The organism is Pedobacter sp. GSP4 (genome assembly GCF_051857575.1).
GTDB lineage: Bacteria > Bacteroidota > Bacteroidia > Sphingobacteriales > Sphingobacteriaceae > Pedobacter.
In genome coordinates, this window is the sequence record NZ_JBPZIR010000005.1 from 346,029 (window position 1) to 403,699 (window position 57,671).

General features: G+C 39.4%; 52 protein-coding genes (2 of these 52 cut by a window edge). 28 read left to right on the forward strand and 24 right to left on the reverse strand.

The window, feature by feature from the left end:
- From ACS5PU_RS15530 to eat, 3 genes are all read right to left on the reverse strand, one after another.
- Positions 1-296, reverse strand: partial view of an iron-containing alcohol dehydrogenase gene (locus tag ACS5PU_RS15530; protein ID WP_439460070.1) — the 5' portion only. The gene continues 853 nt to the left of window position 1, outside the view; only the first 296 of its 1,149 coding nucleotides appear in the window; its start codon is at positions 294-296; the stop codon falls past the left edge of the window.
- A gap of 180 nt (positions 297-476) precedes the next feature.
- Positions 477-1,838 (reverse strand): glutamine synthetase family protein, encoded by a 1,362-nt coding sequence (locus tag ACS5PU_RS15535; RefSeq protein ID WP_439460071.1) that lies wholly within the window; start codon positions 1,836-1,838, stop codon positions 477-479.
- A complete protein-coding gene (gene eat / locus ACS5PU_RS15540) occupies positions 1,838-3,151 on the reverse strand; it encodes an ethanolamine permease (RefSeq protein ID WP_439460072.1) in 1,314 nt (437 codons plus the stop codon). The genes ACS5PU_RS15535 and eat overlap by 1 nt, the downstream gene beginning before the upstream one ends.
- A gap of 289 nt (positions 3,152-3,440) precedes the next feature.
- On the opposite strand from eat, the gene ACS5PU_RS15545 reads away from it, so the two are divergent.
- Positions 3,441-5,513, forward strand: coding sequence for a M48 family metalloprotease (locus tag ACS5PU_RS15545; protein WP_439460073.1), 2,073 nt, complete (start codon positions 3,441-3,443; stop codon positions 5,511-5,513).
- A 106-nt stretch (positions 5,514-5,619) separates the two neighbouring features.
- Here the strand turns inward: ACS5PU_RS15545 and yiaA are convergent, their stop codons facing one another.
- Positions 5,620-6,027, reverse strand: coding sequence for an inner membrane protein YiaA (yiaA, locus tag ACS5PU_RS15550; RefSeq protein ID WP_439460074.1), 408 nt, complete (start codon positions 6,025-6,027; stop codon positions 5,620-5,622).
- A 153-nt stretch (positions 6,028-6,180) separates the two neighbouring features.
- Here yiaA and ACS5PU_RS15555 point away from each other — a divergent pair, with 153 nt between their 5' ends.
- Positions 6,181-7,671 carry an NAD(P)H-hydrate dehydratase gene (locus ACS5PU_RS15555; protein ID WP_439460075.1) on the forward strand — a complete coding sequence of 497 codons (1,491 nt, stop codon included), beginning with the start codon at positions 6,181-6,183 and terminating at the stop codon, positions 7,669-7,671.
- Positions 7,672-7,803: 132 nt separating this feature from the next.
- Complete coding sequence (locus ACS5PU_RS15560) at positions 7,804-8,505, forward strand: AIM24 family protein (RefSeq protein WP_439460076.1); 702 nt, start codon at positions 7,804-7,806, stop codon at positions 8,503-8,505.
- Positions 8,506-8,726: 221 nt separating this feature from the next.
- Here the strand turns inward: ACS5PU_RS15560 and ACS5PU_RS15565 are convergent, their stop codons facing one another.
- The 3 genes from ACS5PU_RS15565 to lipA all read right to left on the reverse strand — a co-directional run bounded on the left by ACS5PU_RS15565 (position 8,727) and on the right by lipA (position 11,145).
- The gene (locus tag ACS5PU_RS15565) at positions 8,727-9,584 is read right to left on the reverse strand and encodes an anti-sigma factor (RefSeq protein ID WP_439460077.1); all 858 of its coding nucleotides are present in this window, start codon (positions 9,582-9,584) and stop codon (positions 8,727-8,729) included.
- Between the two features lie 2 nt (positions 9,585-9,586).
- Entirely contained in the window at positions 9,587-10,138 is a 552-nt protein-coding gene (locus ACS5PU_RS15570; protein WP_439460078.1) for an RNA polymerase sigma factor, read from the reverse strand.
- Positions 10,139-10,251: 113 nt separating this feature from the next.
- Positions 10,252-11,145, reverse strand: coding sequence for a lipoyl synthase (lipA, locus tag ACS5PU_RS15575; RefSeq protein ID WP_439460079.1), 894 nt, complete (start codon positions 11,143-11,145; stop codon positions 10,252-10,254).
- Between the two features lie 423 nt (positions 11,146-11,568).
- Here lipA and cysS point away from each other — a divergent pair, with 423 nt between their 5' ends.
- From cysS to ACS5PU_RS15600, 5 genes are all read left to right on the forward strand, one after another.
- Positions 11,569-13,029 (forward strand): cysteine--tRNA ligase, encoded by a 1,461-nt coding sequence (gene cysS / locus ACS5PU_RS15580; RefSeq protein ID WP_439460080.1) that lies wholly within the window; start codon positions 11,569-11,571, stop codon positions 13,027-13,029.
- Positions 13,030-13,267: 238 nt separating this feature from the next.
- Positions 13,268-13,657 carry an endonuclease domain-containing protein gene (locus tag ACS5PU_RS15585; protein ID WP_439460081.1) on the forward strand — a complete coding sequence of 130 codons (390 nt, stop codon included), beginning with the start codon at positions 13,268-13,270 and terminating at the stop codon, positions 13,655-13,657.
- A 323-nt stretch (positions 13,658-13,980) separates the two neighbouring features.
- On the forward strand, positions 13,981-14,961 hold the full coding sequence (locus tag ACS5PU_RS15590) for a M28 family peptidase (RefSeq protein ID WP_439460082.1): 981 nt from the start codon (positions 13,981-13,983) through the stop codon (positions 14,959-14,961).
- A gap of 87 nt (positions 14,962-15,048) precedes the next feature.
- Positions 15,049-15,906 (forward strand): nuclear transport factor 2 family protein, encoded by an 858-nt coding sequence (locus ACS5PU_RS15595; RefSeq protein ID WP_439460083.1) that lies wholly within the window; start codon positions 15,049-15,051, stop codon positions 15,904-15,906.
- 120 nt (positions 15,907-16,026) lie between these two features.
- Entirely contained in the window at positions 16,027-16,914 is an 888-nt protein-coding gene (locus ACS5PU_RS15600) for a glycerophosphodiester phosphodiesterase family protein (protein WP_439460084.1), read from the forward strand.
- A gap of 122 nt (positions 16,915-17,036) precedes the next feature.
- Here ACS5PU_RS15600 and ACS5PU_RS15605 read toward each other — a convergent pair whose 3' ends face one another.
- From ACS5PU_RS15605 to ACS5PU_RS15620, 4 genes are all read right to left on the reverse strand, one after another.
- On the reverse strand, positions 17,037-17,228 hold the full coding sequence (locus ACS5PU_RS15605; RefSeq protein ID WP_439460085.1) for a hypothetical protein: 192 nt from the start codon (positions 17,226-17,228) through the stop codon (positions 17,037-17,039).
- 366 nt (positions 17,229-17,594) lie between these two features.
- A complete protein-coding gene (locus ACS5PU_RS15610) occupies positions 17,595-18,557 on the reverse strand; it encodes an AAA family ATPase (protein ID WP_439460086.1) in 963 nt (320 codons plus the stop codon).
- 5 nt (positions 18,558-18,562) lie between these two features.
- Positions 18,563-19,921 (reverse strand): foldase protein PrsA, encoded by a 1,359-nt coding sequence (locus ACS5PU_RS15615; protein WP_439460087.1) that lies wholly within the window; start codon positions 19,919-19,921, stop codon positions 18,563-18,565.
- Positions 19,922-19,978: 57 nt separating this feature from the next.
- Positions 19,979-20,494 carry a hypothetical protein gene (locus ACS5PU_RS15620; protein ID WP_439460088.1) on the reverse strand — a complete coding sequence of 172 codons (516 nt, stop codon included), beginning with the start codon at positions 20,492-20,494 and terminating at the stop codon, positions 19,979-19,981.
- A gap of 176 nt (positions 20,495-20,670) precedes the next feature.
- On the opposite strand from ACS5PU_RS15620, the gene ACS5PU_RS15625 reads away from it, so the two are divergent.
- Together ACS5PU_RS15625 and rdgB are read left to right on the forward strand one after the other, a co-directional pair.
- Positions 20,671-21,324: a hypothetical protein gene (locus ACS5PU_RS15625; protein ID WP_439460089.1), complete on the forward strand. Its 654-nt coding sequence runs from the start codon at positions 20,671-20,673 to the stop codon at positions 21,322-21,324.
- Positions 21,325-21,395: 71 nt separating this feature from the next.
- Positions 21,396-21,968 carry an RdgB/HAM1 family non-canonical purine NTP pyrophosphatase gene (gene rdgB, locus ACS5PU_RS15630; protein WP_439460090.1) on the forward strand — a complete coding sequence of 191 codons (573 nt, stop codon included), beginning with the start codon at positions 21,396-21,398 and terminating at the stop codon, positions 21,966-21,968.
- A gap of 128 nt (positions 21,969-22,096) precedes the next feature.
- Here the strand turns inward: rdgB and ACS5PU_RS15635 are convergent, their stop codons facing one another.
- Complete coding sequence (locus ACS5PU_RS15635; protein WP_439460091.1) at positions 22,097-24,463, reverse strand: OstA-like protein; 2,367 nt, start codon at positions 24,461-24,463, stop codon at positions 22,097-22,099.
- A 65-nt stretch (positions 24,464-24,528) separates the two neighbouring features.
- Between ACS5PU_RS15635 and tilS the strand changes: the two genes are divergently transcribed.
- The 4 genes from tilS (at position 24,529) to ACS5PU_RS15655 (ending at position 28,244) form a co-directional block, all read left to right on the forward strand.
- Positions 24,529-25,860, forward strand: a complete 1,332-nt coding sequence (tilS, locus tag ACS5PU_RS15640; protein WP_439460092.1) for a tRNA lysidine(34) synthetase TilS — start codon at positions 24,529-24,531, stop codon at positions 25,858-25,860.
- Positions 25,861-26,349 (forward strand): hypothetical protein, encoded by a 489-nt coding sequence (locus ACS5PU_RS15645; protein ID WP_439460093.1) that lies wholly within the window; start codon positions 25,861-25,863, stop codon positions 26,347-26,349.
- A 133-nt stretch (positions 26,350-26,482) separates the two neighbouring features.
- Positions 26,483-27,625 carry an N-acetyl-alpha-D-glucosaminyl L-malate synthase BshA gene (bshA, locus tag ACS5PU_RS15650; RefSeq protein ID WP_439460094.1) on the forward strand — a complete coding sequence of 381 codons (1,143 nt, stop codon included), beginning with the start codon at positions 26,483-26,485 and terminating at the stop codon, positions 27,623-27,625.
- Positions 27,626-27,797: 172 nt separating this feature from the next.
- Positions 27,798-28,244 carry a KTSC domain-containing protein gene (locus ACS5PU_RS15655; RefSeq protein ID WP_439460095.1) on the forward strand — a complete coding sequence of 149 codons (447 nt, stop codon included), beginning with the start codon at positions 27,798-27,800 and terminating at the stop codon, positions 28,242-28,244.
- A gap of 70 nt (positions 28,245-28,314) precedes the next feature.
- On the opposite strand, the gene ACS5PU_RS15660 is transcribed toward ACS5PU_RS15655, so the two are convergent.
- The 4 genes from ACS5PU_RS15660 to ACS5PU_RS15675 all read right to left on the reverse strand — a co-directional run bounded on the left by ACS5PU_RS15660 (position 28,315) and on the right by ACS5PU_RS15675 (position 32,425).
- Positions 28,315-29,046, reverse strand: coding sequence for a phytanoyl-CoA dioxygenase family protein (locus ACS5PU_RS15660; RefSeq protein WP_439460096.1), 732 nt, complete (start codon positions 29,044-29,046; stop codon positions 28,315-28,317).
- 4 nt (positions 29,047-29,050) lie between these two features.
- On the reverse strand, positions 29,051-29,545 hold the full coding sequence (locus ACS5PU_RS15665; protein WP_439460097.1) for an SRPBCC family protein: 495 nt from the start codon (positions 29,543-29,545) through the stop codon (positions 29,051-29,053).
- 11 nt (positions 29,546-29,556) lie between these two features.
- On the reverse strand, positions 29,557-30,666 hold the full coding sequence (locus tag ACS5PU_RS15670; RefSeq protein ID WP_439460098.1) for a lactonase family protein: 1,110 nt from the start codon (positions 30,664-30,666) through the stop codon (positions 29,557-29,559).
- A gap of 232 nt (positions 30,667-30,898) precedes the next feature.
- Positions 30,899-32,425: a pseudouridine synthase gene (locus ACS5PU_RS15675; RefSeq protein WP_439460099.1), complete on the reverse strand. Its 1,527-nt coding sequence runs from the start codon at positions 32,423-32,425 to the stop codon at positions 30,899-30,901.
- Positions 32,426-32,688: 263 nt separating this feature from the next.
- Between ACS5PU_RS15675 and ACS5PU_RS15680 the strand changes: the two genes are divergently transcribed.
- Both ACS5PU_RS15680 and ACS5PU_RS15685 read left to right on the forward strand, forming a co-directional pair.
- Positions 32,689-33,471 (forward strand): lytic transglycosylase domain-containing protein, encoded by a 783-nt coding sequence (locus tag ACS5PU_RS15680; protein ID WP_439460100.1) that lies wholly within the window; start codon positions 32,689-32,691, stop codon positions 33,469-33,471.
- Between the two features lie 393 nt (positions 33,472-33,864).
- Entirely contained in the window at positions 33,865-34,908 is a 1,044-nt protein-coding gene (locus ACS5PU_RS15685; protein WP_439460101.1) for a 2Fe-2S iron-sulfur cluster-binding protein, read from the forward strand.
- 93 nt (positions 34,909-35,001) lie between these two features.
- On the opposite strand, the gene ACS5PU_RS15690 is transcribed toward ACS5PU_RS15685, so the two are convergent.
- The gene (locus ACS5PU_RS15690) at positions 35,002-35,454 is read right to left on the reverse strand and encodes a contact-dependent growth inhibition system immunity protein (protein ID WP_439460102.1); all 453 of its coding nucleotides are present in this window, start codon (positions 35,452-35,454) and stop codon (positions 35,002-35,004) included.
- Positions 35,455-35,638: 184 nt separating this feature from the next.
- Here ACS5PU_RS15690 and uvrA point away from each other — a divergent pair, with 184 nt between their 5' ends.
- From uvrA to ACS5PU_RS15715, 5 genes are all read left to right on the forward strand, one after another.
- On the forward strand, positions 35,639-38,557 hold the full coding sequence (gene uvrA / locus ACS5PU_RS15695) for an excinuclease ABC subunit UvrA (RefSeq protein WP_439460103.1): 2,919 nt from the start codon (positions 35,639-35,641) through the stop codon (positions 38,555-38,557).
- Positions 38,558-38,660: 103 nt separating this feature from the next.
- Positions 38,661-39,428: a TatD family hydrolase gene (locus ACS5PU_RS15700; protein WP_439460104.1), complete on the forward strand. Its 768-nt coding sequence runs from the start codon at positions 38,661-38,663 to the stop codon at positions 39,426-39,428.
- 354 nt (positions 39,429-39,782) lie between these two features.
- The gene (locus tag ACS5PU_RS15705) at positions 39,783-40,802 is read left to right on the forward strand and encodes an asparaginase (RefSeq protein ID WP_439460105.1); all 1,020 of its coding nucleotides are present in this window, start codon (positions 39,783-39,785) and stop codon (positions 40,800-40,802) included.
- Between the two features lie 444 nt (positions 40,803-41,246).
- The gene (locus ACS5PU_RS15710; protein ID WP_439460106.1) at positions 41,247-42,659 is read left to right on the forward strand and encodes an MBL fold metallo-hydrolase; all 1,413 of its coding nucleotides are present in this window, start codon (positions 41,247-41,249) and stop codon (positions 42,657-42,659) included.
- 11 nt (positions 42,660-42,670) lie between these two features.
- Positions 42,671-43,636 (forward strand): YpdA family putative bacillithiol disulfide reductase, encoded by a 966-nt coding sequence (locus ACS5PU_RS15715; RefSeq protein ID WP_439460107.1) that lies wholly within the window; start codon positions 42,671-42,673, stop codon positions 43,634-43,636.
- Positions 43,637-43,787: 151 nt separating this feature from the next.
- Here ACS5PU_RS15715 and ACS5PU_RS15720 read toward each other — a convergent pair whose 3' ends face one another.
- Both ACS5PU_RS15720 and ACS5PU_RS15725 read right to left on the reverse strand, forming a co-directional pair.
- Positions 43,788-44,789, reverse strand: a complete 1,002-nt coding sequence (locus tag ACS5PU_RS15720; protein WP_439460108.1) for an SMI1/KNR4 family protein — start codon at positions 44,787-44,789, stop codon at positions 43,788-43,790.
- A 24-nt stretch (positions 44,790-44,813) separates the two neighbouring features.
- On the reverse strand, positions 44,814-45,806 hold the full coding sequence (locus ACS5PU_RS15725; protein WP_439460109.1) for an alpha/beta hydrolase: 993 nt from the start codon (positions 45,804-45,806) through the stop codon (positions 44,814-44,816).
- 295 nt (positions 45,807-46,101) lie between these two features.
- Here ACS5PU_RS15725 and ACS5PU_RS15730 point away from each other — a divergent pair, with 295 nt between their 5' ends.
- The 3 genes from ACS5PU_RS15730 (at position 46,102) to ACS5PU_RS15740 (ending at position 49,744) form a co-directional block, all read left to right on the forward strand.
- On the forward strand, positions 46,102-47,073 hold the full coding sequence (locus ACS5PU_RS15730) for a polyprenyl synthetase family protein (protein ID WP_439460110.1): 972 nt from the start codon (positions 46,102-46,104) through the stop codon (positions 47,071-47,073).
- A complete protein-coding gene (locus ACS5PU_RS15735; RefSeq protein WP_439460111.1) occupies positions 47,073-48,128 on the forward strand; it encodes a TerC/Alx family metal homeostasis membrane protein in 1,056 nt (351 codons plus the stop codon). The genes ACS5PU_RS15730 and ACS5PU_RS15735 overlap by 1 nt, the downstream gene beginning before the upstream one ends.
- Before the next feature lie 167 nt (positions 48,129-48,295).
- Positions 48,296-49,744, forward strand: coding sequence for a M20/M25/M40 family metallo-hydrolase (locus tag ACS5PU_RS15740; protein ID WP_439460112.1), 1,449 nt, complete (start codon positions 48,296-48,298; stop codon positions 49,742-49,744).
- Between the two features lie 118 nt (positions 49,745-49,862).
- Here the strand turns inward: ACS5PU_RS15740 and ACS5PU_RS15745 are convergent, their stop codons facing one another.
- Positions 49,863-50,291, reverse strand: coding sequence for a CBS domain-containing protein (locus ACS5PU_RS15745; protein ID WP_439460113.1), 429 nt, complete (start codon positions 50,289-50,291; stop codon positions 49,863-49,865).
- A 209-nt stretch (positions 50,292-50,500) separates the two neighbouring features.
- Between ACS5PU_RS15745 and ACS5PU_RS15750 the strand changes: the two genes are divergently transcribed.
- Entirely contained in the window at positions 50,501-50,800 is a 300-nt protein-coding gene (locus tag ACS5PU_RS15750; protein WP_439460114.1) for a GNAT family N-acetyltransferase, read from the forward strand.
- A 223-nt stretch (positions 50,801-51,023) separates the two neighbouring features.
- Here the strand turns inward: ACS5PU_RS15750 and ACS5PU_RS15755 are convergent, their stop codons facing one another.
- Positions 51,024-52,010 (reverse strand): Gfo/Idh/MocA family protein, encoded by a 987-nt coding sequence (locus tag ACS5PU_RS15755; RefSeq protein WP_439460115.1) that lies wholly within the window; start codon positions 52,008-52,010, stop codon positions 51,024-51,026.
- A gap of 192 nt (positions 52,011-52,202) precedes the next feature.
- On the opposite strand from ACS5PU_RS15755, the gene ACS5PU_RS15760 reads away from it, so the two are divergent.
- The 3 genes from ACS5PU_RS15760 to ACS5PU_RS15770 all read left to right on the forward strand — a co-directional run bounded on the left by ACS5PU_RS15760 (position 52,203) and on the right by ACS5PU_RS15770 (position 55,565).
- Entirely contained in the window at positions 52,203-53,228 is a 1,026-nt protein-coding gene (locus tag ACS5PU_RS15760; RefSeq protein ID WP_439460116.1) for an acyltransferase, read from the forward strand.
- A gap of 235 nt (positions 53,229-53,463) precedes the next feature.
- Positions 53,464-54,780 carry an adenosylhomocysteinase gene (gene ahcY / locus ACS5PU_RS15765; RefSeq protein ID WP_439460117.1) on the forward strand — a complete coding sequence of 439 codons (1,317 nt, stop codon included), beginning with the start codon at positions 53,464-53,466 and terminating at the stop codon, positions 54,778-54,780.
- Positions 54,781-55,223: 443 nt separating this feature from the next.
- Positions 55,224-55,565 (forward strand): DUF6370 family protein, encoded by a 342-nt coding sequence (locus ACS5PU_RS15770; RefSeq protein WP_439460118.1) that lies wholly within the window; start codon positions 55,224-55,226, stop codon positions 55,563-55,565.
- Between the two features lie 156 nt (positions 55,566-55,721).
- On the opposite strand, the gene ACS5PU_RS15775 is transcribed toward ACS5PU_RS15770, so the two are convergent.
- The 3 genes from ACS5PU_RS15775 to ACS5PU_RS15785 all read right to left on the reverse strand — a co-directional run.
- Positions 55,722-56,753 carry a polysaccharide deacetylase family protein gene (locus ACS5PU_RS15775; protein WP_439460119.1) on the reverse strand — a complete coding sequence of 344 codons (1,032 nt, stop codon included), beginning with the start codon at positions 56,751-56,753 and terminating at the stop codon, positions 55,722-55,724.
- Positions 56,754-57,035: 282 nt separating this feature from the next.
- Complete coding sequence (locus tag ACS5PU_RS15780) at positions 57,036-57,416, reverse strand: GtrA family protein (RefSeq protein WP_439460120.1); 381 nt, start codon at positions 57,414-57,416, stop codon at positions 57,036-57,038.
- Between the two features lies 1 nt (position 57,417).
- Positions 57,418-57,671: the end of an ArnT family glycosyltransferase gene (locus ACS5PU_RS15785; protein ID WP_439460121.1), read on the reverse strand. Its footprint extends 1,381 nt past the window's final position; the window shows 254 of its 1,635 coding nt (coding positions 1,382-1,635); the start codon falls outside the window, past its right edge — the gene reads right to left on this strand; it ends in the stop codon at positions 57,418-57,420.

Below are 57,671 nucleotides of genomic sequence, written 5' to 3' on the forward strand. Positions count from 1 at the left end.
CCTATACCCACTATGCTATCGCGATGTGTAGCATCCCAAATTGCTGTTCCTTTGTAAACATCGCTCTTTACCGGGTTTTTATGGATATCGCTAAAAACCTCTACTGAAGTGTTCTTTGCTTTTAAATCATCAACAATCCTTTTAAAAAATGGAAGCTGAGCAATGGTCGGATCGGTAACAATTAAGGGTGCTCTTAAATTATGCTTGGCTAAATAGGCCGGCAATTCTTTTACCGCACCTGCACCAAAACGGATGGTTGTTGGAAAATTAAACTGATGGATTTTATCAAATATCATGATAGTTCTTTTAATAACTGAGGTTTTAATATGTGTGTTTTTACTTGTTCTTAAATGCTTTAGGTGACGAATAACTTTAGCATGTTTTATTTTTTTACCACCTGATACACCTGAGCGCATCTAAGTTTAGTTGTAGTCTGTAATAGGTTTTGGGCTTATGTTAGCATGATGGTTCTATAATTAAATAATCTCCAGATATCTTTTCAGCTCCCAATCGGTTACTACTTTGGCATATTGTTTACATTCCCATTCGCGGGTCATGGTAAAATGATCAACGAAATCTGCCCCCAATAATGTTTTGGCTAGATCAGAATTTTTCATCTGTTGTGTTGCCTCAAATAAATTTCGGGATAATACGCCATTCGAAAAATCGGTATATCCATTTCCTTTGGTGAGTGGCTGTTCGAGTGTAAGTTTGTTTTTAACCCCATACAATCCGGCCGCCAAACAGGCCGAAATTGCCAGATAAGGATTGGTATCTGAGCCTACTATCCTGGTTTCTAAGCGCGAAGCCTTTTGGCTTCCAGGCAAGGCCCGTAAAGCCGTTGTACGGTTATCAATGCCCCAGGTAACTGTAGTTGGGGCCCAGGCACCTTCAACTAAGCGCTTGTAACTATTAATGGTTGGGGCAATCATAGGTAAAATGTGTGGCAGGCAATGAAGTTGACCCGCAATATAGCTTTTCATGATTTCGCTCATCTTGTACGGATCTTTTTCATCGTAAAAAAGATTATTCTTGCTGCTGCTGTCCCACAAACTTTGGTGAACATGCCCACTGCAGCCAGGCAGGTTCTCGTTTATTTTGGCCATAAATGTGGCCAGTATGCCATGTTTGTAGGCAATTTCTTTTACGGCCGTTTTAAATAATATGGCCTGATCGGCAGCTTGAAGGGCAGGAGCATATTTGATGGCCGCCTCGTAAACCCCCGGACCGGTTTCGGTATGTAAACCTTCTATGGGGATATCGAATTTGGTGAGCAGTTCGAACAGATCGCTCATAAATTCATTTTTATAGGTGCTCCTTAAAATCGAATAGCCAAACATACCCGGGCTTAGCGGTTTTAAGTTGGCAAAACTTTTTTCGTAAATGGTATCTGGTGTTTCAGAAAAGTTAAACCATTCGAATTCCTGTGCAAAAATTGGGGCATAGCCTGCCTGTTCACACTGGTTGATCAGCTTTTTGAGCAATTGCCTTGGGCAAACAAAATTGGCAAGGTTATCATCGTTAATAAAGTCGCCTAAAAAGAAGGGTACATCATTTTCCCAGGGAATTTTTCTGAAGGTGGTGATATCGATTTTAACCTGTGCATCGGGGTAACCGGTGTGCCATCCGGTGTATTTTCCGTTTTCGTAGGCCAGGTCGGCAGCATCCCAACCAAAAGTAACATCGCAAAAGCCTAAACGGCCTTCAATTAATGAGGCAAACTTTTCGGCAGCTACATATTTCCCTCTTAAAACGCCATCTATATCGGCAACGGCCAACTTTACTTTGCCCGAGGGGTGGTTCTTTACATAATCCAGAATTTCTTTGCTTGTACTCATTAATTTGCCTTTTTAAAAAGTTTATATAGAAGAAATATGCCCAAAACAATGCTCGAATAAATTAAACCTAATTTAAGATTATAAATCAGCATCGCGATAAAGGAAACACAAGAAATTATTAACGCAATAATGGGGAACAGAGGGTAAATTGGTGTTTTAAACGGGCGCGCCATTTCGGGCCTGCTTTTGCGGAGCACCATTACCGAAACCATGGAAATGATATACAGTGTGAGTGCCCCGAATACAGAAATAACAATAATTTCTGCGGTTTTACCTGATAAAAGGGCTACAATTCCGATAACCATATTGCCAATTAAAGCATTTGCCGGTGTTTGAAATTTCGGCGATATTTTACCCAATATGGCAGGGATACTTTTTACCCTTCCCATCTCGTAGGTAGAGCGGCCGGCAGCCAATACCAGCCCATGGAAAGAGGCCACTAAGCCAAACAAGCCTACAGTAATCAGTAAATGATACATTAAATTGTTATCTCCGGTAATCATCGAAAGGGCCAGCGGCAGGGGAGAATCGGATGTTTCGCCTAACTTTCCATTTTTATAAACAATGGCTTCCCAGCCTCCAATACCAATTGTTGAAATGAAAACCAGTACACATAACACCACTAAAGTAAATATGCCCCAACCAAAACCTTTGCTAATATCGCGCTGAGGGTTTTTGGTTTCTTCGGCCACATTGGCTACGCCTTCAATCCCCAGGAAAAACCAGATGGCAAAGGGGATGGCCGCAAATACACCGCTCCAGCCGTTGGGAAAATTATTGTGCACCAGGTTTTCTGTCTGAAATTTCGGCAGCGTAATGCCCGAGAAAAGCAGCAGTTCGGCCACGGCCAAAATGGTTATAACAACTTCAAACGATGCTGCAGCTTTTACACCATATACATTTAAGGCCGTAAAAATAAAATAAACGGCAATGGCGCTGGTAAGAATGGGCACCTGAGGGAAAAAAGCATTAAAATAAGCGCCTATAGCGAAAGCAATGGCAGGGGGCGCAAATATAAACTCTACCATTTGTGCAATGCCTGCAATAAAACCCATGTTTTGGCCCAAAGCTGTATTGGCATAATCGAAAACGCCACCGGCCTTGGGTATGGCACAGGCCAGTTCGGCATAACTGAAGCTAAAGGTAATATACATGGCCATGATGGCAACAGTTGCAATGGCCATGCCCAAGGTACCACCTTTTTCCAGCCCTAAATTCCAGCCGAAATACATTCCTGAAATTACGTACCCAACACCTAGTCCCCATAACATAAATGGAGTAAGGGTTTTCTTTAAGCCATTCGTATCTGCCATACTAAGATTTTATCATTAAGTAAAATAGACCAATAATCAATCTGCTCGGAAATTATAATCTACTCGGTATCGGCCGTTTAAATTAGTGATTTTTTTTATGCTTATCTTAAATTAATCAAGTAGTTAGAAGCATAAAATGCAGTTAAAGAAATATTGTTAATTTGAATGATAGCTGTTGGTATTTAAATTACCGTAAGGGGAGGATTGGAATTAATAAACTCGTATTTTTTAAAAAAGGCCTTTTAGGCAAATGGCTGTTTTGGTATCTTGCGTTACCAAACATTATTTTATGCTAGAAAACGCACTCAAGCCATCCGATAATTTTAAAAAGATGGCTGCAAAGTCGGTACAGGCTATTGGCTTGTTTATCGCAACCTACACTATTCTTGTCATTTTCACCACAATATTAACGGCAACATGTTGTTACCTAGGGATTAAGCTCATGGAGTATGTGCATTCAACTATCACCTTTATTTTTGGTATTGGATTAATCGGTTTTGGTTTTATGATCCTGTTTTTCCTGATCAAATTTGTTTTTAAAAGCAATAAGGTAGATAGGTCACATCTATTGGAGATTACTAGGGATAGTCAACCTGGTATCTTTAAAATAATCGATGAAATTGTTTCAACGGTAAAGACTGACTTCCCCAAAAAAGTTTACTTATCCAGCGAGGTGAATGCTTCTGTTTTTTACGATTCGAACTTTTGGAGCATGTTTTTTCCGGTACGTAAGAATCTTACGATTGGATTCGGACTTATCAATACCACAACAGCTAATGAACTGCGGGCCATATTGGCCCATGAATTTGGCCATTTCTCGCAAAGGAGTATGAAAGTTGGTATTTATGTTTACCAGTTTAACAAAGTGATACACGACATGCTTTACGATAATGAAAGCTATGATAAAGTAACCCGTGGCATCGCCGGTGCCAGCTCGTACATTGGGATTTTTGTTCTGGTTTCGGATAAGATAATTGGCCTTATGCAGCAGATACTGGTGCGGGTATACCAGATTTTAAGTGCCAGTTATAGCAAGCTTTCGCACGAAATGGAATTCCATGCAGATGCCGTTGCTGCGGTAACCGTTGGTTCCAAACCCCTTGTTGATTCGTTGTTGCGCATGCAGCTGGCAAGCCACGCTATAGATGTGGTTTGTAGTTATTATGAAAGAAAAATTGATGATTGTGTTACCGCGGAAAATATTTTTCCAAACCAGATTTTGGTGATGGATTTTTTAGCCAAAAGAAATAAAATGCCTTTCGAAAACGGATTTCCGCAGGTAAGTATTGGTTATTACAACCGATTCAATAAATCAAAAATATCATTTAGCAACCAATATACCTCTCATCCTGAAACCGAAGAACGGATTGACAGGCTAAACCAGCTGGGTGTAGCAGTTATTGAGCCGCATGATGGTAGGGCGATTAGTCTTCTTATTGATCAGGAAAAGATAGCTGAAAAACTGACTGCCCAGATATTTCAAAATGCGGTTTACCAAGAAAAACCAATTGTACAGGATTTAAGCAGTTTTGAGGCGGATTTTTTGAAAGAAAATGACCAGAATTCCTATCCTCAGGTTTTTAATGGCTATTTTGATTATAGAAATCCATATAGTCAGTTCAAACCTGATGTTTTTGAGCAGCCCACCATTTCTTCTGAATTAAGCGTTGAGGCATTTTTTGATGATAGCAACTTAAGTGTGATGTATGAACTCAATGCCCTAGAATCAGATCTGGCTACTATTGAGCATATAGATTCGCAGGTAATCAACGTTAAAACATTTAACTACGATGGTAAAAAATATTCGCTGGCCGATTGCAGGGCAATGATCGACTATCTGAAGGCCGAAATAAACACTAAGAATGAAGAATTGGCCAAGCTCGACAATAAGATTTTTGAATATTTTAGGTTTTTATCTGAAGAAAATCAATCGGGCCCAATCTATAAGGCACTCGCGATAAAATATAAACAGGTAATTGAAGAATTTTCTGTGCAGCAAATTGTTTATGCTGATCTGGCAAATGCAACCAGATTTATGCACACATCGGCATCAAAAGAAGTAATTAAGCGAAAGATGGTTGTGGTTAAAAATGAGGAAAAAAAATTTAAGGATCAGCTAGCAGATATACTACAGAATGAAGATTATACAGATTTAATCAGTGCAGAATTCAAGCTAAAACTTGAAGATTACCTGAAGTACAATTATAAATATTTCGGGGCTGATCTTTACTTTGACGAAGAACTAAAAGAACTCTTTTTCGCCATGAACTGCTTTGCCGGTATTATTTCTGAAAGACATTTTCTGGCCAAGAAAGAACTTCTATCATTTAATGCAACATTGGCTAACCCGGTATTTAGCTAGATAAATGGGGCTGTATCACAATTGAAGAAAGTCGGCTTGAGACTCACGATGAAAAATCGGGGCAGGTAGTTGAAGGACTTATTCATGCTGATACAGCCGCTAAATTTTATTCTGAACCGCGGTTTTTATTCACTATCTGGCTGTCTCTTGTGTTCTTCTGCACCGTTATGGCACCAAAAAGAGAGAGTAGAAAAGCAAAAGCATAAAAACCTTTTTCACTTGGTAAAAGTGTGGCATTCCACAAACCGATTACCAGTAAAGTAATGGTTAGCAGTGTAGAAAACCAGCTTAAACCATAATAAATTTCAGTTACCGGAATACCTTCCAGTTTATCGCGTACAGCTTTTTGTAAGGAGATTACCGCAAAGAGGCCAAACATCAGTACGGTAAAATAGTATCCTTTTTCGTTGAGGAGCATATCAGAACGCCACAGGCCTACAATAAAGCCGATCATTCCAATGCCCAATGCAATCCAGGCCGCAGCCACAAATGCATTTGATGGTTTTTGATTCATTAGTTTAGAGTTTAATTTAATTCATTAGAAAACGTTAAAGCTTTGCAAAAGGTATATGAGCTTAAAGATATAAATGATACGGTAGGTTTACATATTCTGGCCAAACAATAGCACCGAAAAATTTATTATAGCTAAAAACTTTATATTAGTAATATGCAAACATTGCTTACCGCTGCCCAAATGCGTAGCGCAGATCAGTTTACCATAGCCAATAAACCCATTGCATCTATCGATTTGATGGAAAAGGCTGCCCGTGCTTTTGTGCAGTGTTTTTTAAAAGATGAATTCGATACCAATAAAAGCATTGCTATTTTTTGTGGAAAAGGCAATAATGGCGGCGATGGACTGGCCATTGCCCATCTCTTGTTGGCCAATGGATACGATAACATTAAGGTTTATATCGTTAATTTTGGTGATAAACAAAGCAGTGATTTTGCCATAAACCTGCAGCGTTTAGACGAATCGCGCTGTAAAAAGGCTGTAATCGATAAGCCGGTTAATTTAAAAAATATTAAGCCAGATTTAATTATAGATGCCATTTTAGGCTCGGGCTTAAATAAACCCCTGACCGGTGATTATGCCGAACTGGCTTTATACATCAATAGATTAAATAAAAAAGTATACGCTGTAGATGTACCTACGGGTTTCTTTGCAGAGGGTAGCTTAACCAAAAATTATAATGGAGTAAGGGCTTATAAAACCATTTGTTTTCAGCGGCCAAAAATTAACTTTTTCTTTCCCGAATCTATTGAAGCTACTGAAAAGTTTGAGGTAGTGGACATTGAGCTCGACGAAAAATTTATTCAGGCGCAGGAGACAGATTTTTACTTTAGCGAAGAAAGTGATATCCGCAGGATTTTAAATATACGGAAGTTATTTAGCCATAAGGGAACCTATGGGCATGCCTTAATTATCGCCGGAAATACAAATACCATGGGGGCAGCCCTGCTTGCATCAATGGCCTGCCTGCACACAGGCGCTGGTCTGGTTTCTGCCTGCATCCATCAAGGTGGGTTAACCGCATTAAATACAGCCCTGCCTGAGGTTATGGCACTAACACGGGATGAATATACCAGAATTGAAAATCCCTCAAAATATCAGGCTATCGCAATAGGTCCGGGATTGGGCATCAGCTCAGAAAATGAAAGGTTATTGGAAAGTCTGATTATGGTTAATAAAGCATTGATCATTGATGCAGACGCCCTGAATATCCTATCAGAAAGGCCCGATCTGATTGAAAAACTTGCCAAAAACACTATCCTAACCCCGCATGTTAAAGAGTTTGATAGGCTGTTCGGTGAGCATGATAATTGGTGGGATAGGGTACAAACAGCAAAAAAATATGCGCAAAAGCTTCAGATTGTGGTTGTACTTAAAAACCAATATACTTTTGTATGCCTGCCTAACGGAAAAGTAATGATCAACCCAACAGGTAACCCGGCAATGGCCCAAGGAGGCATGGGCGATGCTTTAACGGGGGTTATTTCTGGCTTGGTAGCACAAAAATACAGCTCAGCTGATGCAGCCGTGGCAGCTTGTTTTATCCATGGAAAAACCGGCGACGACTTATCGGACCAAAATTATGTGGTTACGGCATCACAGGTGGCTACAGGTATTTCTAAAGAAATAAAGGCATTGCTTTAATAATTCGGAAAACACTGCGGCGCCAACAGATGTGAATAAATTAAACTAATCTTTTAGTGGATTGTTTTTCGTCAGTAGATAATATTATTTAATTTAAGGCTGAAAACGGAAACTTAAAAGAAAAACTAAATTATGGCACAGAAAGAATACACGCTGAATGAACTCATTCAGGAATCTGCAGAAAATCCACAGGAAAACGATTTTTTTGAACTGGAAAAACCTGCTTTACTGGAGGTGAATCTCAAAAACCAAAAAATCCTGGCTAAGGCAGGTTCAATGGTAGCCTACATCGGGAATATCGATTTTAAACGGGAAGGTTTGTTGAGCAAAGGTTTAGGTGGATTGCTCAAGAAAGCCATATCAGGCGAGGGTACATCACTTATGCATGCGGCCGGAAGCGGGAAGTTATACCTGGCTGATGAGGGAAAGAAGGTGAAGATCATTAAACTGCAAAATGAATCGGTTTTTGTAAATGGAAACGATGTATTGGCTTTGGAAGAAAATATTAAAAATGAAATTAAGATGCTGAAAAGCATTGCTGGAATGATGAGTGGCGGCCTGTTTCAGGTAAAACTATCTGGCAGCGGCTACATTGCCATTACCACGCACGGAGAACCGATTTTGTTGAGGGTTACGGCCAACCAACCTGTATATACCGATCCTAATGCTACCGTAGCCTGGTCAGAAAACCTATCTCCCAATATTAAAACAAATTTAACTTTTGGTTCTTTTATCGGAAGGGGAAGCGGTGAATCTTTTCAGCTCGAGTTTTTTGGCGAAGGCTGGGTTTTGGTACAACCTTATGAAGAGGTGAAATATGCTGCGAAATCTTAAATGATGTTTTGGTTTATGGAGAGGCGAACCACGGTACCAGTGAATGCGCAGGTCAGTCATGCTGATCCGATTCTATCCGATTTATTTCAGCATCGTTATTGCATTTTTAAGGCCCTGATCCCGATGTTAATCAGGACATAGTGACGACTCATGGGTACAAAACAAAAATCCCGGCATTGATAAAATGCCGGGATTTAATGTATCTACTAATTTTTTATCTATTATACACCGCCCATTACGGTTAATTTCTCCATTGTTGGGTTAATACTTCCGCCAGTAGGTTCTAAGGTTACCGCAAATGCCTGTGCTTCTTGAATGGTCTGCATTTTAACCAAAGCCTCGTTAGAAGTCGAATCTGTTTTTCCGAAAACACCTAAACTTACCGGCTTGCCATTTACTAAGGCCCATAATTGGTACTCATGTGCTGCATCTGTTTTCGGCAGATCCATGGCAACATAGTTAATGAGTACGCTCTTATCTTTTTTGTTCCAGTATACTTTCATTTTAGAAGCTGGGCTAAAGGCCTGTCCTTCCATTCTAATGGTTGCCCACTCTTTGCTATCGGCCATGGCTGCCATATTGCCCAAGCCTTGGTTCTCAAACTCCAGTTTGCTCACTATTCCGGCAAACTTTTGTTTATCAAGGTTTAAACTGGCAATTTGGTCGTGCGCTGCATTCAGTTTATTATAAGTAATAAACAAAGCAGCTGTACTTACAACCAGTAAAGCTATACAAGCAACCAATGCGTAACGCAAAGTTCTCACTTTGGCATCGCTACCATCTAAACGTATAATTTTGGGTTCTTCAGTATAAATTGGCTCGGGTTTAATGTCCACTACCTCTTCTACTTCACTTAAGCCCAATTTTTCAAATAATCTTGTTTCTACATCTGCAGATGGTTCTACAGCATTTTGCATTGCATATTGCTCCATAGCTTGCTCAATGGCTGCTATTTCATCTCTAACCTCAGGGTTTTGAGATGCCATTTCCTCAACCTGCAGCGTTTCCTCTGGTGATAAATCACCTAAAACGTACAGCTCAAGTACTCCAGATTCGATATATGCTTTTAAATTTTCCACGCTCAATTAAAATTCCTTCTCAATTCAATAATAGCCAGCCGGATGCGGGTTTTCACCGTACCTAATGGCAGATCTAACTTTTCAGCGGCTTCTACATGCGTAAAGCCTTTGTAATAAACTAAATCAAGAACGGCTTGTAAATCTGGTTTAAGGTTCTCTACAAGTTGCTTAACACCAAGAACATCCGGATTAAATGTAACCTTGTTTTGTTCATCAACGAAACTTACGTTATTTTCAATATCTTGGTTTTTGAGAGAATTCTTAAAATCTTTAGATCGGAGCTTATCAATTGATAAATTGCGGGCAATATTCATCATCCAGGTAAACAAACGTCCTTTCGTATTATCGTAATGTTCTGCTGACTGCCAAATTTTTACGAAGGTTTCCTGCAGCACATCTTCAGCAAGTTCGGTATGGGTAATAATGCGTGAAATAACCCCGTACAGCGCCGAAGAATACATACTGTACAGTGTTTTTAGTACCGCAGCATCTTTCGATTGCAGTGCTAGAACAAGTTCAGGCTCGGTTAGGGTTAATTTTTTTAATGCAGTCACGTGGTTACTAAGTTACAATACAGAACATAAAAAGCAAAAAAATGTTTTAGAAAATCACTCTGTTTTGGAGTAAGGTTTTTTAAACATTTTTAATTTTTGCCAAACCGCCCGGCTTAGGCAATTCCATCTATCGGGAAAAGATGTTTTTCTGCATGGTAAGATGAACGTACCAATGGGCCACTTTCTACATATTTTAACCCTTTGGCCAAGCCAACTTCTTTGTACATGGCAAAAGTATCGGGGTGTATCCAATCTACTACAGGGTGGTGGTTGCGTGTAGGCTGTAAGTATTGGCCCAAGGTTAGGATATGAACGCCATTGGCCACTAAATCGTCCATGGCTTCAAAAATATCTTCTTCGGTTTCACCCAATCCAAGCATAATACCTGTTTTGGTGCGTAATCCAAATTCAGAAATTCTTTTCAAAGCTTCTAAACTTCTATCGTATTTAGCCTGTATGCGCACTTGGCGGGTTAAACGCTTAACCGTTTCCATATTGTGCGAAACCACTTCTGGTCTTTCAGCTAAAACGCGGTATAAATTATCCCATTGGCCTTTAAAATCGGGAATCAATGTTTCTAAGGTTGTGATAGGACTTTCTCTGCGGATGGCCTGTAAGGTTTCGGCCCAGATAATTGATCCGCCATCTTTTAAGTCATCACGGTCTACCGAGGTAATTACGCAGTGTTTAACGCCCATTAGCTTTACCGAGTTGGCAACGCGGTTGGGTTCATCAACATCAACAGCCAATGGCCTGCCTGTAGCTACAGCACAGAAAGAGCAGCTGCGGGTACAGATGTTGCCTAAAATCATGAAGGTGGCTGTTCCGGCACCCCAACATTCGCCCATGTTCGGGCAATTACCGCTTTCGCAGATGGTATGGAGCTTATGCGTGTCTACTAAACTGCGAACTTGGGCATATTCTTTGCCAACAGGTAATTTTACACGTAACCAATCGGGTTTACGTTTAACTTCAGTTACAGCAGGTACTACCGGTAAATCAATCATGCTACAAAGTTAATGAATAGGATTGAAATGTTGCAATGTTGAAATGTTTGAGGGTTGTAATAATTGGGAAGGTTAATTTTTTAAATCGGTTAATCGGCGGCTTGCAGAGTCTTCTCTGGACAATAGCTAGGCCAACTTCGGAAGTATTTTGCACTAAAATAACCTATTTAAACCCTATTGAAGCGGCAGCTCCCGGTTTTTCAACCGGGACTACAGCGAAAAGAGGGACTGCTGTAACCGATAAGCACTACAGCACCTTTCCAAATAACAATCTAGCAAGGAAACAATAACTATGATACAATGCAGCAATATATTATATATTATAAGCATGCTGCCCGGCAGATAAATGTTAGCTAAAAATCATAAGCCAAACATTGCAACTTTAAACGTTCTAACTTTCTAACTAAATCTTACATTTGCAATATGAATACTGGCTTACAGCTTTATAATACGCTTTCACGTAAAAAAGAACTTTTTCAACCCCTAAATGCACCCAATGTTGGGATGTATGTTTGCGGACCTACTGTTTACAGCGATGTGCACCTGGGCAATTGCCGTACATTTATATCTTTCGATTTAATTTTCAGGTACCTTAAATATGCCGGTTTTAAAGTGCGCTATGTGCGGAACATTACCGATGCAGGGCATTTGGAAGGAGATAGGGATGAAGGAGATGATAAATTTGCAAAACGCGCAAAATTAGAGCAGTTGGAGCCCATGGAAATTGTACAGAAGTATACTTTGGGTTTCCACGATGTAATGCGCATGTTTAATACCTTGCCACCAAGTATCGAACCTACGGCTACCGGTCATATCATCGAGCAGATAGAAATGATCAAAATTATAATAGCCAATGGTTATGGATATGAAATAGATGGCAACGTATATTTCGATGTAGAAAAATACAGCAAGGAATATAATTATACCATATTAACCAACCGCAATTTGGAAGACATGCTGAACAATACCCGCGAACTGGGTGGGCAGGATGAGAAGCGCGGAAGGCTCGATTTTGCTTTGTGGATAAAGGCCAAGCCAGAAACCCTAATGCAATGGCAATCGCCATGGGGAATGGGTTTCCCAGGCTGGCACATTGAATGTTCGGCAATGAGTGCCAAATATTTAGGTGCTGAATTTGATATTCATGGTGGTGGAATGGATTTGGCCGCCACACACCATACTAATGAAATTGCACAATCTGAAGCTTGCAGCCATAAACAACCTGCGCGTTACTGGATGCACACCAATATGCTAACGGTTAACGGAACGCGGATGTCGAAATCGGCAGGCAATGGTTTTTTACCTTTGGAGTTATTTACCGGCGATCACCCTCTGCTTAAAAAAGGTTATAGCCCGATGACGGTTAAATTTTTTATGCTGCAGGCGCACTACCGCAGTACTTTAGATTTCTCCAATGATGCGCTCGACGCTTCGGAAAAAGGATTTCGCCGTTTAATGGCTGCTATTAATCTTTTGGATAAACTATCGGTATCAGGTCAGAATGATTTTGATATCGATGCGTTGAAAGAGAAATGCATTACTGCAATGAATGATGATTTTAATAGTCCGATTTTAATTGCAGAGCTGTTTGAAGCCGTAAGGATTATCAACACCGTTTACGATGGTAAGGGAAAAATATCTGCCGAAGCCTTGGAGAAACTGAAAGTGTTGATCCACGATTTTGTATTTGGAATTTTGGGACTGAAGGATGAAGATGCCGGCAGCAATGATTTAAATGGGGTACTGGAAATGGTGATTAACCTCAGAACTGAAGCCAAAGCCAATAAAGATTACGCAACTTCTGACCGTATCCGCATCGGTTTACAGGAATTGGGTATTCAGCTTAAAGACGGCAAAGAAGGAACAACCTGGAGTAAGGCGTAGTGTTGCAACTTGGAGCTTAGCTTTAATTTGCTATTTCTCTTTTGAACGGACAGTGGATAAGTAGATTACGCAGAAATTAATGCTTTGCGTTTTGAAAGTTTGTAGAAATCCGTCGCCTTTGAAGGGGGCAGGGGGATGAGTTGATTGCTGAGATATAATTTTTTTGCATTATAACTGTCTGCCAAAATCTTTCCCCCTTCGAAAGGGGCAGGGGGATGAAATGATAGCTATTAATACTATGGATAACAACCATTATAACCGAAAATTAAAACCCTTTGCCAGGGCTCATAGAAATGATAGTACCAAGGCGGAGATCAGATTGTGGTGTGAGTTGTTGCGAAATAAAAAAATGCTGGGTTATCCCTTTTTAAGACAGCGGCCAATTGAGCATTACATTGTTGATTTCTTCTCGAAGGATTTGAAATTAATAATTGAGGTTGATGGACTTACGCATGATTGGGATGGACAATTTGAGAAAGATAAAGCACGGGAGCTGGTTTTGACCAGATTGGGTTTTCATATCTTACGCTTCAATGATGATGAGGTAATGCAAGATATTGAAAATGTGAATAGGACGATTCAAAATTACATTGAAGAGTGGGAAAAGGAGCATCCTGGGAAGAGATAATTTAAGTGGCTGCCTCATCCCCCTTGCCCCCTTCAAAGGGGGACATGTTAATCGCAAGTAAACAGATTTTTGCATTATAAATATTTACAAAAAACTGTTTCTTTTGAAATTTAGTGGCTATTGAGTAGGATGGTGGAAGTAAGCTTTTAACAATTAGTGCCTGCCAAAATGTTTCCTGCTTTGAGGAGAACAGGCGTAATGGGATTACGCAGAAATTAATGCTTTGCGTTTTGAAAATCTGCGGAAATCCGTCGCCTTTGAAGGGGCAGGGGGATGACAAAGCAAGAATTTTAGGTTTAAACAATTTTCCCTTACAATAAACTATGAATAAAAAAATTTTAATACTGCCTTTGCTTGCGCTGATCGGCCTGGAGGCCTGCCAGAATAAAACAGGGCAGCCAACCAATGAAGGAGAAGAAAAGGCAGTGCAATTATCAGCTCCTGATTTTAATGCCGACAGTGCCTATACCTATACCAAGGCCCAGGTAGATTTCGGGCCGCGTATTCCAGGTACACCTGCACACCAGAAATGTGCCGATTATCTGGTGGCCAAGCTCAAATCTTATGGTGCAGAAGTTAAAATACAGGGCGGAAAAACCACAACCTATGATGGGAAGCAATTTCAGCTGAAAAATATAATTGCAGTTTTTAATCCGGCACAAAAAAATAGGGTTTTAATCAGCGCACATTGGGATGCCAGGCCTTTTTCTGATCAGGATACCGATCCTGTAAACCATGCTAAAGCATTCGATGCTGCAAACGATGGAGCCAGTGGCGTGGCAGTAATTTTAGAAATGGCCCGCCAGATACAGCAGAAACAGCCCAATGTTGGCGTCGATTTTGTATTGTGGGACTTGGAAGACTATGGCAAGGCAAACGATGAAACTCCTGATGAAACCACTTGGTGCTTAGGTTCACAATATTGGAGCAAGCAGGCCATTGCCACAGGATACAAGGCTTTGTATGGCATTAACCTAGATATGGTAGGCGGTGGCAGCGCGCAGTTTACGCAAGATGAAATTTCACGTCAATCGGCGCCCGATGTAGTTAATAAGGTATGGGATATTGGTGCTGAGATTGGTTACGCCTCGTATTTTACCAAAATTCCGAGCGGCAGATTGGTTGATGATCATTTTTGGATGAACAAAGCTGGCGTTCCGTCTATCGATATTATCCATTACAATGATAACAGTGGCTTTTACATCAACTGGCATACCCAGCTCGATAATTTGGCAAATATTGATAAAAATACCTTAAAAGCTACCGGACAAACTGTTCTGGAAACCATTTACAGGGAAAAGTAATTTGATAATGTGCAATTGTTGATTACTTTTAAAACCATACATTAAAGAAAATTTTATATTCGCCAAACCATATATTTTAAAATACTAATGAAACAATTATTTTCAACTGCCATAGCTTCACTTTTGGCCATAAGCGCATTTGCGCAAAAAAGTGACGGAACAACCAAATCTTTAATAAATGCTGAAAAGGATTTTGCTAAATCGCTAGCTAAAAATGGAGATAAAGAAGCTTATTTAGAATATTCATCGGCAAATACTTTAGTGTTCAGGCCAAATCCGGTTAACGCTAAAACTTTTTATACAGGTAAAGAAAATAAGGAGAATGAGGTTTCTTGGACACCTAACCTGGCCAAGGTTTCGCGCAGTGGAGATTTAGGTTTTAGCACTGGGCCCTACGAGATTGGAGCAACCGATAAAAAATACGGACAGTACCTGTCCATCTGGAAATCGGAAAACGGCAAATGGAAACTGGCCATCGATTTAGGAACGGAAAGCAACAAGCCATTGGCTAAAGTTACCCCGCAATTTGTTGAACCTAAAGACCATGTGGCCCCAAAATTCTTAAACGAAAAAGAAATCAAGGCTGGCAGGGAAATTATTTTAACTACCGAAAAAACTTTAAATACACTTTTAAAAACGCACGGTATTGCTGCATTTGGTGGCTTTTTAACCAACGATGCACGTTTACTTTTCCCAGGCAATGAAGCCATTGATGGAAAAGGAAAAATTATTTCATTCTATAATGGGATGATCAGTAAAATAAACCTGAAAACAACAGGCGTAGATAAGGCAATCGGCAGCGATTTAGCCTATACCTATGGCGTAGCTACTATTGATTACAAAGCCGATCTGCGCGAAAGTTTTAACTATGTTTTTGTATATGAAAAAGCTGCTGATGCCAGCTGGAACTTAATTGTTCAGGCATTTGTACCTGCTGAAAGATAGAACAACAAAATGTGAATTAAAGAGGGCTCTCCATAAAAAGAAAGCCCTTTTTTTATTTAGTTTTTGCACGCTCTATACTGATTGTTACCAATAAAATTGTTCATTTTACGTTTACAGTTCATGCATAAAAAATTACTTCTATCCGCTACTCTTATTTTACTGTTCTTAAATGTTTCTGCCCAGAAAAAGAAATTCGATATACAGGGCAAGGCTGGGGCACGCGGCATTATGCCCGAAAATACCATCGAAGGCATGTTAAAAGCACTTGATTTAGGTGTAACTACCCTAGAAATGGATGCCGTGATTTCTAAAGATAAAATGGTTGTACTCTCGCAAGAACCCTATTTTAATAACGAAATTTCTTTATTGCCCAACGGGAAACAGATTACGCTGAAAGACCAGAAAAAGTATAACATCTATAAAATGGACTACGAAGATGTTAAAAAGTTCGATGTTGGCAGCAAAGTTCACGACCGTTTTCCCGGACAGATGAAATTTAAAGCCTATAAACCCTTACTTTCTGAAACGATAGATGCCGTTGAAGCTTATGTAAAAGAGCATAAACTGGCCAAACCGGTTTACAGTATCGAAACCAAAACCATTAAAAATGGCGATAATGAATTCCACCCAGAACCAGCTGAATTTGTGGATCTGATTATGGAGGTGATCAATTCGAAAAAATTGGGAAAGCGGGTGATTATCGAATCGTTTGATATGCGTACACTTCAATACTTGCACGAAAAATACCCGAAGATACAAACTTCGCTATTGATTGATGAAAAGGAACCTTTTGAAGATTATATTGATAAACTAGGATTTAAACCTACCATTTACAGTCCATATTCGGTATTGGTTGGCAAAGGTTTGGTAGATCGTTGCCACGCTATGGGTATTAAAATCATCCCGTGGACTGTAAATACGGTTAAAGAACTTAAATATTTTATGGATTTAGGCGTAGACGGCGTAATAACCGATTTTCCGAATATTATGGGGCAAGTGGATAAATAGCCTTTCGGTCGGTGAAACACCTTACGAAATAAAGGAGTTGGCTGGTTGGTGTGAAACAACCATTAGAAACCAAAAAAGCGCTGATTTCAGCGCTTTTTTGGTTTCTACACTTAAGCTTATGCCTAGTGGTGCGATTCAGTAGCTTCTGTATGGTGTGCTTCAGTTTTTTCGTGTGAAGTACCTTCTTCAGCATGGTGGAAAATTGGTCTTGTGAAAGCCACAAGAAGGATTAAAACAATAATCCAAGCAGTTAATGGTAATGCCCAAATGCCTTTTGTTTGCTGAACTGGTGCATGTGTATCGTGAGCTGACATATCGAATATTTTTGATTTTAAAGATTTAATGCTTTGTAATTGTGCGGTAAAGATAACAACAAAATTAAAATAAAAAGATTAAACTGTCGATTTGTATTGGCGAAAGTACAGGACCAAAAGCCGTAAGCTTTTTAGCCCTGTAAATCATAAATCATGCTCTTGGTACTGTTCATTTTATTTTTGCTGCGGTTCTGATGCTCAGTCAAAACACTTTGCTCATCCTGTACGGCATTAAACAGATCAGCCACGATTACAAATCCCGACTAGCTCAAGGTTAGCAGAATTTTGCTTAATACGATCGTCATGCTGAACTTGTTTCAGCATTTTTACTGCTAACTAAATACTGCTAGGGTTCCTAGCTAATGGCTACAATAAATCTTTAATGATTTTTTCGATAGATAGACCTTCGGCCTCTGCGCGGTAGTTGCGTACAATACGGTGGCGCAAAATAGGCTCAGCAACCGCTTTAACATCTTCGATATCCGGAGAGTATTTGCCGGTTACGGCGGCGTGGCATTTGGCGCCCAACACCAAAAACTGCGAGGCCCGCGGACCTGCACCCCAGCTGATGTATTTGTTCACCGCATCGGTAGCAAATTCAGTGTTCGGGCGGGTTTTGGCAGCCAGTTTAACAGCATATTCTAAAACATTATCCGTAATGGGAATGTCGCGTATCAATTTCTGAAAATATTGGATATCATCGGCATGGATGATCTTTTTTAGGGCAGTAGTTTTATTGCTTGTGGTGTTTTTTACAATGTTCAATTCATCTGCAAAAGCAGGGTAATTTAGTTGGATATTGAACATGAAACGGTCTAACTGGGCTTCGGGCAGGGGATACGTTCCTTCCTGCTCAATAGGGTTTTGCGTAGCCAGAACGAAAAAAGGTTTTGGTAAAATATGTGTTTGGCCAGCTGCCGTAACCGATTTTTCCTGCATGGCCTCTAACAGCGCTGCCTGGGTTTTAGGTGGGGTACGGTTAATCTCATCAGCGAGGATTATATTAGAAAAGACAGGCCCTTTTATAAATTTAAAGTGCCTGTCTTCTCCTAAAATCTCAGCGCCAATAATATCACTTGGCATCAAATCTGGTGTAAACTGGATGCGGTTAAAATCAAGATCTAAAACTGATGCTACAGTTTGTACAAGTAAAGTTTTAGCTAATCCTGGTACGCCAACCAACAAACAGTGACCGTTACTGAATATGGCGATTAAAACAGATTTTATGATGTCATCCTGTCCAACTACTACTTTGCTTATTTCGGCTTTAATGTTGTTGAATGATTGATGAAGCGCATCAACAGCTTCTACTTCGTTCTTATACTGCATTGGTATTATTTTGCGGCTGTGGTTTTAGTCCAGATTTTTAATTCATCGCAGGTATTAAATTCGTCGTCTATTTTAATGTAAGTGCTTTCACGACGTTTCTCAAACCATTCGCTTAAAGTACGATTAATTTTATCACTTTGTGCAGCATCTCTGATTTTTGGAAAATCCTGAGTAAGATTGGCTTTGTGCGGAGGTATTTTCGATTTTAGGTATAAAATGCGGTAACCTTGTTTGCCATCAGCTGCGGTAAATAAATCTGGTTTAGAAATGCCACCCACTTTCATGCTATCGATTACCAAAAACACAGATGGATCCAATTTATCAACCGGGATAAAAGTACTTCTTGCCTGAACGTTTTCGGCATTAAGCATCATACCGCCATTGTATTTGGTTTCTTTATTATCTGAATATAAGTTTGCAGCAGCAGCAAAGCTTAATTTTTTACCGATGATGTTATTATAAATACTATCGGCATGAAGTTTTAAGCGGGTTAAACTTTCTGGTGTAGTTTTAGGCATAATTAAAATGTGCCTAACGTGAACCTGCTCCCCTCTACGCTCTAAAACCTGTAAAAAGTGGAAACCATAATCTGTTTCGAATACTGGCGAAATTTCTCCGGCTTTTAATTTAAAAGCCCAGGCAGTAAATTCTTTAACCATGGTATTTCTATCAATAAAGCCATAGTCACCACCATCTGCAGCAGAACCTGGATCTTCCGAATAGGTTTTTGCCAAAACGCCCATGTCTTCGCCGCTTTTAACCCTTAACCTTAAGGCTTCAATTTTATCGCGGAATTTCTGTTTTTCTGCCCTGGTTAACTGCGGGTTTAAAATTACCTCGCCAACCTCAACCTCGGTATTAAATTCAGGGATACTATCACCTAATGATTTGAAGTATTTTTCAACTTCCATTGGGGTAACGTTGATGTTCTCTGTAATTTTTTGTTGCATTTTTTGTGCAATCAGCTCATCTTTTACCGATGGTCTGATCTCATCTTTATACTGCAGAACAGATTTGTTTAAGAACTGCTCCAAACGTTCCTGTCCACCGGCACGCTGCATGCTGTAGCGCATACGCTTGTTTACCTCATCATCTACCTGGCCGTCTTCAACCATTACCGAATCGATTTCGGCCTGTTGCTTAAGCAGTTTCTGTGTAAGGGTCTGTTGTAAAATCTTACATTTAATTTCTTCGTTGGGCGGGTTTCCCTGGTAAAGATATTGTGTGTATTGTTGGTTTAAATCAGACAGTAGGATAATATTACTTCCTACCACAGCAGCAACTTTATCTACAGTGTGCTTTTGCGCGAAACTGTTTAAAAACAGGCAAATTAAAGCGGTTGCTACTAAAAAAACTTTCTTCATTCTATTTATTATATTTTGCAAATTTAATACTTATCTACTATCAAAAAACAGGTTTAATTATAACTTGGCAAGCTTTTTAAGCTCATTTTCGTTAATCTTGGTCTGGTATTTTTGTTTAAGGCCCTTTAGCCAGTTTTCTTCTAAACTCTGTTGGTAATCGGCAATTACTTCGCCCCTAACATCATTTAATGGTTTATTGTAACGCTGTTTGTTTCTATTGTAAAAATCGTTTATGGCCTGTTCATCTTCCTGTGCCCTGTTCCATATTTTCTGTTCAGAAACATTAAACATGAGTACGCCTTCACGGTATTCGTTTAATAAAAAATCGTGGTCTTTGGCACTCGTTCCCGCTTTTTTGTGGGTTGATAGTGCCTCTTCATAATTTTTTACTTCTTCCTGGTAACCAGGGCTTCTGTCCAGCCCCATATCCCGGGCGTCCAAAACCTTAAGCTTAAAATTTATATATAAGTTTAAATAGGCCTGTAGCGTATCAAATGATGCGCTTACATTCCCATTGTGGCTTTTTTTGTATGCCCACAGAAACTCTTTGGCACTTATTGATTTACCATTCACTACAGCAACGTTTTGTGCAAACGAAATACTATAAATAAAGCTGAAAACAAATAAGCAATAAGCTTTTCTCACGCAGAGCAGTCTATAAATTTTAAGGGATAAAAGTAACAATTAGCGACGCTATTATAAGATATTTAACTAATTTTAACAGAAATTATTATCACACAAAAATACGAATGGAAAACCAGCTTACCAACAATGCGAATGCTTTACGTTTATTTTTTACCGAAGAGGTTTTTTTGGTGAAGGATGAAAGCGTAGAAATTCTGCCTTTGCGTAACGCTGAGCCTGTTTTTGTGCCCGAAAATGTTTCGTCAGTAGCTGAAAAAGAATTGAATATAACGGAAGAAGTCATACAGATTCCTGAAATTAAGCCTACCCAAACGCCAAAAGTTTATCCTCAAACTCCTGAAATTCCGCATATTGTAGCCGAACCACAGGCGCCAAAAACATTTAAATTTTTAGGTGGAAATAAAAAATCGGTGCTTATTCTGGTTAACGATGAACTGCACGATGTAAGTACCGAACAGGGCCGCGAACTGCTGAGGAAAATTGTTAAAGCGGTAGATCTGGGAACACCCGATTTCGCCATTTTAAATTATTCAAATTATAAGGGTACTGATTTTACTGAGCTTTATAATTTTTTTAAACCTGTTACCATGCTATCTTTTGGAGTAGAGATTGCACACCTGAAACTCAATCTAATCTGGCAGAATGAAATTATCGTTCATGGACCTACCAGAATAATTTTTGCGCCTAACCTGCACCACTTAGACAGCGATATTACCGCTAAGAAATTACTTTGGGGCAACCTGCAGAAAATTAAATAGCACTTATAGTGTCAATTACTTGGCATCAAGATGTCTAGCTCTATATCCTAAACTTTTACCTCTTTTAAAAAATGAAAAAACTTGTTTTTGCTACCAACAATCAACATAAAACCGACGAGATCCGTTTAGCGCTTGAAGGTAAATATGATGTGCTTAACCTGGAAGATATTGGTTGTTTTGTTGATATTCCGGAAACAGCTGATACTTTTGAAGGAAATGCCAGCTTAAAAAGTGCTTATGTGGTTGAGCATTTCAATTTAGACTGTTTTGCCGATGATAGTGGTTTGGAGGTAGAAGCACTGGATAACGAACCTGGTGTTTATTCGGCAAGGTACTCCGGAAGCCGTGATAGTTTGGAGAATATTCAGCTCGTATTGAAAAAATTGGAAGGAAAACAGAATAGAAGGGCAAGGTTTAAAACTGTTATTTCTTTAATGAAGAACGGTGAGCGGCATATTTTTGAAGGGATAATTGAGGGAACTATCAGAGAACGCTTATCGGGCTTGAAGGGCTTTGGTTACGATCCTATATTTCAGCCGGATGGTTACGATATTACCTTTGCAGAAATGGATATGGCCAAAAAAAACCAGATTAGCCATAGGGCAATTGCCTTGAAAAAGATGCTCGGGTTTTTGAAGGGATAATATATCAAGGTTTACCCGATTAGGTTTTTAATGAAGGGTTATTTAGATTGCAGTATAGAAAACTTTGAGTTTTAATAAAAGATTTCTCCATTCCGCCATGCTCCAGTCGAAATGACGGCCGCACTTATTTACATTTTAACACCAGCTTTTTTCACCTGAACAGTATCCTTTTTTACCTGAACACTGTCTTTTTTTGGTAATATAGGTTTAATGCTAAAGTTGGCGCTATCTGCTGGTTTTGTTTGCGGTAATTTCTTCTGCAGGTTTAAACTATCTTTCACTACAGTAATTTTGGGGCTAGCAGGCACTGTTGCTGCCGTTGGTTTTGTAGCCGGACTAGCCGTTTTTGCACCTGCAATTGTTTTACCCGCCGCTGTTTTTGGTTTTGCTTTGGGCTTAGCTCTTCCAGCCGAGCCAATGGCGTCTTTTTTAGATTTTGGCCGCTCTGTTGGTTTCCATGAAAAGCCTTTTAAAACATGATCCTTTGCAATTTCGTTCTCAGGATTTAACGCACCTTCCACACCTTTAATGTAAACAATATCTTCGATGGCGTTTTCCTTATCCTTAAAAATAAATTTAATCCTGCTGCTCAGTGTCTGGTTCATTTCCTTGTACACTTTGGTGCTGTCATCCTGTGTATAATAAATGCTCTCTGCATTGCCATCAACATATAGGTTTTTAAATTTCCCGTCTTTGAAAAAGCCGGTCATCAGCCTTCCTTTTATCTGGTTGAACCTTAATGAATCTTTTGGTGTATTTACCAAAAAAGCATTTCTAAAAGCCTGTAAATTATTCAGCTTTTTATTCTTGAACTGCACAAAAATGGTATCGCCAACCTGCTGCGAACCTTCCGACCAGATGATGGGATTACTATAACAACGCAAGGTAGAATCGGCGCTGGTGTAAAAAAGACTATCGGTTTTTGCCTGGATATTGGTTTTGAAAATCTTAACTCCATGGTATGCTTTAATAATACGGGCCTGAACGGTATCTGCAGGGTTAAATTTAGTCGTATCGTTTTTCAAAGCACCAGGTTTTAAAGTACCTAAAGTTTTGGTTAAACTGTCCTTAATTCCAGGTTTTAGCACCTTTTTTGTCAGGCTATCTACTTTTATTTTCGAAGCATCTTTTATAATTGCAACAGGGTTGCCTGTTAGCTTTTTTGTTAAGCTATCCGTTTTAAGTTTCGGTAGGTTCTTAATAATAGAATCGGCCTTGTTCTTCAATACGTTGCCCTTTTGTAAGCTATCCGGAACAGCGAGGGGCAAACCTTTCCCAACCGAATCTACCTTTAATTTCAAGCTGTCGATATTATTGTCTTTAAGGAGATCAGCAGCATCGGCTTCGCCTTTATCCTTTTTGTTTTTATCTGCTTTTGTCTTTTTTGCCGAGCTACGTTTATTTCTTTCTTCTTTAGGGCTGGTTGGCACATCCGGTTTTACCTTTGGTTCTGCAGTACCCTTTTTTTCTCCTGTTTCTTCATCATCTTCGCCCACTTGGTTATCGGCCTTTATTGAAATTTTAGGGATCAGCTTTAACGTTTTCTGCAGCACCATCTGTGTTTCCAGCGTATCGGCGCCCATCCATAAGCTATCAGGCCTTTTTTTACCTTTTACCAATATCGAATCTTCCGTTCCGATGCCTAAATAAGCATTGCGGGTAACCAGTGTTCTTTGATCTGCTTTATAGTAATAGCCCAAATCGCCAAACATTTTCATTTTATCTTTCGTATCAGAAAAAATGATGTTTTTAACCGCTTTGCCGTAGCCAATTTTTCCGAAATAATATAAACTATCGCCTTTTAATGATCGTGTGCCCTGGGTATAAAGGTTTTTCTTTCCAAAATAGGCATCCTCGGTCATGGTATTATAAGCGCCATTCTCGGTATAAAGATTATCGTCTTTACCTTTAATATTGGTAGGACCATAAAAGTAGGTCCACTTGGTTTGGGTGTTGTAACGTAAAGTATCCGATTTAATGTTAACCTGCGGGGTAACCACCACCACATCATACCTGAAATACGAATCGTTGCTGGTGCTAAAATAATAGCCGTTTTTACTGGTGAGGGTTACTTCTTTATTTACAATTTTACCGCCACTGGTATAGGTTCCTATTTTGCTCAGTGTATTGTAATCTAAAATATTTGTGGTTAAAATCGATGTAGGATCGATCATTTTCACATTTCCGGTTAAATGCGCATGTTTTTTATTACCGTCATATTCCAGTTGGTCGGAGTAAATATCGGTGGTAAGCTGGTGGATATGTACGTTTTTAAAAGCTTCGAAATAGTTGCGCTCGCTGTAAAAAACGGCACTGTCGCAAGTTAAAGTTGCGTTATCTTGTTGAAAAACGGGGTTTCTTAAATAGCTGACTTTATTTTTAACATCGCCGGTTATTTTTGAAAATGAAACGATTTCAATTTTCGAAGCTGGTTGCTGGCCGAATAAAAATACCGGACTGATTAAAAGAAATAAAAAGACAAATAGTTTTTGCACACTACAAAGTTAGTTTTTTGTTCCGAACGTTCGGAATACCAGTTAAAATTAAATATTTTTGATGGATGTTACCCCTCCAGAAGTTTCGCGATTTTATTGAACAAGAACAGCTGTTTACTCAGGGTAACCGCATTCTTTTGGCCGTAAGCGGCGGTAAAGATTCGGTACTGATGTTGCATTTATTTAAGGCAATAGGCGTAAATATTGGTGTGGCACATTGTAATTTCAATTTAAGGGCCGATGAAGCCCAGCGGGATGAAGCTTTTGTTAGCCTTTTGGCCGGTAATTTGGAAGTTCCTTTCTACGTAACGCATTTCGACACAAAAAAATATGCTGCCGAAAATAAAATTTCTACGCAGATGGCCGCACGCGAACTGCGCTATAACTGGTTTGAAGAAGTAAGAAGCAGCGCCGGTTACGATTATATTGCCCTGGCGCAGCACCAGAACGATGCCGTTGAAACAGTTTTGATTAACCTTGCCCGCGGTACCGGAATTAGTGGCTTGCATGGTATTTTACCCAAACGCGATAAGCTGATCAGGCCGCTACTGTTTTTGGATAGGCAGCAGATCAACGAAATTGTTGAGGACAAGGGGATTGATTTTGTAGAAGACAGTTCCAATCTGAGCACCCATTACACCCGTAATAAATTAAGGCTACAGGTAATTCCACATTTGCAGGAGATAAACCCCAACCTCGAAAAAACATTCGCCGAAAATATAAGCCGCTTTGCTGAGATCGAAACTTTTTTGAATCTGCAGGTTGAAAAACTGGCGGCTAAAATCTTTAATAGGCGAACAGATGGCGTTTATATTGCTTTAGCAGAAATTGCCAAACTGAACCCGCAAAAATTATTGCTGTACGAACTGTTAAAGCCTTTTGGCTTTGGCGAAAATGTAGTACAGGAAATTTTGGATAGCCTAAAAGCATTAAGCGGCACCCATTTTTTCAGTGCCACGCATCAGGCCATTATCAATAGGCAGGATCTGGTTATTGTAGCGAAGAATATTGCTGTAGTAGCCAATCAGTTTATCCATCCGGCTACCGAAAATATTGTTTTTGCCAACGATGAAATCACCATGTCCTTTACCGATGAGCTGAAATTTGAAATTAACCCGAACAAGGCTTTTGTAAATGCAGATAAGCTGATTTTCCCTATGGTTTTGCGAAAATGGCAAAATGGCGATAAATTTATTCCATTAGGCATGCGCAACCCCAAAAAGGTAAGCGATTTTTTTATTAATGAAAAGGTCCCGTTGCATTTAAAGGCTTCAACACCCATTCTCGTTAATGGGAATGGTGAGATTGTTTGGGTTGTGGGCATGCGGCAGGATAACCGATATAAATTAACTACTGCAACCAAAAAAGTTGCTATATTCGAACTCAAAATTAAATAAGTGGAAAGCAGATACGCCTATATCGAAAAACAGTACATCGGCCGCGATTATGTCCGCATTTTTATCCGTTTAATTATGGCGGCTTTCTGTTTTGCTGCTTACGTTTACGAACGCGATCGTGACAATACACAGGATCTGTTCCTGGTTGTGGGTTTTGGGATTATTGGCGTTTCAATGTTATTGCTTTTTCTTATCCAATATAAAATTGTTGTAGACAATGGGAGTATGATATTGGATGGCTTATGGACTACCAAAAGGGTAAAAATAGACTTGAACAGTATTGTGGATGTGCGTAAAGATATCTACAGCCGTTACTTTTTTAATAACCCTGTATATAACCTCCATACCAAAGGTACCATCCGCTTTTATTCTTCGGGTAAAGATGCCGTGGTATTAACTGATAGGGATGGATTGGAATATTTTATTGGCACACAACGGCCAAATGAGCTTTTTTTGGTCATAAAAGAAGAAATGCGTAACCTGAAATAAAAACACCATATCAGTAATTCTTCACCTTCCTGCATAAAATATCTACTCAATATCTCGTCTTTTTTATTGCAATAGGCCGACACGCATTATAGATTAAAATGGGCTACATTTGCGGTAACAACAATACATTACGATGAAGATAGGAATTGTTTGCTACCCCACTTTTGGCGGTAGTGGAGTAGTTGCAACAGAACTTGGAAAGGCACTTGCTAACGAAGGGCACCAGGTTCACTTTATAACTTACAGTCAGCCGGCCAGATTGGATTTCTTCTCTGCCAACCTGTTTTATCACGAGGTTTCTGTAAGGGATTATCCGCTTTTCGATTACGCTCCATACGAATCGGCATTGGCCAGTAAACTGGTAGATGTGGTACGTTTTGAGCAGTTGGATGTACTGCATGTTCATTATGCTATTCCCCATGCTTCTGCGGCTTTTATGGCTAAGCAGATTTTGGCAAGTTACGGCATCCATATCCCTGTGGTTACTACACTGCACGGTACCGATATTACCCTGGTTGGGAAAGATCCTACCTATAAACCTGTGGTAACATTTTCTATTAACCAGAGTGATGGCGTTACTACCGTTTCGGAAGATTTAAAAGAAGATACCTATAATCATTTTGAAATTACCCAGGAGATTAAGGTAATTCCGAATTTTATTGATTTTAGCCGATTCAGTTTGCAGGCTAAAGATCACTTCAAAAAAGCAATTGCACCCAATAACGAAAGGATACTGATCCATACCAGTAATTTCAGGAAAGTGAAACGTACGGCAGATGTGATCCGGATTTTTGAAAAAGTACAGGCTGTAATTCCTTCAAAGTTACTGATGGTAGGCGATGGACCTGAACGGGTTTACGATGAGCAGCTTTGCAGATCGTTGAATATTTGCGAAAATGTACGCTTTTTAGGCAAGCAGGATGCCGTTGAGGAAATCCTCTCTGTTTCTGATCTTTTCCTGATGCCTTCAGAATCGGAGAGCTTTGGTTTAGCAGCATTAGAAGCCATGGCCTGTAAGGTTCCGGCCATTACAACCAATGCAGGAGGTTTGCCCGAGCTGAATGTTGATGGATTTTGTGGTTACATGAGCAACGTTGGCGATGTGGATGCGATGGCAGCCCATGCCATTGAAATATTAAAAGATGATGAAACACTCAAACGTTTCAAAGAAAATGCGTTTACAAGGGCGCAGGATTTTGACCTGAAAAAAATTCTTCCCATCTACATCAGTTATTATAAAGAGGTAATAGAAAAATCTTTGCAGGCTAAATATTAGTTTTAGTTTTAGCTATTGATATAAGTTTTGCAGTGTAAGCGCTGCAAAACTTTTTTGTATACAGTGAAATTTACCGGTTTTAAGTTTTGTCTGTCAACTTGTACATCTGCAATATTTAAGAAAACAAAACTTTCTCTAAATCAAATCATTATAAATCGTACCTTTGCGGCAAATGAAGAAAATAGTAGATTATAGAAAGCTGTTAAATGTAGATAAAACCGCTGAGCTTGCGGCGCTTAAGTCGGTTTATCGTACCATGATGAAAGAATGTCATCCAGATAAATTTCAGGTAGAAGAAGAGAAATTAGCAGCAGAAGCCAGGAGCAAAGAAATTATCGAAGCTTATCATTTCCTGGTTAGCATAGCACCCGAAACACGCGAACAAAATATAGAGACCTATACACAAACCATTACCAACTCAAATATTTTAGATTTCGAGTACAAACAATCGGTGTTGAATATCCAGTTTTTTGACGGGAGCGCTTACGAATATTTTGATGTGCCCAGAGCAATTTACATCAAATTGGTAAATGCAGATTCGCCGGGCCGTTTTGCACGCCGTCATATCTGTAATTCTTATCCTTACCGCAATGTAGCTAAAGTAGCAGAGCCTGCTTAAGCAGATTGATAAAATATAGGAGATGGCCAGTTGTTAAAGCTGGCCATTTTTGTTTCTCAGTAAGGTTTTTTTACAACTCGTATGATCCGAAATCAAGGTATTCAGACCACTGCAGTTCCTCTGGTAATGGCTGATTGCTGAATTCTAAATGGATAACCCTTCTTTTTTTATGGTTTGTTGTTCTGCTTGAACTGTGTAGCAGTAATGGCTTCATAATCATTACACCGCCACGGGCAACAGTACAGGTCAATTCTGTTTCAGTATCCCAATTAATGGTTTCAGGTCGGTAAATGCCCTTACTGTGCGAATCAGGAATTACCTTTAGCGCGCCGTTCTCCACGTTGGTATCATCGAGGTGGATACGGATAGTGAAATTTCCTGTCAATAAATCAAGTGGCGGTTGAACCGCAAACTGGTTATGTTTGTTTGTATAAGGACCAAAGCCTTCAATTTCTATCTTCTGGTCTACAGAAATAGTCAGGTCCTGGTGATAGGATACAAACCAGTTTGAGTTTTCTGGTTTATCAAAATATATTGATTTAACAAGGAAATAGCCTTTGCCAAAGAGTTGATCTATTATGTTTTTTAACCTGTTGTTAAATATCAGGGCAGTTGCTTCAGGAATCTCCTTTAAAAACTGGCGGATCGCAAAAAGATCATCTGGTTTTCGGAAAGTTTCTTTTGTCGTATCAACATTTGATATCACACTTAATATGGCTTTTACCTCCTCGTCCGAATATACATCTGAAATAACTGAAAACCCTACCTCGTTGATTTCCTTTTCTTTACCTGTTAAATCCATTCCCCTAATTGTTCAGCATAGGTTTAAAGCGGTTATCCTTGTTCCTTAAATCAAGGCCGCCTTCATATACCGATTTTAAATTAACCAGATAAAAACTCCAGCCATTGTGGCAACCTAAACGGATGTTTTTCATGGATGCATCATCAGTTGGGATATTTTGCTGGGTAAGTTCTACAATTACATATTCGTACACTGTGCTAAGTTTGATATCTACCAAACAATCGCCTGCAAAAGTAAATTGGAAATGATCTTTGCCGTTTGCCTCTGTTACCCGCCCATGCTCAATATCATCATACAGGTACCAAACCCATTTGTATTTGTCGCCTTTTAAAGTGTTCTGTGTTTTGCTTAACTTAAGCCCATTTTCATCCGCAAAGGCTGCGTCTGTCAAAAACCACTTTTCAATCTCGCTGGCCGTAGTCCAGGCATTATAAATGTCCTCAATTTTTGCTTTGATAGCTATTTTTAGCGTGAATTTGGTCCAATCGAAATTTTCCATGCCCGATTATATTAATCAAAAATCAAACATACCGGAGCGCCTACTTCAATCCGTTTGCCACTATCGGTTAATTTGCCTGTTGTTTTGTTGCGTTTAAAAATAACAACGTTGTTGGTATACTGATGTCCGATAAGCAAGAAGTTACCACTGGGATCAATAGAGAAGTTTCTTGGCCCTTTGCCCAATGTGCTTACCGTTTCAATGAATTTTAGTTTTCCGTTTGCTGAGATGGAGAATGCAGAAATGCTGTTCGCATCACCCCGGTTGGTTTCATATAAGAATTTTCCATCTGACGAAACATGAATGTCTGCACCATCAATTTTGCCGGTAAAATCTTTCGGGGTAGAGCCGATTTCCTGAATTTTGTTCAGGTTGCCGTTGGCATAGGCGAATACCGTAATACTACCATTAAATTCGTGTGCAAGGTAGGCGAATTTTCCGTTCGGGCTAAAGGTAATGTGCCTTGGGCCGCTGCCTGCATTGGTTTTAAATACCGATTTGCCGGTCAGTGTTTTATCTTTTCCGGCCGCATTGTATTTGTAAATATAAGTTTGATCTTCGCCCAGATCGTTAACCACTAAATATTTGTGATCTGGTGTGAATTTAACCATGTGTACATGTGCACTTTCTTGCCTGCCTTTTGGGTCGATACTTTTTCCGGTATGTTTAATTACCTGTACAGCCTCACTTAAAGATCCATTCGCATGGCGCGAAAATACAGCTAAACTACCACCCGAGTAATTGGCTACAATAACGTTTTTTGCATCAACAGTAATAAAGCAAGGGTCTGCACCGTGGCTATCCACCTTGTTCAAGAAAGTTAATATGCCGGTAGCAGCGTTATATTTAAAGGCGCTTACAGTACTGGCGTTTCCGGTTTCGTTAACCACGTATGCGTATTTTTTATCGGGAGAAACGGTAAGGTAGCTCGGATTGGCCGTGTTCTTTGTAATGCTTTTTAAAGTAGTTGCAGCTGTAGCGGTATTGAAATTGTAGGTGTAAATCCCTTCGCTTTTTCCAGGTGCGGTGTATGTGCCTATTAAAAGGTTATAGTTGGTTTTTTGAGCAAAAGTTAAGGTAGATAACAAAGTAAGCACGAACAATGAACTAATTTTTTTCATGAAAGAATGGTGTTGATTTTAAACAAATATGAGGAAAAATTTTAATGTAAAAGCGATAACTGTCATTCTGAACGCATTGAAGAATCTGTTATGGATTTGCACAGGAAACCAATGTATTCATTTGCCTTTTATCAAATAGGCATTCCTACCCCGTTGCGTAGAGATTCTTCACTGCGTTCAGAATGACAAACCGTATTCAATAAAAAAGGCAGCCTATTGGCTGCCTCATATATTATTTAATTAGGTGTTTGATCTGGATCAGTTCGTGATCTTCAAGATAACGCCATCTGCCGCGTGGCAAATCTTTCTTGGTTAAATTGCCATATACTACACGGTCTAATTTCTCAACGCTGTAACCCAAATGTTCGAAAATACGGCGAACAATTCTGTTTTTACCGCTGTGGATCTGGATTCCAATTTCTTTTTTTGTGCCACCGGCCACGTAAGAAATGTTATCGGGTTTAATTAAGCCATCTTCAAGCTCTAAACCGAAAGCAATTTTGTTTAAATCGCCCTGCGATAAAGCTTTGTTCAGCTCAACATTGTAAATTTTGGTGATACCGTTTTTAGGGTGCGATAATTTATCCGCTAAATCGCCATCATTTGTCATTAACAACAAACCAGTGGTATTGCGGTCTAGGCGGCCAACAGGGTAAATGCGTTCGCGGCTAGCCTTATCAACCAATTGCATTACCGTACGGCGCTCCTGAGGATCGTCGGTAGTGGTGATGTAATCTTTAGGTTTGTTCAATAAAACGTAAACTTTTTTCTCGCGTTTCAATAATTCGCCATTGTAACGAACCAGATCTTTAGCCGGATCTACTTTATGTCCAAGCTCGGTAACTGCTTCTCCGTTTACGGTAATAATGCCGGCAGCAATTAACTCATCGGCCTTACGGCGCGAGCAGATGCCTGCATTTGAAATATATCTGTTTAGGCGTATTAAGCCCTTATCTTCGTTTGTTTTGCGGCCTTGGGTAATTACAGTGCGCTCTGGGCGGTTAAATTCTGTATCCCTTGGCTGTGCTTCTTCACGCTTTCTGAACGGACGCGTATCGCCATCTTTCGGTTCTCTCGGTTTTACATCTCTTGAGCTTCCAGCACTTGGTTTGAAACCGTCTGATTTGCCTCTCGATTTGAAATCTTTGTAACCGCCTTCTCTAGGTTTGAAGTCTCTAGTTCCTCCGTCCTTTGATTTGAAGTCGCGACTGCCAGTTCTCGGTTTAAAATCTCTCGAATCTCCATCCTTAGATTTGAAATCACGTTCTCCTGTTCTTGGCTTATAATCTCTTGCTCCACCTTCTCTCGGTTTAAAATCTCTATCTCCTGTTCTCGGTTTGTAATCTCTTGAACCACCATCTCTCGATTTGAAATCACGGTCGCCTGTTCTTGGTTTGTAATCTCTTGAACCACCTTCTCTTGGTTTAAAGCTGCGGTCTTCAGATCTAGAATCTTTGGATTTAAACTCGCGGTCTCCAAATTTGAAGCTTTGTGGTTCCGAATCTTTCGATTTGAAATCACGTCCACCTGTTTTTGGCCTGAAATCTTTTTTGTCTCCGAAAGATTTAGATTTGAAATCTTTACTATCTGCGCTTCTAGGTCTGAAGCCTTCTTTTGAATCGGATGATTTTTTGAACTTGCTATCTCTGTCGTCTGATTTTCTTCTGTCAGATCCGGCAGCATTGCTTCTGCCTTCTGTTTTCCGGCTGCCCGGTTTGGACTTGTCATCCCGACTGTTCCTGTTGTTTTTATTTATCATGATACGCTTTTAACCACATTAAAAATGCGGGCTGCAAATTTAAGAATAATTGGTGAACATAACAATTTTAAGAGCGGAAAAATCAGATAAAAAAATAGCCTCTAAAATAGGAAAAAATGGGCGAAAATCAAAAATTAAAAACCGCGTTTAAAGCGGTTTAAAGCCCGATTTTCGAGCTTAATTTTGTAACTATTTGATAATGTGCTTATTATTTTTTACCTTTGCCAACGTTTTTATATAAGTTCACCAAAAAAAGGAGGAAAATGTTAAAGAAACACATCGTACCATTTGCGGTAGTGGCAACACTATTTATCTTGGCAAAAGTGTTCGCTTACCAAATGCCCTTAGCACAAAAAAGTCTTTTAAAACAAGAAAAATTAAACACTACAATACCCAAATCTGATAGCCTGGAAGTTGAATATGAGGTAAAGCCTCTTTCTTTAATGGCTCAGTTAAATTTCGCGGATGAAACCTTGCCCCTGGGTGATAAAAAGGTGGAACGCAAAATGAAAAAAACACTTGCAGCACACACTTACGGAAACACACAAACCAACCGTTTGCATGCTAAGGCAGCAAAATGGTTCCCTGTAATTGAGCCTATCCTTGCTGCATACGGAATTCCGAACGATTTTAAGTATTTGGCATTGGTCGAATCTGGAATGGCTGAAGGAGTTTCGCCTAAAGGAGCAGCTGGAATTTGGCAGTTTATGCCCGGCACAGCCCGTACCTATGGATTAAAAGTAAATGGCAGGGTTGATGAACGCTACAATTTACGTAAATCTACTATTGCTGCCTGCAAATACATCAAAGAGATGTACAAAGGTTTAGAGAGCTGGACATTGGTAGCTGCGGCTTATAATGTTGGCGACGGACGACTACGCAAGCAGATCAATAATCAAAATCAGGATAATTACTACAAAATGAAGCTCAACCGCGAAACCGGAGGCTATGTTTATAAAGTAATTTCGATGAAACAGATTATGGAACATCCGGTACGTTACGGTTACGCAAAACCGAGAGTATTATTGGCCTATAACGCCGAATAATAAAATTAAGATAAAGACAAGCATTTGGTAAGGCGTCCCGATTATTTCGGGACGCTTTTTTTATGGGTGATTGCGATGAATTGAGGATTACAGCGATTGCTTATTTTTCTTTCGGCATCAGGCTAACCAATTAACCAATTTAGCCACAGATTAACACGGAATTTATATTGCATCATGCTAACTAATGGCCAATGAACTATTGAACTTTCTAGCCACAGATTCACAGATTATCACGGAACTTATTCTGCATCATGCTAACCAATGACCAATGGCCAATGAACTATTGAACCAATAAACTTTCTATTCACAGATTAGCACGGAATTTACGCTGCATCATGCTAACCAATGGCCTATGAAGTATTGAACTAATGAACCAATTTACTTTCTTTGCATATGTTCAAGCTGCGAATCGATAAAATGATCAATCAACCGGGCGATAATATTACTTTTCAATTTGAAGAGATAGAAAGCCCATATCCAAAATATTTAGCCGGACAGTTTTTATCATTGGTATTTGAAGGTAAGCATAAAGAAATTAGAAGGTCGTATTCTTTTAACAGCTCGCCTGATGTTGATGAGCCTATGGCCATTACGGTTAAGCGTGTAGAAAATGGCGAAATTTCCAGGTTTCTTCACCATAAAACGGCTGTTGGCGATGTGCTGTTGGCGCAAGAGCCGCAGGGTTTGTTTAGCTATCATCCTATACCAGGCCTAGAACGTAATATTTTTCTATTTGCCGCTGGTGTTGGCATTACGCCTCTGTTCTCTATTTTGAAAACGGCCCTGGTTACTGAAAATAAATCGAAAATTACCCTGGTTTACAGCAACCGATCTATTGAAGAAACGCTGTTCTATGATGAATTAAAAAGCTGGCAGCAAAAATATCCTGAAAGGTTAAAAATTGTATGGGTATTTAGCAACAGCAAAAATTTAATGACGGCCAGGTTGAATAAATTTTACATCGAGAAATTGATTAAAGAGTACTTAACCTTTGATCGGCACAATGCTTTATTTTATACCTGTGGACCAATAATTTATATGGATTTATGCCGTATTACCTTATTGGGTATGGGTTTCGATATTAAACAGATTAAAAGGGAAACTTTTGTGCTGCCAGAAGATGAGGTGGATGAAGATGATAGTTCGGAAAAGGTAGTAGATAAAAATACCTATTCTGTGATTTTGAACTTTAAAGGAGAAACCTACAACCTGGATGTGCCTTGGCCAAAACGGATTTTGGATGTAGCTTTAGAACATAAAATTAAACTGCCTTACAGCTGCAGGGGTGGAGTATGCAGTACCTGCGTGGCTAACTGCACCAAAGGAGGTGTGCGCATGGATTATAACGAGGTACTTACCGATGATGAATTGGAAAGGGGAAGGGTTTTGGTATGCACCGGGCACCCAACGGAGAATGGAACAACGATCGAGTGGTAGCATATCCATTCGTTGAATGCTTATCTTTAGTTTTTCCTGGTTTACATTACTTAGCTATAGCCTTTCTGTGTAACCTGTTCTTTTAAGATCCCATTATAAGCTTTTCAGTTGAAGATTTTTATTTCTGATCTTTTCAGAGTTTAAATCAATTAACTCGGAAAGTTGTTTTCTTAATACTAGATTTTCAGTCCAGAAGCTGTCTTCTATTTTTGTTGTTCTCTCGAGTAGGTCGCCTGGGTATAGGTCGCCCTCAGTAAGAATATCTTTGCTTAAAAGTTCAATTGCGATAGGTATCAGGTATTTCAAGCCAATATTTTGTCCAATTAATGTTCTCAATTGCTCTGGCGTAAGTCTGTTGATGGGTATTTTTCTATACTCATTACATCTTTTAATCAAATCAGTTGGATATTCTTTCTCGTCAGGCCATTTTAAATTTTCTAAAACTTCAATAGACTTTTGTTCAAATTGTAATTTATTTTTGTTTTTCTTCATTTTCTTAAAAAAAAGAATCGGTTTTTTCTCTAAAAATACAAAACCATCGTCCATTCCGCAACGTTTATGATGTGGAAAAAAGATGCAGTCTTCTTTCGGGATATGGCTTTTATATTATGACATTTAATCCTTAATACAGATTGCATTAGACTTTCTTTTTGATAAAATTTTTAGCAATTTTGCGAATTGGAATTCTGGTTGTGCTAAAGACCTTTTTCCTTACACTTTTTTAAAAAATATGAGCAATAAATCTATCGACCTCGGCGAGCAAAAAGATGTAGAAGTATACGGTGCGAGGGTACATAATTTAAAAAATATAGATGTAAGTTTTCCGCGGAACGAACTGGTGGTTATTACCGGTTTAAGTGGCAGCGGAAAGTCATCATTGGCTTTTGATACCATTTATGCTGAAGGGCAGCGCCGTTATATGGAAACATTTAGCGCCTACAGCCGCCAGTTTATGGGCGGCATGGAACGCCCCGATGTGGATAAGGTTTCGGGTTTAAGCCCGGTTATTGCCATAGAGCAAAAAACAACCAGTAAAAACCCACGCTCTACGGTAGGTACCATTACCGAGATTTACGACTTTATGCGTTTGCTTTATGCGCGTGTTGCCGATGCTTACTCGTACAATACAGGCGAGAAGATGGAACGCATGAGCGAAGATCAGATCCTGCAGAATATCTTTAACAAATTTGATGGGCTAGCCGTAAACATATTAGCGCCCGTAGTAAAGGGTAGAAAAGGACATTACCGCGAACTGTTTGAGCAGATCCGTAAGCAGGGGTATGTTAAGGTTCGTGTGGATGGGGAAATTAAGGATATTACGGCTAAAATGCAGGTAGATAGGTATAAGATCCACGATATTGAAGTGGTGATAGACCGCTTGATTATCGATACCAAAGATAAAAAACGCCTGCTCGATTCATTGCAAACTGCGATGAAGATGGGCAAGGGAGTAATTAAAATCAGTGATAAGGATAATAATGTTGCGCATTTCAGTAAGTTTTTAATGTGCCCAACAAGCGGTATTTCTTATGACGAACCTCAGCCAAACAGCTTCTCGTTCAACTCGCCGTATGGTGCCTGCGAGCGGTGCGATGGTTTGGGCTATATCTTCGTGGTAGATAAAGAATCGGTTATCCCGAATCCAAAGCTGAGTATTTTAAACGGAGGTTTGGCCCCGCTTGGCGAGTACCGCGATATCTGGATGTTCCAGGTATTGAAAGCCTTGGCCAAAAAATATAGTTTTTCACTTTCTACGCCGATTGAAAAATTAAGCGATGAGGTAATCAACATTATCCTGAATGGTTCGCCCGATCTCATCAAGGTTGAGGTAGAATATAATAAATGGAATGTTCAGAATTATAATATCACTTTTGATGGTATTATAAAAATGCTCGAAGAGCAGAACGAAAAAAGAAGCGAATCTGCTTCGGATGATATGGACGAGTTCAGGAAACTGAAAACCTGTCCGGAGTGCAATGGCGCCCGTTTAAAAAAAGAAAGCTTGCATTTTAAGGTTGATGGAAAGAATATTTTCGAACTTTCATCAATGGATATTACCAATCTGCACCAATGGTTTGATAAGGTTGATGAGCGTCTTTCTGATCGCCAAAATGTAATTGCTAAAGAAATTTTAAAAGAAATTAAAGCCAGGATCGGTTTCTTAACCGATGTGGGTTTAACCTATTTAACGCTTGATCGTACCGCGCGTACACTTTCGGGCGGTGAAGCACAGCGTATCCGTTTGGCTACACAAATTGGTTCGCAATTGATGAATGTAATGTACATTTTGGATGAGCCGAGTATCGGTTTGCACCAACGTGATAACGAACGCTTAATCAATGCCCTTAAAAATCTGCGCGATTTGGGGAATACTGTTTTGGTGGTAGAGCACGATAAAGACATGATTTTGGAGGCCGATTGGGTTATAGATGTAGGCCCAGGCGCTGGTATCCATGGTGGTACCGTGGTTGCAGAAGGGAAGGCAGCAGATATTTTAAAATCCAATACCTTAACCGCCGCCTATTTAAATGGGACAAAGAAAATCGAGATACCGAAAGTGCGTAGAAAGGGCAATGGACATAAACTATCGCTTGTAAAAGCCAAAGGCCATAACTTAAAGGATGTTTCAATCGATTTTCCATTAGGTAAATTTATTGCCGTAACCGGGGTTTCAGGTTCAGGGAAATCGAGTCTGATTACCGAAACTTTATATCCTATTTTAAACCACCATTTCTTTAGGGCAAAAAAAACACCCTTGCCTTATGAGCGCATCAGTGGCCTCAAAGAGATTGATAAAGTTATTGAAATCGATCAGGCGCCGATAGGAAGAACCCCACGCTCAAACCCTTCTACCTATACAGGCGTGTTTTCTGATATCAGAAACCTGTTTGTACAACTGCCCGAAGCGAAAATCCGTGGATATAAACCGGGACGTTTCTCTTTCAATGTAAAAGGTGGTAGGTGCGAAACCTGTCAGGGAGCAGGATTAAAGGTAATTGAAATGAATTTCTTGCCGGATGTGCAGGTACCATGCGAAGAATGTGGAGGAAAACGCTACAATAGAGAAACCTTAGAAGTCCGTTTCAGGGGCAAATCAATCAGCGATGTGCTCGACATGAGTATTGAAGATGCCTGCGATTTCTTTGAGAATATCCCGATTATTTACCGAAAAATTAAAACCTTAAAAGATGTTGGTTTGGGTTATATCACCCTTGGCCAATCATCGGTTACTTTATCGGGTGGTGAAGCGCAGCGTGTTAAGTTGGCCACCGAACTTTCTAAAAAAGATACCGGAAAAACATTTTATATTTTAGACGAACCTACCACAGGACTTCACTTTGAAGATATAAATGTGCTTTTGGGCGTGCTGCAAGAATTGGTAGATAAAGGCAATACCATTTTGGTTATCGAACATAACCTTGATGTGGTAAAGGTTGCCGATTGGGTGATTGATTTGGGCGAAGAAGGCGGCGCAGGCGGCGGAAGGATTTTATTTGAAGGTACACCAGAAGGGCTGATCCAGAATCCGATCAGTTTAACCGGTAAATTTTTGAAGAAGGAAATGGAATATAGTCCGGAGTCCACAGTCGGAAGTTCGGAGGCTATTGCCAAGGCACCGAAGAAAAGTACTGCTAAAAAGAAAAAGTAATCAAAAGAACATGATTTACAAGTGATTTGTGAGCCTGAGTCTGTCGAAAGACATCATCCATCTTTCATATTACATTTTCCATCATCCATTTTACATTACAAAAATGATTTTCACCGATACCCATACCCATTTATATTACGAGCAGGATGCCGAGAAACAGGCGCAACTGATGGAGCGTTGTCTTGAAAGCGATGTTAGCCGTTTGTTTTTGCCAAATGTTGATGTTAAATCAATCGCTATGATTGATGATCTGATTAGTAAATATCCGGATAACTGCTTTGCCATGGCGGGTTTGCATCCATGTGATGTGAAGGAAGATTATTTATCGGTGTTGGATGAGATTTATAAAAGCATTGCCGGTAGAAAAATTTATGCCATAGGCGAAATCGGAATTGATCTGTATTGGGATAAAACTACTTTGGCCATACAGCAAGATGCTTTCCGCAAGCAGATTGGCTGGGCGAAGGATTTAGGCTTGCCCATAGTAATCCACTGCCGTGAGGCTTTTGATGGAGTTTTTGAACTTTTGGAAAGCGAAAGAGATGAAAAATTGCGCGGTATATTTCACTGTTTTACCGGTAATGTAGCGCAAGCTAAACAAGCCATCGATTTAAATTTTTATTTGGGTATTGGTGGCGTAGTTACTTATAAAAAAGCCGGATTGGACCTGGTATTGTCAGAAATCCCTTTGAATAACCTGGTTTTAGAAACCGATTCGCCATACCTGGCACCTGTGCCATTCCGTGGTAAACCCAATGAAAGCAGTTATCTGGTGTATATTGCCCAAAAACTGGCTGATATTTATGGCCTTTCAATGGAAGAAATTGCCAATGTAACTACAGCGAATTCAAAAAAGATATTTGGGGTTTAAAAAGCATCATTTACTAATAATATGATCGTCATGCTGAACTTGTTTCAGCATCTCTTTATTTATTGGATAATATGCTTTATCAAGCATAACGTCATCGATTGGTGGCGAAACCAACCAATAAGGCAAATCTACTGGTTGGTGTCATCACTAACCAGCCTAGTTTTATCACCATTTAATAGCCCTCCCAACTACTAGGGTAAATTAGTTTTGCATATTTGTTAATTAATAGCGATAATTATTAAATTATTGATAATTAAAACGTTTTAATTAAAGTTTTTGTTGCTAATTTCAAAATATCGGGCTATCATTTCTAAATTTTTGCTTTCTTTGCGGTGAGCAACCTTCACCAACCAAATGACCAAAATACTTATAATCTATACCGGTGGTACCATCGGTATGGTTAACGATCCTACAAATGGGATGTTAGTTCCATTTGATTTTGAGCAGATCAAAGAAAATGTACCTGAGCTAAGCCGTTTAGATTATCAGTTAGATGTGCACTCCTTTAACCCCGTACTGGATTCATCAAATATGGATCCCGAGATATGGAAAACACTGGCCGAACTGGTTTATAATAAATACGATCAATACGATGGTTTTGTAATCCTGCATGGCTCTGATACGATGGCTTTTACTGCTTCGGCATTGAGTTTTATGCTCGAAAACTTAGATAAGCCTGTTGTATTAACGGGTTCACAGCTGCCTATTGGAGAAATCAGGACCGATGCCAAAGAGAATTTAATTACCGCGCTGGAAATTGCAGCCACTAAAGAAGATGGTAAATCATTATTCCCCGAGGTTTGCATTTATTTCGATGCCCAGTTGTTTAGGGGAAACCGGTCTATTAAATACAATAGCGAAAAGTTCGAAGCTTTCCGTTCGCCAAATTACCCGGTGCTGGCCGAAGCTGGCGTTCATTTACAGTTTCACAGAAATTACATTTTACAGGCAACAGGAAAGGAACTGAAATTGCACACCAATTTTAATTCGAACATCGGTGTGCTGAAATTATATCCGGGCATTACGCCACAGGCTGTTCAGGCCATAACAGATTCGAAGGTTGATGCCATTATTTTGGAAACTTTTGGCTCTGGTAATACCACCACGGCAGAATGGTTTTTGGATAGCCTAAGGCAGGCCATTTTGCACGGAAAGATTATTATCGATATTTCTCAGTGTAAAAAAGGTTCGGTACAGTTAGGCCGTTACGAAACCAGCAGAGAACTCTTGAAAATGGGTGTTTTAAGCGGTTACGATTTAACTTTCGAAGCTACCGTAACCAAACTCATGTTTGTAATGGGCCTCGGCCTATCGGTTGAAGAAAGCCGTAAACTGATGGAAGAATCGTTGCGGGGCGAATTGACTAAGGATTAAGTGTTGGTAGGGATTTGTAATCCCTTTTATGGAATCAAGGATTTTAAATCCTTTAAAACCAATCGGGCTGAGATTGTAAATCTCAGCTGACTAGACAAGCTTCAAGGCGTAAATTTCCGATTAATTTGGGCGTTACCTAAGCTGCGCAAAGGCCGGGCTTTTCAGGGCTACGCTGCGCTTCGGTACCGGTGAAGAACCGGTACTAAACCCTTACAATCCCTAACGCAAAACCCAGCAATTTAAAGAAGACCTCGAAGGTTTTAGAAACCTGCGAGGTCTAAACACGCGATATTAAGTAAAACTTCTGCAATTATGAGCAACATCATTTTGCTTATCAGTATTTAGCCCTATTTTTGCTATGAAAGGGTATAAGTATAGAGGTTTAAGGCTTAGGTTGTGCCTTGATATTTGATACTCAATACCCCACTAGATACTTATTCAATCATGAAAATAGAACAGATATATACAGGTTGCCTGGCAGAAGCCGCTTATTACATTGAAAGTAATGGCGAAGCCGCGATAATAGATCCCTTAAGAGAAGTTGGAACATATTTAAAGAAAGCCGAAAAAGCCGGTGCAACGATAAAATATATTTTTGAAACTCATTTTCATGCAGATTTTGTTTCTGGCCACGTAGATCTGGCAGAAAAATCAGGTGCAGCAATTATTTACGGACCAACTGCCAAAACCGAATTTAAATCGCATATCGCAAAAGATGGCGAGCAGTTTCAAATCGGTGCCATTACCATAACCGCATTACATACGCCGGGCCATACCTTAGAATCTACCACTTATCTGTTAACCGATGAGGATGGTAAGGATCACTGTATTTTTAGTGGCGATACCCTTTTTATAGGGGATGTTGGCCGTCCGGATTTAGTGCAAAAGGGAAATTTAACGATGGAAGATCTGGCAGGGATGCTTTACGATTCGTTAAACGAGAAAATTAAGCCTTTGGCCGATGATGTTATCGTATATCCTGCGCATGGTGCGGGTTCGGCCTGCGGCAAGAGCATGAGTAAAGAAACTTTTGATACACTTGGACATCAGAAACAGGTTAACTATGCCCTAAAAGCCGAAACAAAAGAACAGTTTATTGCCGAGGTAACCGATGGTATTATGCCTCCACCACAATATTTTGCCAAAAATGCCGCCATTAACAAAGGTGGTGTAGAAAGCATTGATGAAGTTTATGAGAAAGGCCTAAATGCGCTAACACCTCAGCAGTTCGAGGATACGGCAAATCAAACGGGTGCCATTATGCTCGATACCCGCGATCCACAGGTTTTTGCCAAAGGTTTTATCCCAAATTCGATCAACATTGGTTTAAATGGGCAATTTGCCCCATGGGTTGGTGCACTGATTACCGACCTGCAACAGCCTATTCTGTTAATAACCGATCAGGGCAAAGAAGAAGAAACCATTACCCGTTTAACAAGGGTTGGCTACGATAGTACAATTGGTTATCTGGATGGTGGTTTTGAAAACTGGATTTCTGCCAATAAAGAGATTGATAGTATAGCATCTATTTCGGCCGAAACTTTTGAGCAGGCAGCAAATGCAGGCGAAATTACAGCGCTTGATGTGCGTAAACCTGGCGAATATGAATCAGAACATCTGGAATTTACTTTAAGCCGTCCGTTGGATTTTATCAATGATTGGACAGGTGAAATCAATTCAAAGGAAACCTATTACATTCACTGTGCAGGCGGGTACCGCTCGATGATTGCCGCTTCAATATTAAAATCGCGTGGCGTCGAAAATGTAATTGATGTAGCTGGCGGTTATGGGGCAATTAAAAACACAGACTTAAAAAGAACAGATTTTGCTTGCCCCAGCAAAGCAATGAAAGTATAATAATCGCAAATTTGGCAAATCAAAATCATTACGACGTATTCATTATCGGTGCCGGACCAATCGGGATGGCCTGTGCCATTGAAGCTCAAAAAGCAAACCTAAGCTACGTAATTGTAGAAAAAGGTGCTTTGGTAAACAGTTTGTTTAACTATCCGGTATTTATGACCTTCTTTTCTACATCGCAAAAGCTAGAAATTGGAGGTGTTCCTTTTGTTACCATTAGTCCTAAGCCAAACCGGAACGAAGCCGTTGAGTATTATCGCCGCGTGGCCGAAAAGTTCAGTTTAAATATCCATCTTTTCGAAACCGTAAAGCAGGTGGTTAAAAATGATCATGGGATTTTCGAAATCAATACTTCGAAAACACAATATACTGCTGGTAATGTAATTGTAGCTACGGGCTTTTACGATGTACCTTTATTAATGAATGTACCGGGCGAAGATTTACCAAAGGTTACACATTATTATAAAGATCCACACCTGTATGCTTTTCAAAATGTAGTGGTGGTTGGGGCCAATAATTCGGGAGTAGATGCCGCCTTGGAAACTTACCGCAAAGGCGCAAATGTAACCATGGTAGTGAGGAGTGGAGAGCTTGGTCCGCATGTTAAATACTGGGTAAGGCCCGATATTCAGAACAGAATTAAAGAAGGCGAAGTTACTGCACTTTTCAATGCTGAACTTGTTGAAATAAGGGAAGGAGAAGTGGATATTAAAACGCCGGAAGGGATTAAAACAATTGCGAACGATTTTGTGATCGCCATGACAGGTTATCAGCCTGATTTTTCGATGTTGCGAAAATTCGGCATTGATTTACCCGAAACGCTATGCCCGGTTTATAATGAAGAAACCATGGAAACTAACGTAAAAGGTTTATACCTGGCCGGCGTAGTTTGCGGAGGTTTAGATACCCACAAGCTTTTTATCGAAAATTCGAGGGTGCACGCCGAAATGATTGTGAAAAATATTGTTGGCTAAATTGTCTTACGAGGTTTCGTGGGGCATGGCAGGGCAGAACCTCGTAAGTCTGTGAACTGATTTTGAATTATCCCTTCTATTTTGCGTACTTGAGCGTCCTTTTATTTAGATCTCTCCGTTTCGCTGCGCTTCAGTCGAGATGACGGTCGTTTTATTTAACCTCTTTATTGCAAACTGTCTGTTTCCCATGCTTGTAAGATGCGAATAACATTAATGTGATTATCAACACTTGAAATACCACTAGAGTATTGTTTAAGGTGAAAACTGTTGAAGTAAAACTTTCTGCTTTAGGAGTTGTAGCAACTGCTGATAATGGCGGATAAACTGTCCATACTGATCCAAGTGGACTGTTGAAAAAGGAAAAAATTGGACTAGCTTTGGTAAGCAGTACAACAAAACACAGGCCTAAAAATAAAAATATTAGAAAAGGTCCTCTTGGCTTAAATGAACGTCTTTTTTCTTTAATGAAGTAGGCTGTAAAGGAAATGATTAAGAAAAAGGAAATTAAAAAGTGATGATTTGCAATAACAAAATAAGTATCATGCAGGTTAATGTCAATGTCTTTTTCAAAAATAGCTTTTCCAAATATGCAGAATCCTATAATTACGCTAACTGCAATACAGCCTAAAAGCCATAAAATTTCCTGCAATAAGGGTTTGTTTTTCATGAAGGACTGCTTTTTTATGATGGGCTCCGGATTTACATTAATATGCTTGATTGACTTATTCTTAATTTCTTTGTTCCAGTGATATAAACCATTTGATTCAAATACGCCGCCGTTTAGAAATCTTTCCAGGAATTCACTTAAGGAAGATGTAAGCACAATATCTTCCTCATTGTATATTTCAATAACTCCTTTATCGTTTTTTCGAATCGACCACATATCCGAATAAATCATATACTCTGCAAAATAAAACCAAGAGCTTCCAAAATTATTATTCGCTATTATTTCTTCGAGAGAGAGGAAATTAAAGATGTCCTCATCACATTCAAAACCATTACATATAGAATAAAATTCTCTGAAATCAGGCGGAAGTTCGAACCCGATTGCTTTTTCAAATTCAAGGATGGCTTGATTGCTAGCAGGATCATGCAACAGGAAACCAGAATCTTTATGGTTTTTGGCTATCGCAGTTATTAAGTCTTTAATCACCTATAAATATTTATTTGCTCTAAATCAATACACTGGTATTTTCAACACATTCCCCACAAAACTATCAATCGCAGTTTCTACACTCGGTAAATCTTTAGCCGTGATATAACTGCCTAAAACATGGTTGCCACCATTTGGTATAGCTACTTTTCGTTTTAGGTTTTCGGGCGTTCCAAGCTGATCGTACATTTTTAACATGGCATCAACCTTTACTACAGGGTCCTGCTCCAGTTCATTTTTGTAATAATAAAGCATTAAAAGAGGCTGTTTTACTTTTTCGAAAGTCTTTTTGGTCATGGTGCTTTCTATAAATTCCTGCAGCTCTACCAGCGATTCGATGCGGTAATTGGTGTACCAGTATTTTTTGTATTCCAAGGTTCTGCCATCTACTCTGCGCTCATCGCTGCCTAAAACCTTACGGGCAATCTGCAGCCCCCAGGGGTCGTTTAACAACCAGGCATTTTTATCGTTAATGGCCACATTTGGTGATATTAGGATCAGACTGTTAATGTCTGGATAGGTTGCGGCCAGTTTCAAAGCAAGGGTGCCCCCGGTAGAGGTACCCACCAGAATTACTTTTTTGCCTAATTTTTTACCAATGGCATAAGCTTGCTTGCTGCTTTCCCAAAGGCGGTCGGCGGTAAACTGTTTCATTGGTGCTAGGGTATCAATTCCATGATCGGCCAAACGGGCAAGGTATAAATTGGCATGTAGTTCTTTAGCCAAGTTTAAATGTACCGGATTTCCTTCCGTTTTGGATGCCGAAAAACCATGCAGATACACTATGGCATATTCTGTTTGCTGATGTAGAGTATCTGCCCATACAATTTCGGCCTCATTGCCCGGCTTTATTTTATGTATCGATTCGATGGCAGCTACGTAATTATCTAAATCATCCAGATCTGGTACCTGAATCAACTGCTCGTTGTAGATCGGTTTTTTGGGTTTTGGTCCCAATAAATAACCTGCAACAATTAAGGCAGAAAGGCCGATAATGACTTTGTAGCGTTTTTTCATATGGCACTGATAATATTGGTTTAAATGTAAACTTTTGAAATAAATAAAGCGAATTTTTTAGCGAATTGCTTTAGAGGGTTGAGGGGAAATTTACATGCACCCTCCATTGATTTTAAACCTGATAGCGCCAAATAGCCCACAGCCCGAAGCATGAGGGCGCGGACTATGGGCAATAGCAGGACGGAAGTAATAAATAATTGCTGGCGTTGCTTTTATAAACCTGTACAATGCTTTGCATTAGATTATCTTTTTATGGGAAATTAGCTTAAGTTTGCAATCAAAATTTTTCGACTTAATGCCGGGAATCGAACAGATAAAAACACCTATAGCAGCCGATATTAAAGCGTTTGAAAAAACCTTTAAAGAATCTATGCACAGCGACGCACCGTTGCTGGATAGGATTACCCACTATATTGTAAAGCAAAAAGGCAAACAGATGCGGCCGATGTTCGTATTTTTTGCAGCAAAACTATGCGGTGGCATTACCGAATCTACACACCGTGGAGCAGCTTTGGTTGAGCTTTTGCATACGGCTACGCTGGTACATGATGATGTGGTGGATAATGCTTACGAGCGCCGTGGCTTTTTCTCCATTAATGCCTTATGGAAAAATAAAATCGCTGTTTTGGTTGGCGATTACCTGCTTGCCAAAGGTTTATTGCTTTCGGTAAACAATAACGAACACCGTTTGTTACAGATTGTATCCGAAGCGGTGAAGCAGATGAGTGAAGGGGAGCTGTTGCAGGTAGAAAAAGTGCGTAGGATGGATATTTCGGAAGAGCTGTATTTCGATGTAATCCGCCAAAAAACAGCTTCATTAATTGCTTCTTGTTGTGCGGCGGGTGCAGCATCGGCAGGTGCTGATGATGCCACAATAGAGAAAATGCGCCTCTTTGGTGAAAAAGTTGGCATTGCCTTTCAGATTAAGGATGATACCTTCGATTTTGGAACTGATGATGTAGGCAAACCGTTGGGCATTGATATTAAGGAGAAAAAAGTAACACTGCCCTTAATTTATGCGCTTAATAAAGCCGAAAAAACAGAACGAAAAAGGATAATTAACCTGGTTAAGAACCATCAGGATGATCCGGTTAAAATCCAGCAGATTATAGATTTTGTAAACGCCCATGAGGGGGTTTATTATGCCAACCAAAAAATGTTGGAATACCAGAATGAAGCTTTTGCCATTTTGCATGCGTTTGATGCAGGCGAAGCAAGGACCGGTTTAGAACAACTTGTACTGTATACCACTGAACGCAAAAAATAATGAGCAACGAATTACTTTTCAGCTTAGGTTTTCTTCTTTTTATTGTATTGATTCTGGCTTTAGATTTAGGTCTTTTTAGCCGGAAAGATCATATTGTGAGTTTAAAACAGGCTGGGGTAATGAGCTTGGTTATGGTTGCATTGGCCATAGGCTTTTACTTCTTGCTGTTAACCGAAGGCCATCAGTTGCATGGGATTAAAGATTTTGCCCACCTTCAGGAAATTGTAACCAAACATCAGCACCACATTAAATTGCTGCCTGACGATTTTGACGGCAGTTTAGCCATTTACAGGCAAAACCTGGGCTTAGAGTTTTTAACCGGTTATGTAATCGAGTATGCGCTTTCGGTTGATAATATATTTGTTATTGTATTGATATTCTCGGCCTTTGCCGTAGAAGAAAAATATTACCACCGTGTACTGTTCTGGGGGATTTTGGGTGCAATTATTATGCGTTTCATCTTCATTTTTGTAGGCGCGGCACTCATCGCTAAATTTGCATGGATCCTTTACATCTTCGGTGCATTCCTGGTTTTTACAGGGATAAAAATGTTTTTCAGTAAAGAAGAAGATGATAAAATCGATCCAGAAAATCACCCCGTTGTTAAATGGGCATCAAAAATATTCTCGATACATCCTAAATATGAAGGGAAAAGCTTTTTTGTAAAAATCGACCATAAAACGCTGGTTACACCTTTGTTTTTGGTGTTGCTCATTGTCGAATTTACCGATTTGTTATTTGCTGTTGATTCTATTCCAGCTATTTTTGCAGTAACCAAAGATCCGTATATCGTATTTTTTTCGAACATTTTTGCCATTATGGGCTTGCGTTCAATGTTCTTTTTACTCGTAAACATTATCCACAAATTCCACTACCTTAAAACGGGTTTGGCAGTATTGCTGGCCTTTATCGGGGTAAAAATGCTCGGACATAATTACCTGGAGAAGTGGGGTTTTACCACCGAACATTCGTTGATCATTATTTTGGCCATTTTGGTAATTAGTATTGTCGCTTCTTTGATCTTCCCGAAGAAAAAGGGGCATGTTAAACCTTAGTTTTTAGCAATTAAGATTTTCTATTGCTTTCCTTATTAACCATATAAGGCCTATAAGCTGCAATGAACTTATATGGTTAATTTTATTGGAAAATCTAAAGCAAAATAACCGTTACAGCATCAATCCTGTGCTGCAAATTTGTATTTTCACCCAATTATCAACTTATTATGAAATACTTTTTCTCAGCTGCACTCATCTGTTGTGCAATATTGGCCAATGCCCAAGATAAATTCGGTGATGTTTTTGCCAAAATCAACACCGAAGTGCAACAAAATGCTAAAGCTTATCAAACGTTAAAATTCGAAACCGAAACCATTGGTCACCGTTTAACAGGTTCAGCAAATGGGGCAAAAGCAGAGCAGTATGCTTTCGGTTTATTAAAATCATACGGTTGCGACGTAAAATTTCAACCTTTTGAAGTAGAAAGCTGGAGTAGAAAAACCATTAATGTTGAAATTGGGGCTGATAAAAACAGTTTAACCAAAGCCAAAGCAGTTACACTGGCGCATTCGCCGGTTAATGCCAATGTTACTGCTGATATTGTGGATGCCGGTAATGGTTTAGAGGCCGATTATCAAGCCGATCCTGCTAAATTTAAAGGAAAAATTGCATTGATTTATCTGGGGGTATTACCTGGCTCTGCTGCCGGAACAAAATCTTTGCACCGCTCAGAAAAAACAGCAATTGCTACAAAATACGGTGCAACTGGCGTCATTATTATCAATACCGTAAAAGATGGCGTACTGCTAACAGGTACAGCTTCTGTAACCGGTAAACTGATTGCTATCCCTGCGGTTTGTATCGGTTTGGAAGATGGCATGGCCCTGAAAGAAAAATTAAAAACACAGCCGCAGATTGCCCATATTGAAATGACGAATTTCTCAGGCATCATCAAAGCCAGAAACGTAATTGCCACTTTTAAGGGTACAACCTTACCAAAAGATAAAATTGTAGTTGGTGGACATTTAGATAGCTGGGATTTAGCCACCGGCGCCATTGATAACGGAATAGGTTCTTTTGCTATTATAGATATGGCACGCACATTTAAAAAACTGAATCTGAAAACGAAACGAACTGTCGAGTTTGTGTTGTTTATGGGTGAAGAGCAGGGTTTATTGGGCTCAAAGGCTTATGTAGAGCAGGCTAAAAAGGAAGGAGCCTTAAACCAGGTGAAGTTTATGTTAAATTACGACATGACCAATGATCCGAAGGGTTTTTCTACCTCTAGGGCTGAGATGAAAGATTTATTTACAGCCTGGGGTGCAGAAATTGTAAAAATAGATACGGGTTTTAAAAATTTGTTTAACGCTGGTGCAGGCCTACATAGCGATCATCAGCCATTTATGCTGGAAGGAATTCCAACTGGAGGTGGTTTTGGCGGTAAACTGCCTAATAATTCTGGCCCTTTTTATCACTCAGATGGCGATTCGTTTAAACTGGTTGATGAGCAGGAATTGAAAAATACGGTGCGTTACAGTGCCATGCTTACCTATGCTTTGGCCAATACCCCAAAAATTCCGGTAGGGGTACAGGGTGAAGATGAGCTTAAAGCTTTCTTAGAATCGCAGAATTTAAAAGAACCCCTAACCATTGCTGGTGAGTGGAGGTGGAAATAGCAAATTCATAATACAGTTAACAAGATTAGCGGCCATTTCGGTTATCTCTACCGCTAATTTTTTATTGAATGATATTAAAGCGTTCCTGATCCGATAATGTTTTTAGTCCGATGGAAATTTACCCACTAATATAGCTTTCTAACTGAGAAATAGTTTGTTTTTGATCGGCGATAATGAATTTAACCACGTCTCCGATTGAAACCATACCTTTTACTTCATCATTAACTACAATGGGTAGGTGGCGTATATGCCGCTCTGTCATCAGTTCCATACAGTAATCAATGCTATCGGTTAAGGTAATGGTAATCGGGTTGGCCGTCATGGCTTCCATAATCAACGTATCTTTAGATGATTTGCCCTGAAGGATGATCTTCCTGGCATAATCCCTTTCAGTAAAAATGCCCGATAGTTTTCCATTTTCCATTACTAAAACAGCGCTGATGTTCTTTTCTGTCATTACTTTTAAGGCATCCAAAACCGAAATGTTTTCCGATACCGAGATAATGCGTACCTGCTTGGTATCTAATAAGTGTTTTACAGTTTTCATAACAGTGAATTTGGTTATAACAATTTAAGCAATAATTGATTGAAAATCAAAGTTTTGTTTAAAGGTTGGTCGCTATAGTGAATTGAAGGTTCACAAGCGGGAATCAAATCGCAAAAAGTGTAAAACAATAAAGGTAATTGTCGTAATTTGCTTTCACATAATCGGGCAGATTTAATGATCAAAAAACCGCAAATTTAAACGAGGCAATCATGGCAGAAGTAAAATTAAGCCTTCAAGAGGAAGGACCAAGTTCATTCGATATTTTCGATGAGAACGGCAAGGCCGGAGAAATGGTATTCGATATTCAGGGAAATGATTTAACTGTTTACCATACAGAAGTAGAACCCGATAGAGAGGGGAAAGGATATGCCAAACTACTGCTCGATGCCATGGTAGCTTATGTAAGGGAAAACCAATTGAAGGTAATTCCATTGTGCCCATACGTGCATTTACAGTTTAGAAGACACGAAGAACTTTACAAAGATATCTGGAACAAGATAAACGAATAGTAGTTATGGGTATGGCATTATCATTCATCTGCTATGCTAAAGGACTGAAAAATCCTGTAAAATGAGAAAGCCCCATATTGCTATGAGGCTGAATTTTTTTGCTTTACAGACATCCATCATATAAAGCTAAACCAAACAAACTATATGATAAACAGGATGGCCGAAAAATTGTTTTAAAATTTGTGCAAAATTTTTAAAAAAAATAAAAAGATAAGCCTGAGGGCTATTGCTTCTGGTTTTTCGAAGTAAAGCCATCCAATAATTCCATAGTTTTTAACGCTTCTTCGCCGCTGCAGGGATTGCCCGATTTATTTAAGAAGTATTCAACTACTTTTTCAATCATCGGCTGTTCTACATGTGCCAATGGCAGAAAATCAAACTGCTCTTCTTTACCGTTAAGGGTTAGTTTAATCTGGTGTCCAAACATGGGGAAACTTATTTTTCCCTTTGCTCCGTAAATATCACAGGTGTCGAGCTGTGCGCCTTCGGCTACCGTAAAACACCAGGTACCGTTAAAAAGCACTCCGTTTTCGAATAAAATATGGCCGTTAACAAGATCGTCAACCTGCTGCTGCCGATCCTGCTTAAGGGGAATGCCACTAAATTTTTTAACCGCCCCAAAGAAATAAAGCATTAAATCGAGCTGGTGTGGCGCAAGATCGTGAAATAGACCACCGCCGGCAATACTTGGATCCATTCGCCAATTATAATCGGCCTTGGCAATAAGCTTGCTTTTTTGAGGCTGGAGCATTTTTAAATCAACAAAACGTATATCGCCGATGATATTATTCTCCAATAACGATTTAACTTTTAAAAATAAAGGCTGTTCCCTGCGGTAATGGGCCACGCTCAGCTTAACCCCATAATTGTTGGCCGCATTAACCATGCGCTGGGCTGCTTCGGCATTTAAGGCCATTGGTTTTTCTACATATACCGGCTTTCCGGCTGCAAGCGCTTCGATGGTATAGGCTTCGTGCTGCAATGGGGGCGTGGCAATGTAAATTGCATTTACTTCAGGGTCGTTAATCAATTGGGTGGCATCGCTATACCATTTTGGTACACCATGTCGTTTGGCGTAATCTGCAGCTTTTTCGGCATCCCTACGCATTACAGCTACTAATGATGAATTGGGTACTTTGTTAAACGCCGGACCGCTTTTAACTTCAGTAACATCTCCACAGCCAATAATTCCCCATTTAATTTCATTCATAACACAAAACAGATTGATTTGGTTGGTAAGTTAACAATAGGCTTTTTATTTCTAAAGTGCCGGAGGGCTTAATCGGTAATTTTCCGCAGCTAGAATTCAGATAATCTAATAGTAAAACCCAGTGTCGTAATTTATTATTGAACAAACTTTGTAATTTTAAAGCCAGATAGCTAATAAGAAACTTGCATAATAATGGATAACAAACAAAACGAAAGAGTGCTGTGGGCTGATTATTTGAGGGTTTTAGGTACTGTATCGGTTATCTTCCTGCATATTGCTGCAAATACAGCCTCCCAATATGGCAATATCTCTACAGTTTTTTGGTGGGTAGGCAATGTATACGATAGTTCTGTTAGGTTTTGTGTGCCAATATTTGTAATGCTTACAGGTGCACTTTTATTAAATGAAGAAGTTGAAATCTCTGGATTTTTAAGGCGGCGTGTTATTCGCGTTGTTCTTCCCCTGTTTTTTTGGAGTCTTGTCTATATTTTAAACTCATTAAACGGTGTAGAAATGTCGGCTATGGCTTTAATTAGGAATATTTATACATCAATGGCGAGGGGAAGTGCATACCATCTCTGGTATGTTTATATGATCATCGGAATTTATCTTTTTATACCGATAATCGGAAAATGGGTTAGAAACTGTAGTGAAAAAGAAATGTTGTATTTCCTATGTATTTGGTTGCTCACACTTTTTCTCAATCAACCGTTTATACATAAGTTTAAGATAAATATCGATTTAACCTATTTTTCGGGTTATTTGGGCTACCTTATTCTTGGATACTACCTATCAAAGAAAACATTCAAACATGAAATCCGTGTAAAATGCATTGCAGTATTTCTAATCATTATCGGTATTGGCATTACTGCGGTTGGCACCTATTTAGTGTCAAAATACAAGGGAGAAATGAATGGTGCTTTCTATAGTTATTTAACCCCCAATGTGCTGCTGATTGCTGTTGGCGTATTTGTTTCGTTTAAAACATCCAATTTTACTGGGCAGAACTATATCATCAAGTTTATCAATAAATATAGTTATGGTATATATCTGGTTCACATTTTGGTTTTGTTTTTTATGCCAAGGTTAGGCTTAGATGAAATTCTGGTAAATCCTATTTACGCTATTCCCTTAAAAACAATTGTATGCCTATTTGTCTCTGGAGTTATTGTATATATCGTTAATAAACTTCCTTATGGAAAATATATTTCCGGCTAGCCTGTGCACCTGTGTTTACACATTTTAGGCGGTTAGGTAAGATATTGGCATATTTTGACAAATAATTTATGCAGAATGGTTTACGCTGAAGATTGAACTTTGTAATTGGTTAAAGTATTGCGTAATTTTGGAGCTTGAAAATAATGCTTAAATCTAGCGGTATGCAAATCATGAAGCAGCTTAAAGGTTTGTTATTTTTAAAATACTGTTTTACAAACAATTAAACAATTATATTATGTCATCAGTAGAGACAACTTACATCCCTTACAAAGTTAAGGACATTTCACTGGCAGAATGGGGCCGTAAAGAAATCGAATTAGCCGAAGCAGAAATGCCAGGTTTAATGAGTTTACGTAAAGAATTCGGTCCAACGCAACCGCTAAAAGGCGCACGCATTGCAGGTTGTCTGCACATGACGATCCAAACTGCGGTTTTAATCGAAACATTAGTGGCCTTAGGTGCAGAAGTTACCTGGTCATCATGCAATATTTTCTCTACACAAGATCATGCTGCTGCTGCAATTGCTGCTGCTGGTATTCAGGTTTATGCTTGGAAAGGCTTAAACGAAGAAGAATTTGATTGGTGTATCGAACAAACTTTACACTTCGGTCCGGAGCAACAACCATTAAACATGATTTTGGATGATGGTGGCGATTTGACCAATATGGTTTTTGATAAATATCCTGAGCTGATTGCAGCCATTAAAGGTTTATCAGAAGAAACTACCACTGGTGTTCACCGTTTGTACGAAAGAATGAAAAACGGAACATTGCACTTACCTGCAATTAACGTTAACGATTCAGTAACCAAATCTAAATTCGACAACAAATACGGTTGCCGCGAATCATTGGTAGATGCGATCCGTCGAGCAACCGATGTAATGATGGCCGGTAAAGTAGCCGTTGTTTGTGGTTATGGAGATGTTGGTAAAGGTTCTGCAGAATCTTTAAGCTCACAAGGTGTACGTGTTATTGTTACCGAAATTGATCCGATCTGTGCTTTACAGGCGGCAATGGAAGGTTACGAAGTAAAACGTTTAGATACCGCAATTAAAGAAGCAGATATCGTGGTAACTACAACTGGTAACTGTGATATCGTTCGCGAAAAACACTTCAGGGCATTAAAAGATAAAGCTATTGTTTGTAACATCGGTCACTTCGATAACGAAATCGATATGGCTTGGTTAAATGGTACTTATGGCGATACCAAGGTTGAAATTAAACCTCAGGTTGATAAATATACCATCGACGGTAAAGACGTTATCATTTTAGCTGAAGGCCGTTTGGTTAACTTAGGTTGTGCAACTGGTCACCCAAGTTTTGTAATGAGTAACTCGTTTACCAACCAAACTTTAGCGCAATTAGAGCTTTGGACCAATACCGCTGCTTACGAAAACAAAGTGTATACTTTACCTAAGCATTTAGATGAAAAAGTAGCCCGTTTACACTTAGAAAAAATCGGTGTAGAGTTAGATGTTTTAGATCAACACCAGGCTGATTATATCGGTGTACCGGTAGAAGGTCCTTTCAAGGCAGATACTTACAGATATTAGTACTGAGTTTTCAGTCGAAAGTCTATATAATTATGAGGGATGTGCAATTTGCATATCCCTTTTTTTATTTCCCTCTCCCAGAGGGGTGCCTATAAGGCGGGGTATCTATAGGTATTTCCTAAAAACCGGAGAGATTTTTAAGGCGTAACGTCATCCTGAACTTGTTTAAGGATCTATTTAGGGATAATTTATTTTGATATGGGCGTTCCCCCAATCCCGATGAAAAATCGGGGAAAGGGGGCGAGCTTTTCAGGGCTACGCTGCGCTCCGGTACCGGTAAAGGACCGGCACTGGACCCTTACAATCCCTAACGCAAAACCCACCGTTTTAGATTAACCTCGGAAGTTTTTGAACGGCGTAGCCCTCATAGAGGCATTTTAAAAAAACATTAACATCGAATTAAACCTACTGAGATTCGTTATATTTACAAAAAAACACAAACAATGAAAAAGTTAATATTTGCGATCCTTTTGGGCGTATTTGCATTTTCTGTAAGTGCGCAAACTACACCTCAAAAAGCAACTGCTTCCAAAGTGATAACCAAGCAAACTGTTGATATTGCCTGTAGCGAATGTCAATTTAAAATGAAAGGTAAAGATTGCGAACTAGCTGTGAAGATTAATGGCAAACCTTATTTTGTAGATGGTAAAGGCATTGACGATTTTGGTGATGCACATGGCGAACACGGTTTCTGCAACGCCATTAGTAAAGCAGAAGTTACAGGTGAAATTGTAAATAACCGGTTTAAAGCAAAAGAAATAAAGTTATTGCCGGTTAAAAAGTGATGATACATTAACCATTAAGGCACAAAGGGCAATAAGAATTAAAAACATTTGTGGCTTCGCGTATTTGTGGTCGGTTTTTACTATTTAGTTTAAATTTTTATCTCTGCGGCCTCTGTGTTTTTCTCGGTGATCTCTGTGGTAAAACAAAGAGATAACTCATTCAAATTCCTTTTCCAAGCCCTGTCTTAAATCGAAAAGCAGCCACTGTTTGTTTTTAACATTGGCCTGTTGGGTTTTTAACAGCTGTATAAAATCTTTAACGCCAATTTCTTCGTTCCCATTGCCGTGTATCAATACAATACTACCTGCATTGGGCTGCTGACCTTTGGCTAACCAAGCGTCGCTTCCAACCGGGATAAGACCATAAGCCTCAATTTTTTCAACAATGCTTTTATCCGATACCAGGCCAGGAAAACGGAAGAATACCGATGGCGTTAAACCGTTTTTAAGCATCAGTTTTTCATTTTCCAGCACTTCTACATCTAAATTGGTGCCCGGGGCCAATAAAAAGTTCTCGGCCAGGGGTAAACTATTTACTTCATGGTTGTAGGTATGGTTTATCCAGGTAATATTCAGTTCCTTTTGTGCAATCAAACTTTTAAGCCAGTTCAGGTCATCCTGATGTTTCAGCATCCATTTGCCCGAAACAGAAACTGCTAGCGGGGCAGGCTGCTCTATCTTTTTAAATTCATCAAAAACCGATTGAAAAATAACCCGGTCTAAAGCCTTGTGTGAAGGACAAAGATCGATGGTTAAGGTAATTCCCTTTTCGTTTGGGATGGCATGATCGATGCCCGCGTTTTGTAACTGGAGATCTTTAGCGGCTGCGGCCTCGATGGATTTAATGTATGCTGTAGTTTTAAAAATAGCCAGTACATTCTGATACTGTAAACTGCTTAGCGTATACTTGCTGGCCAGATCGATTTTGGTATCCAAACTGTTCGGATTAACTAAGAGGATATATTTCTGATCATTGGCGGTAAAGCTTCTGATCGCTAAAAATGCATCTATTCCTTCAATATTGTTAGCATCGAGGCTAATGTTTTTAATTGGCTTTTTACTATTGATCCTTGCCAAGGCATAGTTCACTTTATATTTTTTGATGTCACCAAAACTTTGAGCAAAAGATAGCTGTGTTAAAAAACATAATGAAAATAAAGTGAGTAGCAAAGATTTAGATAACTTCATATTTCCTTATTTAAAATCTTTCTAATTTAGTTCAAATCTTTTATCTTTACCAGCAGGGTAATGAACAAAGAAAAATTAAAATTATGGTTTAAAAGGGTGGGCCTTATCGGCTTCCTATTTTTCCTGATTAAAGGATTAATTTGGCTTGTTGTAATTTATTTTGTTGGCAAAAACGTTTCTTAATGCGGTTCATTAGTTCACTGGTCATTGGTTCATTAGTCCATGCAAATCGCATGTATTTATCTTCCAAAATTATCCAAATTTCCATTAGTGTTCAGACTTTTACCTAAAAGTGAACAACATATTGGCCAAAAAATTCCAAACGAAAACAATTACAATTGCAAAAAACTTGGCTACATAAAAATTAGTCCCGTTTTTCCGTTGGTGGAAGAGGTAAATAATAATGGTATTTAAGCCCAGACCAATTAAACTAACCACTAAAAATTTACTGAATTCGGTTGCCCAGTGGATGTTGGTACTCTCGAATGTCCAAACGCGGTTAATGAGGTAATTATTGGTTACTGCAAGGGTAAAACCAATGGCATTTGCCACGTATTTGTTTATTTTAATCTTCTCTTTGCACAACCAGGTAGCGCCGAAATCTATTGCCATTCCGAGGAAACCCGTTAACCCAAATTTTAAAATGCGGAAGAATAAATCCATGTTAATGTATTTTAACCAAATAAAAATGTTCTAAAACCTGAGCACGGGTTTTGGGATTGATGAACTTGCCTGTTAACTTAGTGATGTGATAATACTCGAACGATTTTAATACTTCGGCATGGTATTCCGTCTTTAATCTTTGAAGCTCCGATTCAGGGGTGTAAATCACAAGGTCTTTTTTTGCGTTAAATTTATCAAGCGCTTCATAGCTCCAAAAATACTGAGGTTCGCCATTGGCATAAAAATCAAACGAAT

Bases quoted from the DNA above. Each gene is read 5' to 3' on its own strand.
- ACS5PU_RS15535 (WP_439460071.1), bottom strand. From the start codon at position 1,838: ATGAGTACAAGCAAAGAAATTCTGGATTATGTAAAGAACCACCCCTCG.
- eat (WP_439460072.1), bottom strand. From the start codon at position 3,151: ATGGCAGATACGAATGGCTTAAAGAAAACCCTTACTCCATTTATGTTA.
- ACS5PU_RS15545 (WP_439460073.1), top strand. From the start codon at position 3,441: ATGCTAGAAAACGCACTCAAGCCATCCGATAATTTTAAAAAGATGGCT.
- yiaA (WP_439460074.1), bottom strand. From the start codon at position 6,027: ATGAATCAAAAACCATCAAATGCATTTGTGGCTGCGGCCTGGATTGCA.
- ACS5PU_RS15555 (WP_439460075.1), top strand. From the start codon at position 6,181: ATGCAAACATTGCTTACCGCTGCCCAAATGCGTAGCGCAGATCAGTTT.
- ACS5PU_RS15560 (WP_439460076.1), top strand. From the start codon at position 7,804: ATGGCACAGAAAGAATACACGCTGAATGAACTCATTCAGGAATCTGCA.
- lipA (WP_439460079.1), bottom strand. From the start codon at position 11,145: ATGATTGATTTACCGGTAGTACCTGCTGTAACTGAAGTTAAACGTAAA.
- cysS (WP_439460080.1), top strand. From the start codon at position 11,569: ATGAATACTGGCTTACAGCTTTATAATACGCTTTCACGTAAAAAAGAA.
- ACS5PU_RS15585 (WP_439460081.1), top strand. From the start codon at position 13,268: ATGGATAACAACCATTATAACCGAAAATTAAAACCCTTTGCCAGGGCT.
- ACS5PU_RS15590 (WP_439460082.1), top strand. From the start codon at position 13,981: ATGAATAAAAAAATTTTAATACTGCCTTTGCTTGCGCTGATCGGCCTG.
- ACS5PU_RS15595 (WP_439460083.1), top strand. From the start codon at position 15,049: ATGAAACAATTATTTTCAACTGCCATAGCTTCACTTTTGGCCATAAGC.
- ACS5PU_RS15600 (WP_439460084.1), top strand. From the start codon at position 16,027: ATGCATAAAAAATTACTTCTATCCGCTACTCTTATTTTACTGTTCTTA.
- ACS5PU_RS15605 (WP_439460085.1), bottom strand. From the start codon at position 17,228: ATGTCAGCTCACGATACACATGCACCAGTTCAGCAAACAAAAGGCATT.
- ACS5PU_RS15610 (WP_439460086.1), bottom strand. From the start codon at position 18,557: ATGCAGTATAAGAACGAAGTAGAAGCTGTTGATGCGCTTCATCAATCA.
- ACS5PU_RS15615 (WP_439460087.1), bottom strand. From the start codon at position 19,921: ATGAAGAAAGTTTTTTTAGTAGCAACCGCTTTAATTTGCCTGTTTTTA.
- ACS5PU_RS15625 (WP_439460089.1), top strand. From the start codon at position 20,671: ATGGAAAACCAGCTTACCAACAATGCGAATGCTTTACGTTTATTTTTT.
- rdgB (WP_439460090.1), top strand. From the start codon at position 21,396: ATGAAAAAACTTGTTTTTGCTACCAACAATCAACATAAAACCGACGAG.
- tilS (WP_439460092.1), top strand. From the start codon at position 24,529: ATGTTACCCCTCCAGAAGTTTCGCGATTTTATTGAACAAGAACAGCTG.
- bshA (WP_439460094.1), top strand. From the start codon at position 26,483: ATGAAGATAGGAATTGTTTGCTACCCCACTTTTGGCGGTAGTGGAGTA.
- ACS5PU_RS15655 (WP_439460095.1), top strand. From the start codon at position 27,798: ATGAAGAAAATAGTAGATTATAGAAAGCTGTTAAATGTAGATAAAACC.
- ACS5PU_RS15660 (WP_439460096.1), bottom strand. From the start codon at position 29,046: ATGGATTTAACAGGTAAAGAAAAGGAAATCAACGAGGTAGGGTTTTCA.
- ACS5PU_RS15665 (WP_439460097.1), bottom strand. From the start codon at position 29,545: ATGGAAAATTTCGATTGGACCAAATTCACGCTAAAAATAGCTATCAAA.
- ACS5PU_RS15670 (WP_439460098.1), bottom strand. From the start codon at position 30,666: ATGAAAAAAATTAGTTCATTGTTCGTGCTTACTTTGTTATCTACCTTA.
- ACS5PU_RS15675 (WP_439460099.1), bottom strand. From the start codon at position 32,425: ATGATAAATAAAAACAACAGGAACAGTCGGGATGACAAGTCCAAACCG.
- ACS5PU_RS15680 (WP_439460100.1), top strand. From the start codon at position 32,689: ATGTTAAAGAAACACATCGTACCATTTGCGGTAGTGGCAACACTATTT.
- ACS5PU_RS15685 (WP_439460101.1), top strand. From the start codon at position 33,865: ATGTTCAAGCTGCGAATCGATAAAATGATCAATCAACCGGGCGATAAT.
- ACS5PU_RS15690 (WP_439460102.1), bottom strand. From the start codon at position 35,454: ATGGACGATGGTTTTGTATTTTTAGAGAAAAAACCGATTCTTTTTTTT.
- uvrA (WP_439460103.1), top strand. From the start codon at position 35,639: ATGAGCAATAAATCTATCGACCTCGGCGAGCAAAAAGATGTAGAAGTA.
- ACS5PU_RS15700 (WP_439460104.1), top strand. From the start codon at position 38,661: ATGATTTTCACCGATACCCATACCCATTTATATTACGAGCAGGATGCC.
- ACS5PU_RS15705 (WP_439460105.1), top strand. From the start codon at position 39,783: ATGACCAAAATACTTATAATCTATACCGGTGGTACCATCGGTATGGTT.
- ACS5PU_RS15710 (WP_439460106.1), top strand. From the start codon at position 41,247: ATGAAAATAGAACAGATATATACAGGTTGCCTGGCAGAAGCCGCTTAT.
- ACS5PU_RS15725 (WP_439460109.1), bottom strand. From the start codon at position 45,806: ATGAAAAAACGCTACAAAGTCATTATCGGCCTTTCTGCCTTAATTGTT.
- ACS5PU_RS15730 (WP_439460110.1), top strand. From the start codon at position 46,102: ATGCCGGGAATCGAACAGATAAAAACACCTATAGCAGCCGATATTAAA.
- ACS5PU_RS15735 (WP_439460111.1), top strand. From the start codon at position 47,073: ATGAGCAACGAATTACTTTTCAGCTTAGGTTTTCTTCTTTTTATTGTA.
- ACS5PU_RS15740 (WP_439460112.1), top strand. From the start codon at position 48,296: ATGAAATACTTTTTCTCAGCTGCACTCATCTGTTGTGCAATATTGGCC.
- ACS5PU_RS15745 (WP_439460113.1), bottom strand. From the start codon at position 50,291: ATGAAAACTGTAAAACACTTATTAGATACCAAGCAGGTACGCATTATC.
- ACS5PU_RS15750 (WP_439460114.1), top strand. From the start codon at position 50,501: ATGGCAGAAGTAAAATTAAGCCTTCAAGAGGAAGGACCAAGTTCATTC.
- ACS5PU_RS15755 (WP_439460115.1), bottom strand. From the start codon at position 52,010: ATGAATGAAATTAAATGGGGAATTATTGGCTGTGGAGATGTTACTGAA.
- ACS5PU_RS15760 (WP_439460116.1), top strand. From the start codon at position 52,203: ATGGATAACAAACAAAACGAAAGAGTGCTGTGGGCTGATTATTTGAGG.
- ahcY (WP_439460117.1), top strand. From the start codon at position 53,464: ATGTCATCAGTAGAGACAACTTACATCCCTTACAAAGTTAAGGACATT.
- ACS5PU_RS15770 (WP_439460118.1), top strand. From the start codon at position 55,224: ATGAAAAAGTTAATATTTGCGATCCTTTTGGGCGTATTTGCATTTTCT.
- ACS5PU_RS15775 (WP_439460119.1), bottom strand. From the start codon at position 56,753: ATGAAGTTATCTAAATCTTTGCTACTCACTTTATTTTCATTATGTTTT.
- ACS5PU_RS15780 (WP_439460120.1), bottom strand. From the start codon at position 57,416: ATGGATTTATTCTTCCGCATTTTAAAATTTGGGTTAACGGGTTTCCTC.